At 71.6% G+C, this 56558-nt stretch carries 52 protein-coding genes, 1 other RNA gene and 1 pseudogene (1 of these 54 running past the window's edge); 29 read left to right on the top strand and 25 right to left on the bottom strand.

The features are described from left to right. Positions 1-165: the 3' portion of a hypothetical protein gene (locus tag IH26_RS0146945; protein ID WP_030442814.1), read on the top strand. It extends 276 nt beyond the left edge of the window; only the last 165 of its 441 coding nucleotides appear in the window; the start codon falls outside the window, past its left edge; the stop codon is at positions 163-165. 544 nt (positions 166-709) lie between these two features. On the opposite strand, the gene IH26_RS56755 is transcribed toward IH26_RS0146945, so the two are convergent. The 5 genes from IH26_RS56755 to rnpB form a co-directional block, all read right to left on the bottom strand. Next, complete coding sequence (locus IH26_RS56755) at positions 710-1249, bottom strand: DUF6082 family protein (RefSeq protein WP_281179849.1); 540 nt, start codon at positions 1247-1249, stop codon at positions 710-712. A gap of 613 nt (positions 1250-1862) precedes the next feature. Next, the gene (locus IH26_RS0146935) at positions 1863-2093 is read right to left on the bottom strand and encodes a tyrosine-type recombinase/integrase (protein ID WP_051809794.1); all 231 of its coding nucleotides are present in this window, start codon (positions 2091-2093) and stop codon (positions 1863-1865) included. 225 nt (positions 2094-2318) lie between these two features. Further along, the gene (locus IH26_RS0146930) at positions 2319-2600 is read right to left on the bottom strand and encodes a hypothetical protein (protein ID WP_030442811.1); all 282 of its coding nucleotides are present in this window, start codon (positions 2598-2600) and stop codon (positions 2319-2321) included. Further along, positions 2597-3679: a nucleotidyltransferase family protein gene (locus IH26_RS59000; RefSeq protein WP_157437767.1), complete on the bottom strand. Its 1083-nt coding sequence runs from the start codon at positions 3677-3679 to the stop codon at positions 2597-2599. Before IH26_RS59000 ends, IH26_RS0146930 begins: the two co-directional genes overlap by 4 nt. A 620-nt stretch (positions 3680-4299) precedes the next feature. After that, an RNA gene (rnpB, locus tag IH26_RS56770) (RNase P RNA component class A) lies at positions 4300-4696 on the bottom strand. A gap of 68 nt (positions 4697-4764) precedes the next feature. Here rnpB and IH26_RS0146925 point away from each other — a divergent pair. After that, positions 4765-5529: a sulfite exporter TauE/SafE family protein gene (locus tag IH26_RS0146925; protein WP_030442810.1), complete on the top strand. Its 765-nt coding sequence runs from the start codon at positions 4765-4767 to the stop codon at positions 5527-5529. Here the strand turns inward: IH26_RS0146925 and IH26_RS0146920 are convergent. Together IH26_RS0146920 and IH26_RS0146915 are read right to left on the bottom strand one after the other, a co-directional pair. After that, the gene (locus IH26_RS0146920; RefSeq protein WP_084599761.1) at positions 5522-6373 is read right to left on the bottom strand and encodes a threonine/serine dehydratase; all 852 of its coding nucleotides are present in this window, start codon (positions 6371-6373) and stop codon (positions 5522-5524) included. The genes IH26_RS0146925 and IH26_RS0146920 overlap by 8 nt on opposite strands. A 50-nt stretch (positions 6374-6423) precedes the next feature. Next, positions 6424-7482, bottom strand: coding sequence for a type I glyceraldehyde-3-phosphate dehydrogenase (locus IH26_RS0146915; RefSeq protein ID WP_030442808.1), 1059 nt, complete (start codon positions 7480-7482; stop codon positions 6424-6426). Positions 7483-7963: 481 nt separating this feature from the next. On the opposite strand from IH26_RS0146915, the gene IH26_RS0146910 reads away from it, so the two are divergent. Genes IH26_RS0146910 through IH26_RS0146900 form a run of 3 tightly spaced genes read left to right on the top strand, consistent with a single transcriptional unit; the run spans position 7964 to position 10404 of the window. Continuing rightward, complete coding sequence (locus tag IH26_RS0146910; RefSeq protein ID WP_245666003.1) at positions 7964-9106, top strand: ABC transporter permease; 1143 nt, start codon at positions 7964-7966, stop codon at positions 9104-9106. 32 nt (positions 9107-9138) lie between these two features. Beyond that, entirely contained in the window at positions 9139-9735 is a 597-nt protein-coding gene (locus IH26_RS0146905; RefSeq protein ID WP_030442806.1) for a GTP cyclohydrolase II, read from the top strand. Positions 9736-9786: 51 nt separating this feature from the next. Beyond that, positions 9787-10404: a M15 family metallopeptidase gene (locus IH26_RS0146900; protein ID WP_245666002.1), complete on the top strand. Its 618-nt coding sequence runs from the start codon at positions 9787-9789 to the stop codon at positions 10402-10404. Here the strand turns inward: IH26_RS0146900 and IH26_RS0146895 are convergent. Next, on the bottom strand, positions 10372-11169 hold the full coding sequence (locus IH26_RS0146895; RefSeq protein ID WP_030442804.1) for a class I SAM-dependent methyltransferase: 798 nt from the start codon (positions 11167-11169) through the stop codon (positions 10372-10374). The genes IH26_RS0146900 and IH26_RS0146895 overlap by 33 nt on opposite strands. A 112-nt stretch (positions 11170-11281) precedes the next feature. Between IH26_RS0146895 and IH26_RS0146890 the strand changes: the two genes are divergently transcribed. Both IH26_RS0146890 and IH26_RS0146885 read left to right on the top strand, forming a co-directional pair. Continuing rightward, positions 11282-12307: an aspartate-semialdehyde dehydrogenase gene (locus tag IH26_RS0146890; protein WP_030442803.1), complete on the top strand. Its 1026-nt coding sequence runs from the start codon at positions 11282-11284 to the stop codon at positions 12305-12307. A 74-nt stretch (positions 12308-12381) separates the two neighbouring features. After that, on the top strand, positions 12382-12654 hold the full coding sequence (locus tag IH26_RS0146885) for a hypothetical protein (protein ID WP_245666001.1): 273 nt from the start codon (positions 12382-12384) through the stop codon (positions 12652-12654). On the opposite strand, the gene IH26_RS60660 is transcribed toward IH26_RS0146885, so the two are convergent. Continuing rightward, positions 12647-13627 carry a hypothetical protein gene (locus IH26_RS60660; protein WP_157437765.1) on the bottom strand — a complete coding sequence of 327 codons (981 nt, stop codon included), beginning with the start codon at positions 13625-13627 and terminating at the stop codon, positions 12647-12649. The two genes, IH26_RS0146885 and IH26_RS60660, sit on opposite strands and share 8 nt — an antisense overlap. On the opposite strand from IH26_RS60660, the gene IH26_RS60655 reads away from it, so the two are divergent. Beyond that, the gene (locus tag IH26_RS60655) at positions 13602-15026 is read left to right on the top strand and encodes a hypothetical protein (RefSeq protein WP_157437764.1); all 1425 of its coding nucleotides are present in this window, start codon (positions 13602-13604) and stop codon (positions 15024-15026) included. The genes IH26_RS60660 and IH26_RS60655 overlap by 26 nt on opposite strands. 70 nt (positions 15027-15096) lie before the next feature. After that, positions 15097-16518: an RNB domain-containing ribonuclease gene (locus tag IH26_RS0146870; protein WP_030442800.1), complete on the top strand. Its 1422-nt coding sequence runs from the start codon at positions 15097-15099 to the stop codon at positions 16516-16518. Positions 16519-16649: 131 nt separating this feature from the next. Here the strand turns inward: IH26_RS0146870 and IH26_RS0146865 are convergent, their stop codons facing one another. After that, complete coding sequence (locus IH26_RS0146865) at positions 16650-17075, bottom strand: DUF350 domain-containing protein (protein WP_030442799.1); 426 nt, start codon at positions 17073-17075, stop codon at positions 16650-16652. A 28-nt stretch (positions 17076-17103) separates the two neighbouring features. Then, positions 17104-18456, bottom strand: a complete 1353-nt coding sequence (locus tag IH26_RS0146860; protein WP_034217653.1) for a glutamine synthetase family protein — start codon at positions 18454-18456, stop codon at positions 17104-17106. A gap of 121 nt (positions 18457-18577) precedes the next feature. Between IH26_RS0146860 and IH26_RS0146855 the strand changes: the two genes are divergently transcribed. The 4 genes from IH26_RS0146855 to IH26_RS0146840 all read left to right on the top strand — a co-directional run bounded on the left by IH26_RS0146855 (position 18578) and on the right by IH26_RS0146840 (position 23243). After that, a complete protein-coding gene (locus tag IH26_RS0146855) occupies positions 18578-20359 on the top strand; it encodes an NAD+ synthase (protein ID WP_030442797.1) in 1782 nt (593 codons plus the stop codon). 95 nt (positions 20360-20454) lie between these two features. After that, positions 20455-21285, top strand: a complete 831-nt coding sequence (panB, locus tag IH26_RS0146850; RefSeq protein WP_030442796.1) for a 3-methyl-2-oxobutanoate hydroxymethyltransferase — start codon at positions 20455-20457, stop codon at positions 21283-21285. Between the two features lie 174 nt (positions 21286-21459). Beyond that, positions 21460-22320, top strand: coding sequence for an MEDS domain-containing protein (locus tag IH26_RS0146845; RefSeq protein ID WP_169789923.1), 861 nt, complete (start codon positions 21460-21462; stop codon positions 22318-22320). Positions 22321-22322: 2 nt separating this feature from the next. Further along, complete coding sequence (locus IH26_RS0146840; protein WP_030442794.1) at positions 22323-23243, top strand: sensor histidine kinase; 921 nt, start codon at positions 22323-22325, stop codon at positions 23241-23243. Here IH26_RS0146840 and IH26_RS0146835 read toward each other — a convergent pair. Then, positions 23240-24385: a low temperature requirement protein A gene (locus IH26_RS0146835; RefSeq protein WP_034217624.1), complete on the bottom strand. Its 1146-nt coding sequence runs from the start codon at positions 24383-24385 to the stop codon at positions 23240-23242. The two genes, IH26_RS0146840 and IH26_RS0146835, sit on opposite strands and share 4 nt — an antisense overlap. A gap of 58 nt (positions 24386-24443) precedes the next feature. On the opposite strand from IH26_RS0146835, the gene IH26_RS0146830 reads away from it, so the two are divergent. Then, positions 24444-25139 carry a helix-turn-helix transcriptional regulator gene (locus IH26_RS0146830; RefSeq protein ID WP_030442792.1) on the top strand — a complete coding sequence of 232 codons (696 nt, stop codon included), beginning with the start codon at positions 24444-24446 and terminating at the stop codon, positions 25137-25139. Between the two features lie 110 nt (positions 25140-25249). Here IH26_RS0146830 and IH26_RS0146825 read toward each other — a convergent pair whose 3' ends face one another. Continuing rightward, a complete protein-coding gene (locus tag IH26_RS0146825) occupies positions 25250-25642 on the bottom strand; it encodes a VOC family protein (RefSeq protein ID WP_030442791.1) in 393 nt (130 codons plus the stop codon). Positions 25643-25746: 104 nt separating this feature from the next. Here IH26_RS0146825 and IH26_RS0146820 point away from each other — a divergent pair, with 104 nt between their 5' ends. Both IH26_RS0146820 and IH26_RS0146815 read left to right on the top strand, forming a co-directional pair. Further along, positions 25747-26532: a type 1 glutamine amidotransferase gene (locus IH26_RS0146820; protein ID WP_030442790.1), complete on the top strand. Its 786-nt coding sequence runs from the start codon at positions 25747-25749 to the stop codon at positions 26530-26532. Position 26533: 1 nt separating this feature from the next. After that, positions 26534-29593 carry a bifunctional [glutamine synthetase] adenylyltransferase/[glutamine synthetase]-adenylyl-L-tyrosine phosphorylase gene (locus IH26_RS0146815; RefSeq protein WP_030442789.1) on the top strand — a complete coding sequence of 1020 codons (3060 nt, stop codon included), beginning with the start codon at positions 26534-26536 and terminating at the stop codon, positions 29591-29593. Here IH26_RS0146815 and IH26_RS0146810 read toward each other — a convergent pair. Beyond that, complete coding sequence (locus IH26_RS0146810) at positions 29590-29988, bottom strand: VOC family protein (RefSeq protein WP_030442788.1); 399 nt, start codon at positions 29986-29988, stop codon at positions 29590-29592. The two genes, IH26_RS0146815 and IH26_RS0146810, sit on opposite strands and share 4 nt — an antisense overlap. 42 nt (positions 29989-30030) lie before the next feature. Between IH26_RS0146810 and IH26_RS0146805 the strand changes: the two genes are divergently transcribed. Continuing rightward, positions 30031-30969, top strand: coding sequence for a helix-turn-helix transcriptional regulator (locus tag IH26_RS0146805; RefSeq protein ID WP_030442787.1), 939 nt, complete (start codon positions 30031-30033; stop codon positions 30967-30969). Between the two features lie 22 nt (positions 30970-30991). Next, positions 30992-31738: a GNAT family N-acetyltransferase gene (locus IH26_RS0146800; RefSeq protein ID WP_245666013.1), complete on the top strand. Its 747-nt coding sequence runs from the start codon at positions 30992-30994 to the stop codon at positions 31736-31738. A 25-nt stretch (positions 31739-31763) separates the two neighbouring features. Here the strand turns inward: IH26_RS0146800 and IH26_RS0146795 are convergent, their stop codons facing one another. Next, positions 31764-33320 carry a hypothetical protein gene (locus IH26_RS0146795; protein ID WP_030442785.1) on the bottom strand — a complete coding sequence of 519 codons (1557 nt, stop codon included), beginning with the start codon at positions 33318-33320 and terminating at the stop codon, positions 31764-31766. 58 nt (positions 33321-33378) lie between these two features. Here IH26_RS0146795 and mptB point away from each other — a divergent pair, with 58 nt between their 5' ends. Genes mptB through IH26_RS0146775 form a run of 4 tightly spaced genes read left to right on the top strand, consistent with a single transcriptional unit; the run spans position 33379 to position 37683 of the window. Further along, positions 33379-34782 (top strand): polyprenol phosphomannose-dependent alpha 1,6 mannosyltransferase MptB, encoded by a 1404-nt coding sequence (mptB, locus tag IH26_RS0146790; RefSeq protein WP_030442784.1) that lies wholly within the window; start codon positions 33379-33381, stop codon positions 34780-34782. Then, the gene (locus IH26_RS0146785; protein ID WP_030442783.1) at positions 34706-35899 is read left to right on the top strand and encodes a glycosyltransferase 87 family protein; all 1194 of its coding nucleotides are present in this window, start codon (positions 34706-34708) and stop codon (positions 35897-35899) included. The genes mptB and IH26_RS0146785 overlap by 77 nt, the downstream gene beginning before the upstream one ends. A 30-nt stretch (positions 35900-35929) precedes the next feature. After that, positions 35930-36892, top strand: a complete 963-nt coding sequence (locus IH26_RS0146780; protein WP_030442782.1) for a daunorubicin resistance protein DrrA family ABC transporter ATP-binding protein — start codon at positions 35930-35932, stop codon at positions 36890-36892. Further along, on the top strand, positions 36889-37683 hold the full coding sequence (locus IH26_RS0146775) for an ABC transporter permease (RefSeq protein WP_051809791.1): 795 nt from the start codon (positions 36889-36891) through the stop codon (positions 37681-37683). Before IH26_RS0146780 ends, IH26_RS0146775 begins: the two co-directional genes overlap by 4 nt. Here the strand turns inward: IH26_RS0146775 and IH26_RS0146770 are convergent. Both IH26_RS0146770 and IH26_RS0146765 read right to left on the bottom strand, forming a co-directional pair. Further along, complete coding sequence (locus tag IH26_RS0146770; RefSeq protein ID WP_030442780.1) at positions 37609-40713, bottom strand: AfsR/SARP family transcriptional regulator; 3105 nt, start codon at positions 40711-40713, stop codon at positions 37609-37611. The genes IH26_RS0146775 and IH26_RS0146770 overlap by 75 nt on opposite strands. 116 nt (positions 40714-40829) lie before the next feature. Next, a complete protein-coding gene (locus tag IH26_RS0146765) occupies positions 40830-41264 on the bottom strand; it encodes a MarR family winged helix-turn-helix transcriptional regulator (protein WP_030442779.1) in 435 nt (144 codons plus the stop codon). Positions 41265-41323: 59 nt separating this feature from the next. On the opposite strand from IH26_RS0146765, the gene IH26_RS56745 reads away from it, so the two are divergent. Both IH26_RS56745 and IH26_RS0146755 read left to right on the top strand, forming a co-directional pair. Continuing rightward, a complete protein-coding gene (locus IH26_RS56745; protein WP_169789922.1) occupies positions 41324-42136 on the top strand; it encodes a CE1 family esterase in 813 nt (270 codons plus the stop codon). A 38-nt stretch (positions 42137-42174) separates the two neighbouring features. Continuing rightward, complete coding sequence (locus IH26_RS0146755; RefSeq protein WP_030442777.1) at positions 42175-42738, top strand: YbhB/YbcL family Raf kinase inhibitor-like protein; 564 nt, start codon at positions 42175-42177, stop codon at positions 42736-42738. A gap of 37 nt (positions 42739-42775) precedes the next feature. Here IH26_RS0146755 and IH26_RS0146750 read toward each other — a convergent pair whose 3' ends face one another. Next, positions 42776-43120: a cupin domain-containing protein gene (locus IH26_RS0146750; RefSeq protein ID WP_030442776.1), complete on the bottom strand. Its 345-nt coding sequence runs from the start codon at positions 43118-43120 to the stop codon at positions 42776-42778. A 220-nt stretch (positions 43121-43340) separates the two neighbouring features. Continuing rightward, positions 43341-44765 carry a type I glutamate--ammonia ligase gene (glnA, locus tag IH26_RS0146740; RefSeq protein ID WP_030442775.1) on the bottom strand — a complete coding sequence of 475 codons (1425 nt, stop codon included), beginning with the start codon at positions 44763-44765 and terminating at the stop codon, positions 43341-43343. 218 nt (positions 44766-44983) lie between these two features. On the opposite strand from glnA, the gene IH26_RS0146735 reads away from it, so the two are divergent. Further along, positions 44984-45391, top strand: coding sequence for an RDD family protein (locus IH26_RS0146735; RefSeq protein WP_051809787.1), 408 nt, complete (start codon positions 44984-44986; stop codon positions 45389-45391). A gap of 152 nt (positions 45392-45543) precedes the next feature. Here IH26_RS0146735 and IH26_RS0146730 read toward each other — a convergent pair whose 3' ends face one another. Beyond that, the gene (locus IH26_RS0146730) at positions 45544-46236 is read right to left on the bottom strand and encodes a DUF4191 domain-containing protein (RefSeq protein ID WP_030442773.1); all 693 of its coding nucleotides are present in this window, start codon (positions 46234-46236) and stop codon (positions 45544-45546) included. Between the two features lie 170 nt (positions 46237-46406). Between IH26_RS0146730 and IH26_RS60650 the strand changes: the two genes are divergently transcribed. Together IH26_RS60650 and IH26_RS0146720 are read left to right on the top strand one after the other, a co-directional pair. Beyond that, the gene (locus IH26_RS60650) at positions 46407-46589 is read left to right on the top strand and encodes a hypothetical protein (protein WP_030442772.1); all 183 of its coding nucleotides are present in this window, start codon (positions 46407-46409) and stop codon (positions 46587-46589) included. A 53-nt stretch (positions 46590-46642) separates the two neighbouring features. Next, positions 46643-49672 carry a helix-turn-helix transcriptional regulator gene (locus IH26_RS0146720; RefSeq protein ID WP_030442771.1) on the top strand — a complete coding sequence of 1010 codons (3030 nt, stop codon included), beginning with the start codon at positions 46643-46645 and terminating at the stop codon, positions 49670-49672. Between the two features lie 172 nt (positions 49673-49844). Here IH26_RS0146720 and IH26_RS0146715 read toward each other — a convergent pair whose 3' ends face one another. The 5 genes and pseudogenes from IH26_RS0146715 to lipA form a co-directional block, all read right to left on the bottom strand. Continuing rightward, entirely contained in the window at positions 49845-50801 is a 957-nt protein-coding gene (locus tag IH26_RS0146715) for a cyclase family protein (RefSeq protein ID WP_245665999.1), read from the bottom strand. A 25-nt stretch (positions 50802-50826) separates the two neighbouring features. Further along, a complete protein-coding gene (locus IH26_RS0146710; protein ID WP_157437762.1) occupies positions 50827-51786 on the bottom strand; it encodes a hypothetical protein in 960 nt (319 codons plus the stop codon). Positions 51787-51993: 207 nt separating this feature from the next. Beyond that, on the bottom strand, positions 51994-52104 hold the full coding sequence (locus IH26_RS64350; protein WP_342668363.1) for a hypothetical protein: 111 nt from the start codon (positions 52102-52104) through the stop codon (positions 51994-51996). Positions 52105-52423: 319 nt separating this feature from the next. Then, positions 52424-52558 (bottom strand): annotated as a pseudogene (locus IH26_RS64345) (response regulator); the annotation flags it as partial. A 104-nt stretch (positions 52559-52662) separates the two neighbouring features. Next, positions 52663-53559 (bottom strand): lipoyl synthase, encoded by an 897-nt coding sequence (gene lipA, locus IH26_RS0146700; RefSeq protein ID WP_030442768.1) that lies wholly within the window; start codon positions 53557-53559, stop codon positions 52663-52665. Positions 53560-53941: 382 nt separating this feature from the next. Between lipA and aspS the strand changes: the two genes are divergently transcribed. Continuing rightward, on the top strand, positions 53942-55207 hold the full coding sequence (gene aspS / locus IH26_RS0146695; RefSeq protein ID WP_030442767.1) for an aspartate--tRNA(Asn) ligase: 1266 nt from the start codon (positions 53942-53944) through the stop codon (positions 55205-55207). Next, positions 55208-56362 (top strand): outer membrane protein assembly factor BamB family protein, encoded by a 1155-nt coding sequence (locus IH26_RS0146690; RefSeq protein WP_030442766.1) that lies wholly within the window; start codon positions 55208-55210, stop codon positions 56360-56362. Positions 56363-56558 lie beyond the last annotated feature (196 nt).

The raw sequence follows: 56558 nt of genomic DNA, 5'->3' as shown, positions 1-56558 counted from the left end.
GACCGCATCGTGACCGGCCCGCCGGCCAGCCCGACCCGCAACGGGACCACCCCCTTGACCGCACCGGTGGCGGCGGGCAGCTTCCTGGTGGCCACCGCCACCGAGGTGAGCCCGACCGGCGAACTCGACTCGACCTCGGAGTTCTCCCCCTGCTTCCAGGTCTGAGCCGGCGCGGTCAGCACCATGCTGCGTGATCATGCGAAGCGGTGACTTCGACTCCGTAGACCGACCGGGACGATGTTCCTTTGGCGGGCGAGGGTACCGGTGCACCTGCGGTGTCACCGAGGTCGCCGGGAAACCAGATCCTCAGGTAGGCCGTCGTTCCGTCGACCGCCTTCGAGTAGCAACTCCCGCCGGCGCTGATCACCAGGGCGCCGGTGGGAGCCACCACAGGCCGGCAAGGCACCGAGGCTCATCACGGTGCTCAGGCCGGTGAGCAAGGCGCGGTTCACTGACCTGCGAGCCATGGTCCGAGCCTACGTTCGCCCGGCGCGAAGCGTAGGCCGATGAGAGCGACCACGGTGAGGGCGGCGCTGGCGGCGAAACGGCGCCGAAACGAGCCTCGTCGTCGAGCCGAGGCCGATCAATGGGCCCACCCGACGCCGCCGGACAGCAGCAACGGCCCCGATACCCGGTGGGACGTCGAGGCCCCGAAACGTCCAACGGCCGGGGCGCCAGGGCGCCCCGGGTATTGTTCGGCCAACGTACGCTAATTGATCGCTGGCGTCTCATCGGAATCAGCGACGGTCTCTGCCGCCTGGCCCCGCGCGCTCGCAGCTTCGTAAGCTTCGTCGGCGACCGCCTGAAAGGCCTTGCGTCGTCCCCGGGCATCCACATCCCAGCCGGGCCGACCTCGAGCCGCCCACCAAGCGGCGGCGGACTCGTCGTGGAAGAGTTCGTCGAACACCGTGCGCAGAGCCCTGCGAGACAGCTCGTGTGTGTCCCAAAGCATCGCCCAATGAGCGACCCAAAGATTGAGGACCATCCACCGCTTGCGCTCAGCGATCGAGATGTCGGGGGTGATTGGGAACATCAGATCCGGATCCTCCACGGCCATCTTGACGAGCTCGAAATGCCGCTCTCGCACAGCGGTGACGTGAGCCAAACGCGTCTGCCGCCATTGGAGCAGCAGGGAGCCCGCAATACCGCACAGCGCGAGTCCCGACAAGATCGCGGATACGCCTCCGTAAGCCTGTCCTACGTCAGAGAGCTCTCCCCACCCGGCAGACGCGCCTACAGCCGATCGCATGATCCATGGAGATGCCACGATCGCGGCAACGAGCCCCACCAGGACACACGTGGCCAGCGCCACGACGGGCCATCCGCGGCTCAGGCGGCTACGCGAGCTCTGCATAGCTCCATGATTACCTGCGGTCGCAACTCGGCTACCTAAAGCGAGATTGGGCTGCCGGTGGTCTCTGCCTCCGGCAGCCAGGGCTGGCCGCCCTGGACCCGGGCAACTCCGGGATACCGAACCCCTGCGGGTAGCCGACGCGCACCAGGAGGCAGCCCAGACCGTGCCTGCCGGGTCCGGGTCGGTCAGACGGTGGGGTGCTCCACCTGGACCAGGCAGGCGCGGCTAGTTCGCGGTTGTCGGCTGGCGTCGCCGTGGCCGCCTAGGGACTATTCCTGGGCCGTCTCTGGGCCGTCTGGGGCCGCGGCCGGGCCCGTCAAACGGCGACCAGCATTGACCAACGTCGACCGTTACTGACGTACGAAACGCCAGGTCAATGGCCCTGAACAGCGCCTTGATCAGGTGGGTGACGGACGAGTCGGCCTGTACGCCGGATTCTTTCAGTCGTCATGGCGTTGAGCTGGGGAAACTCCGACCAGAGGTCGGCTCAGGGCGCGGCCAGGGCGTGCTAGGGAGTCCACAGCGTGCCGAAGGCGTTGCCGATCGCGGTGCGGGCGCGGTCCTGGCTGCTGGGCATCAGGTGTGTGTAGGTCTTCAGGGTGAAGGCCGGATCGGTGTGGCCGAGGTACTCCGCGACGGCCTTGATGCTCTCGCCGGCGTTCAGCAGGACCGAGGCGAACAGGTGGCGTAGCGCGTGCATGCCAGTATCCCGTGCGGGTGTGACTCCCGCGGAGCTCAAGAGCGGCCCGCAAGCGGACCGCTCGCGCCGCCCAGCCGGGCCGGGCGAGAGCCCGCCGCCGGCGCCTACACCTTCGGCCCGGCGCCGGCGGTTCCAGCCCGGCGGCAGGCACGATACACACGAAGAAGCCCTCGACCGCCTCTGGCTACAGAGACGATCAAGGGCTTCCAGTATTCGAACGTTCCTAGCGCCTGCATGGGCAAGCCACCTCGAACGCTGGTCTGCTTAAACCGCGAGGCAGACCGACGAGCTGCCACCTTCGCGAGGTCGCAGCGCTCCCAGCGCAGTGCTAGCCATCTCACGCACGCCTTGGAAGTAGCGTCCGTGCGTGCGTTGCAACGCCTCCCTAGAGGCTGCACCCAGGACTACGACCTCGATCGCCGTGTCGTTCATGAACTCGTACTCGGCCTCAAAACGGGCCGTGAGAGCGTCGTTGGCCCGCTCAAACTCCGCAAAACGGACGATCGAGCCTTCACGGCGGTTGAACACCACGAGGTAGTGCCTCATCGGATGCCTCCTTGCTCAACGTACTGCCCCAAGCTTCGCAGCCTGGCCCGCAGCGTAGCTTGCTGTTGCTCTAGCCGCGACCGCTGCACCTCCACCATATCGCGAACGAACAGGTCACACTGACGATGTCGTTGCCGGACGAACTCTGCACCAGAGGGCGTTATATCCGGGACCAGCCGCCGCAGGAACCTGCCAACCTGACGGCGAGCGCGTCGGTGCACCGGCGTCTGACCCCGCTTCAGCACCAGCGCTCCGGAACGCCAGAGCACTACAACCGCCTTCTTGAACTCTCGTCGCATCCGGGGGTAGCAGCGGACCGCGTCAACCTCTAGATCTTCCACATCTCGCTGTAGGTATTTGGCGAGAATCTCCTCTAGACCTTCCCTGGGTGCGTTCGTGAGTCTGTGTATGTCTAGCTCGATGTCTTCGATAGCTGCGATTTGTGGAGCAAACACGGTTCGCAAATCGTCAATGATTTCTCGGCGAGTGACCGGCGAACCGTCGGAGTGCCGGACTCCCTCAGCTGGGAGATCGGCATCGTCCGCGTCTTCACCGTATCGGATACCGCGACCCCAGCGGTCGGCTAGCCGTTCGACGATCTGTGCCCAGTAGTTCTGAAGTTCGGTGCGGACCTGAATCTCGACAGGTACAGAGTCAGGGAAAACGATCACATGCACAGCGCGATATCCGTGACTTGGCCTTGCCCGGCGGTCGACGACCCTCGCCGGCTGAGTCGTCCGCTCCCAAGAATTGAAGTGAGCCGTGAGCTGCTCCACGACTTCGTCTTGCTTGGCCCAGCCGCCGGTGACAACGGTTCGAGCGCCCGCCATGTCCTGAACCCGAGCCAAGGCCATGCCCTGCTCGCGTTTGAGCTTCTCAATCAATACGCCTCGTGTTTTCACACGAGTCGTCGCCGACAGCCCGATCGACGCTAGCTGGCTCTCGACATCGTCCAGAATCACCTGGTAAGCCCGCAGAACCTCATTGAGTTGCAGCATGTCCTCGCTGGCAGGAGTGACGCTGCCAGCGATTCTCTCGCCTAGCTTGTTTAGCTGCTTCTTCGAAATCGGCAACGGCACCCCCGAAAGCTACACTCCGTGGTCAAGCAAGATTCCGTGCGGGGCTCTGTTCTCCGTCGTCACCATCCGCAGCCGCCTCGACAGCCGAACCCAAACGCCTTCGCCGGGCAGGCAGGCTCCCAGGATGACGCGGGCCTCACCGTGCAGGGTTCGGAGGCATCCCGGTCGCCTGCCCACGGGATGCCAGACCACCGCCAGGGCGCCAAGGTCGTTCGTCCGGTAGGGCGCTCCACCTTGGCGCCCTGGCGGTGGCCCAGCATGGCGAAGCCCAGGCGACCGGGATGTACTCCTTAGGCGGACGGATACCAGCGGCTCTCCGAGCCGCCCAGGCCGTCTCCAGGCCGTCCGACGTTCGCCAACCCCCCACCGCCAACCACCAACGTCACCAAGGTTTCCCCAGCTCAGCACGTCAGCAGCCGATCGTGACCGGGGCACGGAACCCAAGTGTCAGACGGCGTACCTCTGTTATGGGCTGAAATGGGGTCCGTCAGGGCGTCTCCAGGGCGTCAGGGCGTCCCCAGGGCGTCCGAGGTATACCAACGACGACCAATAATGACCATCCACCACCGTTCACTAACTGCTGTTCAGCAGGCCGTTCGGGGCGCTGACCTTGGGGGTGGCGGACGAGTCGGCCTGTACGCCGGATTCTGTCTCGGCTTTCGCCGAGGGCGGTCATCCATCTCGGCTCGCCGTTGCCGGCGGGCTCTTGCGGCCTACCCGCAGGCTCGGGCGAGCAGCCCTCGAACGCCTGCGCCGGCCGGGGTTCTCGCGAGCCCCGGCCTTACTTGGCCTTGCTCCGGGTGGGGTTTACCTAGCCACCCCGGTCACCCGGGATGCTGGTGAGCTCTTACCTCACCGTTTCACCCTTACCGGCCCGTGGGCCGGCGGTTTGTTTTCTGTGGCACTGTCCCGCGGGTCGCCCCGGGTTGCCGTTAACAACCACCCTGCTCTGCGGAGTCCGGACGTTCCTCGGCGACGCCCGCGAAGGGGCGCCGACGCGACCGCCCGGCCGACTCGTCCGTCCGTTCAATGCTACGGACGCGGCCCGGTGGGGCGATCGGCGACCCCGTAGATTCGTACCCACCATGGATCTTTCCCACGTACTGCTGCTCGTCGTGGCCGGTGTCGCGGCCGGCGGGGTGAACGCGATCGCCGGCGGCGGGTCGCTGATCACGTTCCCGAGCCTGATCGCCGCCGGGCTGCCGACCGTGGACGCCAACGTCACCAACTCGGTGTCGGTCTTTCCCGGGTACGTGTCGAGCGTCTTCGGGAGCCGGGCCGACCTGCGGGGGCAGGGGCGGCGGGTACGGGCGATCCTGCCCACCAGCCTGGTCGGGTCGGCGGGCGGGTGTGCGCTGCTGCTGCTCACGCCGGCCCGGGCGTTCGAGTTGGTCGTTCCGTTCCTGGTGCTGGGCGCGGCGGCGACGCTGGCGTTCCAGGAGCGGCTGCGCGGCCTGGTCGGGCATCCGCGGGCGATGTCCAAGAAGAGGGCGTTCCTCACGCTGCAGGTCGTCGTGTTCGTGGGGGCGATCTACGGCGGCTACTTCGGGGCGGCGCTCGGCGTCATGTACGTGGCCGCGCTCGCCCTGGTCCTGGACGAGCCGCTGAAGCGGATCAACGCGCTCAAGAACGTCCTGTCGGCGAGTGTCGGCCTGGTGACCGTGGTGGTGTTCGCCGTCTTCGCGCACGTGCACTGGGGCGCCGTTCTCGTGCTGGCACCCGCCACGCTCCTCGGCGGGTACGTGGGGGCGAAACTGGCCCGCCGGTTGCCGTCCCGCGTCCTGCGCTACCTGATCGTCACCTTCGGCACGGTGATCGGGCTGATCCTGCTGTACCGCGCGATCAGGTGAGATCGGACGGGTCGGTGTTGGCCCCGCAGAGCAGCACGACCACCCGCTCGCCGGCGGCCGGCAGGTAGGCACCCGAGGTCAGCGCCGCATACGCCGCCGCGGTGCCGTGTTCGACCGCCAGGCGGTAGTCGTCCCACAGGCGGCGCCGGGCGTCCACGATCGCCTTGTCGTCGACCAGCAGCGACCCGATGCCGGCCGCCCGGGCCAGCTCGAACGCGATCTCGCCGACCCGGCGGGCGCCGAGCGAGTCGGCCGCGACGCCGGAGACCGGTACGTCCACCGGCTCGCCGGCCCGCAACGCCGCGTGCAGGGCGCAGGCAGTGGTGGGCTCGACCGCGACGACGGAGACGTCCGGCGGGCGCAGGGCGGCGATCATCCCGGCGATCAGGCCACCGCCGCCGACCGCCACCAGCACCGTGTCGAAGCCGCCCGGGATCTGCTCCGCCAACTCCAGGCCGAGGGTGCCGTTGCCGGCGACCATGTCGGGATCGTCGTACGCGTGGCAGAAATACGCGCCGGAGGCCTGGGCCCACTCGACGGCCGCCGCGTAGGCCTCGGCGTACTCGTTGCCGGTCCGCACCACCGAGGCGCCGAGCTTGCGGAGTTTGTCGACCTTGACCGCGGGGGCCGTGGACGGCACGTAGACCTCGGCCGGCACGCCCAGCTCGCGGGCCGAATACGCCGCCGCCAGGCCCGCGTTGCCGCCCGACGCGGCGACGATGCCGGCCGCGGGCAGCACGCCCCGGGTGGCCGCCGCGACGATCTGGTTCATCATGCCGCGGGTCTTCCTGCTCAGAAGCGTTTCCCGTAACTCCGGCAGACTTTCAGCGCGCTGGCGAGCCATCCAGCCGTGGGTTACGGGAAGGACCTCTGGCGACGTGCTTAGAAGGCCCACTAGGCGATACTCCAGCTCACCCGCCGTGACGCCACGGGCGACGACTCACCCACCAGGCGGGCCAGGTCGAGCAGCCGGTTGGAGAAGCCCCACTCGTTGTCGAACCAGCCGCGCACCTTGACCCCGCCGTCCGCGGTGGTCTGCGTGCCGGACGGGTCGATCATGCAGGACGCCGGGTTGTTCTTCACGTCGATCGACACGGTCGGGTCCGGGTCGTACGCCAGAATGCCGCGCAGCGGACCGGCGGCGGCCTCGGCCAGCGCCCGGTTGACCTCCTCCACGCTGACCGGGCGGTCGGTCTGGCCGGCGAGCTCGGCGAGCGACCCGATCGGGGTGGGCACGCAGTAGTAGCTGTAGCGCATCTCGCCGATCTCCGGCAGCACCACCCGCACCAGGTCACCGGCCACGTAGTTGTGCGGGATGATGCTCTCGCCGGTGGCCCGCCCGAGCCGCGGGTCGTCGCGGGAGGTGCCCATCACCGTGTCCTGCGCCTTCTGCCAGCCCTGGACGGCCAGCACCACCGAGGTGTTCACCGAGCGCAGGCCGAACCGGTCCAGCAGGACCTTGGCCATCACGGTGAGCGCGTTGACGCCGCACGAGCCGGGGGAGACCACGTCGTGCTCGGCCGGGTCGTAGGTGTGGTGGTTGGCGCCGTAGACCAGGAACGCGTCGGGGTCGTCGGCCGAGGCGCTGATCACGACCTTGCGGGCGCCGCCGTGGGTGATGTGGGTGCGGGCCGTGGTGCCGGCCCGGAAGCGGCCGGTCGCCTCGATGACGACGTCGACGCCGGCGTCGGCCCAGGGGATGCGTTCCGGGCGTGGATGGTGGAACACGCGGATCGCATGGTCATTAACGACCAGGTGGTCGGCTCGCGTGGTGACGGTGCCGGGAAATGCGCCTCTAATGCTGTCGCGGCGCAGCCCATAGGCCATTTTCTCGGTCGACGCAAGGTCGTTGACCACCGCAATGGATATTCCGGAATCCCCGGCCGCCGCCACTATCCGAGTGATGCTGCGGCCGATCCGGCCCAATCCGTTGATGCCGACCGAAACACTCATCGAAGGCTCCTAGGCCGCTTGTGATCCCTGGTGTCGCGTGCCGCCGCGCGGGGCCCGGACACCCCGGATTCCACCCGTCGTCACGCCCTCGACACTATGAGTCGTGCAACTTGCACGTCAACGAGAGCACGTCACCGGCTCTTCTAGATCCACATAGGACCTGGCGGCCGGCATCGCCCCAGCGTGAACCGTTTGCCATCGGGCATTGGTCGCCTTTGACGCGTCATCGCGCGGATATGTGAATGAGGTCTTGGCGAGGGGCCGCGTCATCCGGATGGGTTATGCGTTTTCCGGCCAGGCGTGCCATTTTTCGCGAGAATCTCCACCCGGACGCTGCGGATCGATATTCCGGAAGTGATCAGCCTCGGGCGGGGATTCGCCTGGCCGCCACGACCCGGGAGCGGGGCCGGGCGGCCAGGCCGCGGCGCCGTTTATCGGGGAATCGGCCGCAAGATGCGGTTTGGCCGGTAATGATCGGAGTGTGACGTCTCCCGAGCGCCAGCAGACCGAGTCGCGGATGCGGTTCCGCCGGTTCGCGCTGGCCGTCTGCCTGATCGGGGTGCTCGTGCAACTCGGGCTGACCGCGTACTACCTGGGCATGGGACACCGGGCGCGGCCGCACCACCTGCCGGTCGGGCTGGTCTCGCCGGCCACCAAGCGCGCGGCCGCGGTCGGCCTGCTCTCCCGCAACGACTACTTCCGGGTCACCGACTACGCCTCCGCCGACGACCTGATCATCGCGATCAAACGGCGGGACGTGTACGGCGGCGTGGACATCACCGCGAGCAAGCCGCACCTGTACGTGGCGAGCGCCGGTGGCACCGCGGCCGCGTCGCTGCTGCGCACCACGTACACCTCGGTCGTGCAGCAGCAGACCGCGGACGCCCTCGCCGAGATCGCCCGGCAGGGCGACACGATGAAGGTCAGCCAGGCCCAGGACCTCAACACGCCGCCGGCGATCACCGACGTGGTGCCGCTGCCCACCGACGACGTCAACGGCGTCTCGCTCGGCTTCCTCACCCAGGCCCTCGCGCTGGGCGGCACGATCGCCTCGATGGGCCTCGGCCGGTTGATTCCCCGCGCGCCGCGATCCTGGCGGCGCGGCGTCGCGCACGTCTCCATCCTGATCCTGTACGCGGTGGGCTCGGCCGCCGTCATCCTGTGGTCGATGACCTGGTTCGGCGTGGGCACGACCGCCGACCGGGGCGAGATGCTCGGCATCTTCTCGCTGATCTCGCTGGCCATCACGGCGTCCACGGCCGGGGCGGTGGCGCTGTTCGGCCCGGCCGGCGCGTTGATCGGCGCCATGTACTTCACGCTCGGCACGGTCATCTCCGGGGCCAGCATCCTGCCCGAGTTCCTGCCCTCGTTCGGCCGGCACCTCGGCGAGAACCTGCCGACCGGGGCCGGCGTGCAGGCCGTCCGGGACAATCTCTACTTCCCGGCCGCGCCGATCCGCGAGCATCTGCTGGTCCTGGGCCTCTACGCCGGGATCGGGGCGGTGATCGTGCTGATCACCAACATCCTGCCGAACCGGACGAACAGCACGTCCGAGGTCGAGCTGGAACTGACCGAGCGGCTCGAGGGTGCCGAGCGCCGCGAAGCGGTGCCCGTCGAGCCCTAATCCCGGGGCCGGGTCGTCCGAATCTCAGCGGCATGTCCGTACGCACCAGCGTCACCGTCCCGCTGCGCTTCCCCGACGGCTATGCCACGACCGCGCGGGTGAGCACCTTCACCGGGCTGGCCGACGGCAGGGAGCACCTCGCCCTGACGCTGGGCACGCCGGGGCCGGACCCGCTCGTACGGCTGCACTCGGAATGCCTGACCGGGGACGTGTTCGGGTCGGAGAGGTGCGACTGCGGGCCGCAGTTGCGCGAGGCGGCCGAGCGGATCACCGTCGCCGGCGGCTACCTGTTGTACCTGCGGCAGGAGGGGCGCGGGATCGGGCTCTATGCCAAACTCGACGCCTACGCGCTGCAAGATCAGGGCCTCGACACGTACGCGGCGAATCGTGCTCTTGGGCATGGGGATGACGAGCGGGACTACGCGCCGGCGGCCCAGATGCTGTCCGCCTTGGACGTCCGGCGCATCGATCTTCTTACCAACAATCCGGATAAAGCAGCACAGATGCGCTCCTTGGGCATCGAGGTGCGGAACGTCGTTCCCACCGGGATCTTTCAGACCGCGGCAAATGTCCGTTACCTGCGGACCAAGGCTTCGGTAACCGGGCACACATTGCCGATCGCCGGCTGACGCTCAGATTCCGGCTCCCGCGCCGAACGGAAATGTGTGGGAATCGAGGGAGTGAACGCGCGGATCGCCGACATCCAGAGCCGGATGATCGCGCTGCAGACCCAGCAGGCCGGCCGCACCACCCAGCAGAGCCAGTCGTCCACGACGACCGGCGGCGCGTCCGGCGACGACTTCGCGAGCTACCTGTCCGACGCCGTCTCGCAGACGCCGGCCACCGGCCGCGGCTACGCGGTCAACAGCAAAGGCATTCCGACCGAGCTCGAGGCGTACGGGAACGGGAAGATCCCGGCGAGTGCGTTGCAGCCGGTCGGCAGCACCGGATTCAAGCTCTGGGCGCCGGCTGCCGAGTCGATGACCCGGATGATCGCCGACGCGCAGAAGGCCGGCGTGCACATCGGGATCACCGAGACGTACCGCCCGCTGGCCGAGCAGGTCGACCTGGCCCGGCGCAAGGGGCTGTACTCCCAGGGCGGGCTGGCGGCCAAGCCCGGCACCAGCGAACACGGCTGGGGCATGGCCGCCGACCTCGACCTGGACGCCAAGGCGCTGTCCTGGGTGCGGGCGAACGCCGACAAATACGGCTTCTACAACACCGCGTCCCGGGAGAGCTGGCACTGGGGCTTCAAGCCCGAGTCGTCAGGCGCTCGCCAGCAGCTCGCCGTGCAGTAGGGACAGCCAGCCGTCCGGGTGGTCGGCCCAGCGCCGCCACCCGTCCGAGATGCGCTGGAGGTCGGCGGGCGTGGCCGCGCCGGTGCGCAGCGCGGTGGTCGCCATCTCGGATTTCAGCACCCGATCCGCCCACATGCCGCCCCACCACGCGCGATCCGCCGGGGTGGCGAAGCACCAGGTGCTCGACGTCGCGGTCAGCTCGGTGAAGCCGGCCGCCCGGCCCCAGGCCAGCAGGCGACGACCGGCGTCCGGCTCGCCGCCGTTGCCGCGGGCGATCCGTTCGTACAGCTCCAGCCACTCGGTCAGCTCGGGAAACTCGGGAAACCAGGTGAACGCCGCGTAGTCGCCGTCGCGGACCGCCACCACGCCGCCCGGCCTGGTCACCCGGCGCATCTCGCGCAGGGCGGCCACCGGGTCGGTCACGTGCTGCAGCACCTGGTGGGCGTGCACCACGTCGAAGGTGTCGTCGGGGAAATCCAGCGCGTGCACGTCGCCGACCGCGAAGTCGACGTTGGTCAGGCCGCGCCGGGCGATCTCGGCGCGGGCCAGGTCGAGCGCCTCCGCGGTGACCTCCAGGGCGGTGACCCGGGCCGGTGTGACTAGGGTCGCGAAGTCGGCCGTGATGGTGCCCGGGCCGCAGCCGATGTCGAGCACCGAGACTCCGGAAGTCAGCCGCGGCAGGACGTATGCCGCCGAATTCTCTGCGGTCCGCCACCGGTGTGAGCGCAAGACCGACTCGTGATGTCCGTGCGTGTAGGTCGCCATGCCCTCGAAGCTAGCCCCGCCGTCCCTATATTTGAGAAGAAAATCCCATCATTCGGTACGCGGTGAGTTAAGTGATTTCTTCCTGGCCTCGTCAGGCCGTACTTTTGTCGGCATGAGAATCGGCATCGTGGGCGCGACGGGACAGGTCGGCGGCGTCATGCGCCGCATTCTGGCCGAGCGCGAGTTCCCGGTAGATCAGCTTCGGCTCTTTGCGTCCGCACGGTCCGCCGGTCGCACGCTCCCCTGGAAGGACGGCGAGGTGACGGTCGAGGATGCGACGACCGCCGACTTCGGCGGCCTCGACATCGTGCTGTTCTCGGCCGGCAAGGGCAGCTCCAAGGAGCTGGCGCCGCGGGTCGCCGCGTCGGGTGCCGTGGTCATCGACAACTCGTCCGCCTGGCGGATGGATCCGGATGTGCCGCTGGTGGTCAGCGAGGTCAACCCCGACGCCGCCCGTAACCGGCCGAAGGGCATCATCGCCAACCCCAACTGCACCACGATGGCCGCGATGCCGGTGCTGCGCCCGCTGCACGACGAGGCCGGCCTCGTCGCGCTGGTCGCCACCACGTACCAGGCCGTCTCCGGCGCCGGGCTGGCCGGCGTGAGCGAGCTCGACGAGCAGGTGAAGAAGGTGGCCGACCGGGCCACCGAGCTGACCCACGACGGCTCGGCCGTGGAGTTCCCGGCGCCCCGCTCGTTCGCCAAGAACATCGCCTTCAACGTGCTGCCGCTGGCCGGCTCGATCGTCGACGACGGCCGGGACGAGACCGACGAGGAGCAGAAGCTGCGCAACGAGAGCCGGAAGATCCTCGACATCCCGTCGCTGCTGGTCTCCGGCACCTGCGTCCGCGTCCCGGTCTTCACCGGCCACTCGCTGCAGATCAACGCCCGGTTCGCCCGGCCGCTGTCGCCGGCCCGCGCCCGCGAGCTGCTCGCGGTGGCGCCCGGTGTGGAGCTCTCCGACGTGCCGACCCCGCTCGAGGCGGCCGGCCGTGACCCGTCGTATGTGGGCCGCATCCGGGCCGACGAGACGGTGGCGAACGGGCTCGCGCTCTTCGTCTCCAACGACAATCTGCGCAAGGGTGCCGCGCTGAACGCGGTGCAGGTGGCCGAGCTGGTGGCGGCCGAGCCGCGCTAGTTTCCCGCTTGTCGAAGGTGCCCCGGCCGGGTTCGCGGCCGGGGCATTTTTCTTGAGATGCCTTCGCCTCCAATGTGGAAATCTGGGACTTTTTGCCCGAATCGGTGGCGGATGGCCGGTTTGAGGTGCACAGTGATGGCATGAACGACAGTGGGCCTGGCGGGGGCGGCTATTTCTGGTGCCTCCGTGACAGCCGTGTCGAGACCGGCGACGACCTATGTCCCGCCCAGTACCGGCTCGGCCCCTACGCCACGGCTGACGAAGCGACGCGGGCACTCGAGATCGTCGAGAAGCGCAATGCCGAGTGGGATGCCGAGGATGCCCGCTGGACCGGGGAGGTCAGCTAACACCGGCGCCGACCCCCTGTGTCCAAGCCGGAATTCGCAGTCTCCAGGCGGAGACGAGCCCGCAGTCATTCGCAAGGAGGAACACCCTGATGGCCGCTGCCAAAAAGGCTCCGACCAGAGCAACAACGGGCGCCGGGAAGTCGAAGCCGGCGGTGAGGAAGGTGGCGGCCGCGGCCGCCCGGAAGACCGGGGCTGCCACGGTACGCACGACCACGACGACGCGTCCGGCGGTGCCCAAGCCGAGCACGCCCGATCGGGGTGGCGCCACGTCTTCGGCGGCGCGGAAGGCCGGAGCCGCTGCGAAGGCCGGATCCGCGTCGAAGGCAGGGGCCGCGTCGACGGCAGGGGCCGCTGCGTCGAAGGCGGGATCCGTGTCGAAGGCGGGGGCCGTGTCGAAGACGGGGGCCGCTGCGTCGAAGGCGGGATCCGTGTCGAAGGCCGCGGCTGCGAAGGCCGGGGCCGCTAAGTCGGCGTCGGCTTCGAAGGCGGCGGCTGCTTCGAGGGTCGCGGCGAAGACTGCCGCCAAGACGGTGACCGTTGCCAAGCAGCGGACCGCGCCGGTCAAGAAGGCTGCCGTGACCAAAGCGACGGCCGTGAAAACGATCGGCGTGAAAGCCGCGAAGACCGTGGCGAAGCCGGTGGCCAAGTCCGCGGCCAAGTCGGTGCGGCCGGCCAAGGTCACCGCCCCGAAGCCCGTTTCGAAGAAGCCGGTCGCGAGGAAGCCGGTCGCGGGCAAGGCGGCCACCGTGGGCACGGCGGCGACCACGAAGACGCTGGCGAAGGCCGCGAAGCGGGGCGTCGCGAAGGCGGCCGGCAACCGGCGGCCGGTCACGCCGCGGCGGACCTCGGCGGCGGTCAGCCCGATGCCGGGGGTGATGTCGGCGACGATTCCCCCGGAATCGACACCGGCGGCGGACATGGACGAATCGATGCCGATGGCGCCGGCGATGGCGGAGCCGACCGAGTCCGGCATCCGGGCGGTGGACGTGGCGACGCGGCGCAGCCGGGCCGCGGACATGCCGGCGGTGCTCGGGTCGATCAGCGGGATGCCGACGATCACGCCGGATCCCGAGACGAGGAAGCCGGCGAAGGCCACCCGGCCGGCGGGCAAGCCGGCGTCGCGGGCGAAGGCCACGGCGAGCAGGGCGGCGGGGGCGGCCAAGGCGACCCGGCCGGCCACGGCGGCGAAGAAGACGGCGGTGGCGAAGAAGACGGCGGTGGCGAAGAAGACGGCGGCCAAGGCAGCCACGGCCACCCGGACGGCGGCGGCCAAGACCGCGGCCGCGGCCAAGACCGCCACGGCGGCTAAGACGGCGGCGGCCAAGACCGCGGCGGCCAAGACCGCGGCGGCCAAGACCGCGGCGGCCAAGACAGCGGTGGCGAAGTCGGCGGCCAAGATCGCGGCTGCGGCCAAGAAGGCGGCGGTGGCGAAGACCGCGCCGGCTGGCAAGAGCGCGACCAAGAAGGCGCCCGCCACCAAGATGGCGGCTCGCACGACGGCGACGAAAGCTACGGCGGCCAAGAAGACGGCGGCTCGTCCGACGGCGGCCAAGGCGACGGCGGCCAAGGCGACGGCGGCCAAGGCGGCCACCGCTGCCCGGGCGGCCAAGGCGAGCACGGCTGCCGCGGCGATGGCGCGGGCGGCCACGAAGACGGCGGCGGCCAAGGCGGCGCCTATGAAGGCGGTGGCCAAGAAGGCGGCGGCCAAGAAGACGGCGACGAAGGCGACCGCGGCGAAGGGGACGGCCGCTAAGGCGACCGCCGTGAAGAAGGCGGCGGCGACGAAGACGGCAGTCAAAAAGGCGCTGGCTCGGACCGCGGCCACGAAGACCGCGGCTACCAAGGCGATGCCGGCCAAGAAGGTGGCTACCCGGACGCCGGCCAAGAAGGCTCCGGCCACCAAGATGACCGCGGCCAAGGCGACGGCTAGCAAGGCGACCGCGACCAAGGCGACGGCGACCAAGGCGATGGGGGCTAAGGCCACCGGGACCAGGGCGACCGGGGCCAAGGCGACCGGCACCAAAGCGACTGCTACCAAGGCGGCCGGGACCAGGACCGCGGCCAAGGCGGCCGGGGCGGGGGCGATGGCGGCCAAGGCGGCCAACAAGCGGGTGCCGGTCAAGGCGGCCAAGCGGTCGGCCACCAACGAGTCGGCGACCACGCGGGGGCGGGCCGCCAAGACCACCGCCGGCGCGAAGGCGACCAACGTGGCCCGGGCTACGCCGACCGCCAAGACGTCGCGGACCAACGTGGCCAAGGTGGCCAAGGCGGCGACCGGCGCGGCGGTCCGGACGGCGGCGGCGGGCAATGCGCCTGGTGCCTCGGGCGGGCGTACGGCCGCCGGACGGAAGGTTGCCGCCAAGCGTTCGTGATCCGATGGTTTTCCTCCGGTGGCCGCGCCTCGTGCGTGGCCACCGGCGTTTCGGCTGGTAGTAATGAGCGGTGCCGATCAAGAGGGTGTGGGCGCCGCAGATCGACTTCTCGGTGCTGCGCAGGGAGTTGCGGCTGCCGGGCGAGTTTCCGCCGGCGGCGCTCGACGAGGCCAAGGATGCCGCGGCCCGGCCGGCGCGGCCCGCCGCCGACCTGACCGGGGTGCCGTTCGTGACGATCGACCCGGCCACGTCGCGCGACCTCGACCAGGCCATGCACCTGAGCCGGCGGGACGGCGGCGGCTACCGGGTGCGGTACGCGATCGCCGACGTCGCCTCGTTCGTCCGGCCGGGCGGGCCGCTGGAGGCCGAGACCTGGGTGCGGGGGCAGACCGTCTACCTGCCCGACGGGCGGATCCCGCTGCATCCCGAGGTGCTCGGCGAGGGGGCGGCCAGCCTGCTGCCGGACGGCGACCGGCCGGCGGTGGTCTGGACCATCGACGTCGACCCGTCCGGCGAGACGGTCGGCATCGCGGTCGAGCGGGCGCTGGTGCGCAGCCGTGCCAAGCTCGACTACGTGACCGTGCAGGGACAGGTCGACGCGGGCACGGCCGCCGAGCCGATCGCGCTGCTGCCCGAGCTGGGCGGGCTGCTCGCCGAGCGGGCCGCCGCCCGGGGCGCGGTCAACCTGCCGCTGCCCGAGCAGGAGGTCGAGCGGGACGGCGACGGCTGGCGGCTGGTGCTGCGGGCGCCGCTGGCGGTCGAGGAGCACAACGCGCAGATCTCGCTGCTCACCGGGGTGGCCGCGGCGACCCTGATGCTGCGCGGCGGGATTGGGCTGCTGCGGACCATGCCGGCGGCCCGACCCGAGGCGGTGGCGAAGCTGCGGGCGGCGGCCGGGTCGCTGGGCGTCGACTGGCCGGCCGGGGCGTCGGTCGGTGCGGTGGTGGCCGGGGTCGAACCGGGCACACCGCGCGGGGCGGCGTTTCTCGACCAGGCGGCCGAGTTGCTGCGCGGGGCGGCGTACACGCCATTCGACGGGACGCTACCGGCGGAGACCGGGCACGGCGGGGTCGGCGCGGCGTATGCGCACGTCACGGCCCCGCTGCGGCGGCTCGCCGACCGGTACGCGACCGAGGTGTGCCTGGCGTTGGCGGCCGGCGAGGAGGTGCCCGCCTGGGCGCGGGAGGCGTTGCCGAGGCTGCCGAAGGCGATGGGCGACAGCGACCGGCTGGCCGGGGCGGCGGGCCGCGGCGCGATCGACCTGGCCGAGGCGGTGCTGCTCACCGGGCGAGTCGGGGAGAGCTTCGACGTGGGTGTGGTGGACCGGGACGAGCCGCGCGGGAACCGTCCGCCGGGCGGGACGGTGGCCCTCGACGACCCGGCGGTGCGGGCCCGCTGCCTGGGTGACCTGCCGCTGGGCGAGCGGATCCGGGCCCGGCTCACGGTGGCCGACCCGGCGGCCCGGCGGGTCGAGTTCGAGCGCGAGCAATAGAACTGGCGCCGACCGGGGGACACCGCGAGATCTCGCGGCAGCCCAGCCCGGAAGCGGCGGCAGGGAGGCCGGGACGGCAGCAGCCGGGCCGGCACACCGCGGGACCGGTCCTCCTCGTACGGTATGAGGTTTTAGGAAATGCAGGCGCAGATGATGAGCGCGGCGCCGAAGTGGGTGGCGGCCGAGACCAGCGCGCCGCCGTGGCGGTCGGGCGTGCAGATGACGTCGCCGAGCTTGCCGGGGGTCATCCAGTCGAGGACCAGGAAGGCCAGGCCCATGATCGCGATGCCGACCAGGCCGAAGAGGACCGTGGAGGCGAGGCCCTGGCCGAACGAGTCGTAGCTGGTGAAGATCGCGGTGAACACGATCAGGGCGATGCCCAGCTGGTTGGCCGCGAGCAGCAGCGACGCGTTGGGGTTACGGTCGACCCAGATCAGGTCGCGCAGCTTTCCCGGGGTCAGCCAGTCGATCAGGACGTAGCCGAGCGCCATCAGGCCGATGCCGACGAGCCCGAACACGATGCTGCGGCCGGCGCCCTCGAGCAGATCTTGCAGCACGGTCTCTCCTTTCCAAGGTCAGGAGAGATTACAGGGCGCCGAGGTAGCGCTCACGCTCGTACGGCGTCACCTCGCGGCGGTACTGCTCCCACTCGGCGCTCTTGTTCCGCAGGAAGAAGTCGAAGACGTGCTCGCCGAGCACTTCGGCGACGAGCTCGGACTTGCTCATCACCTCGATCGCCTCGGAGAGGTTTTCCGGCAGCGCCTCGTAACCCATCGCCTTGCGCTCGGCGGGGGAGAGTGACCAGACGTCGTCCTCGGCGCCGGGGGGCAGGTCGTACCCCTCCTCGATGCCCTTGAGGCCGGCGCCGAGCATGACGGCGAAGGCGAGATACGGATTGGTCGCCGAGTCGATCGAGCGGACCTCGACGCGGGCCGAGTTGGGTTTGCCGAACGCCGGGACGCGGACCAGGGCGCTGCGGTTGAGGTGGCCCCAGCTGACGAACGCGGGGGACTCGGTGATCGCGTTGGGCAACTGGAGCGGGAACAGCCGCTTGTACGAATTGACCCACTGGTTGGTGACCGCCGTGTACTCCCGGGCGTGCACCAGCAGGCCGGCGATGAACGCGCGGGCCGTCTTGGACAGCTTCATCGGGTCGTCGGCGTCGTAGAACGCGTTGCGCTCGCCCTCGAACAGCGACAGGTGCGTGTGCATGCCGCTGCCGGGCTGGTCGGTGTACGGCTTCGGCATGAAGGTCGCGTGGACGCCCTGGGAGAGCGCCACCTCCTTGACGACGTGCCGGAAGGTCATGATGTTGTCGGCCGTGGTCAGCGCGTCGGCGTAGCGGAGGTCGATCTCCTGCTGGCCGGGGGCGACCTCGTGGTGGCTGAACTCGACCGAGATGCCGATGCGCTCCAGGGCGAGCACGGCCTGGCGGCGGAAGTCGCGGGCCACCGAGTGGGTGGTGTGGTCGAAGTAGCCGCCGGTGTCGACCGGGATCGGGACCGAACCGTCCAGCGGGCCGTCCTGGATCAGGAAGAACTCGACCTCGGGGTGGGTGTAGAAGGTGAAGCCCTTCTCCGCCGCCCGGGCCAGGGCGCGGCGCAGCACGTGGCGCGGGTCGGCCCAGGCGGCGCTGCCGTCGGGGAGCAGGATGTCGCAGAACATCCGGGCACTCTCGCCGCTGGCCCCGCCCTCGAACGGGAAGACCTGAAAGGTGGTCGGGTCGGGCATGGCGACCATGTCGGACTCGTAGACCCGGGCGAAGCCCTCGATCGCCGAGCCGTCGATGCCGATGCCCTCCTCGAAGGCGGACTCGAGCTCGGCGGGCGCCACCGAGACACTCTTCAGGGTGCCCAGCACGTCGGTGAACCAGAGCCGGACAAAACGGATGTCGCGCTCCTCGAGCGTGCGAAGCACGAACTCCTGCTGTCGGTCCACGGTCACTCCTGGTCGTCCGGCCCTGACGAGCCAGTGTCACCTGGCTTCGTTACGCCGAGATTACGCTGGCCGGGTGCCGCCCCGGCGCCCCGGGTGCGGTCCGTGGGGGAAGAATGGCGGCATGCCCACGCTGCGGATCGCCCTGGCTCAGGTGAACTCTACGGTCGGCGACATCGCCGGGAACGCGGCCGAGGTTCGCCGCTGGTCCCGGTTGGCCGCCGATGCCGGAGCGCAGGTCGTCGCGTTCCCGGAAATGATGCTGACGGGGTATCCGATCGAGGATCTGGTGTTCCGGGACTCGTTCGTTTCTTCGTCTTTGTCTGCTTTGTCGGCGCTGGCGGGTGATCTTGCTGCCGACGGTCTGGGTGATTTGGCGGTCGTAGTGGGATATGTCGACGCGGACGGGCCCGCGGCGACCAGTTCGGATGCCGCGCCCGGCCGCGGGCGGCGGGACGCTTCCGCGCTGCTGCATGGCGGGAAGATCCGGGCAAAATACTTTAAACATCACCTGCCCAACTACGGGGTCTTCGACGAGGACCGCTACTTCGAGCCGGGGCGGTCGCTGACCGTGGTGCGGTTCGGGGGCGTGGACATCGCGCTGACGGTGTGTGAGGACATCTGGCAGGCCGGCGGGCCGTTCACCGCAGCGCGGCGGGCCGGGGCGGGCCTGGTGCTCAACATCAACGCGTCGCCGTACGAGCTGAACAAGGACGACGTGCGGCTGCCGCTGGTGATGCGGCGGGCGGCCGAGGCGGGGGCGACGGTCGCGTATGTGAACGCGGTCGGGGCGCAGGACGAGCTGGTCTTCGACGGGGATTCGATGATCGTGACGGCCGGGGGCGAGCTGCTGGCCCGGGCCGGGCAGTTCACGTCGGAGCTGCTGATTCACGATCTGTCGTTGCCGGCCGCTTCCGCCGTGCCGAACAGGGCGGAGAAAACGGACGCGGAGCCGCTGCCGATCGTGGAGCAGTGGATCGATGACGATATGTCGGTCGAAACGGTCGTTCTGGAGTCGGAGCCGCGCCCGGCTCATCGGGACAAAAGGGACGGCGGGATCGCGGAGCGGATCGTCGACGAGGCCGAGGTGTGGTCGGCGCTGGTCCTCGGCCTCAAGGACTATGTCAACAAAAATGGGTTCAGATCGGTAATTTTCGGGCTTTCTGGGGGCATCGACTCGGCGGTGGTGGCGGCGATCGCCGTGGACGCCCTCGGCCCCGATCGGGTGTTCGCCGTCTCGATGCCGAGCAGCTACTCCTCCTCGGGCTCCCGGGACGACGCTGCCGAGCTGGCCAAACGGACCGGCATCGACTACCGGGTCGAGGCGATCCAGCCGATGGTCGACGCGTTCCTGGCGAACATGTCGCTCTCCGGCCTGGCGGTGGAGAACCTGCAGGCCCGCGTCCGCGGCGTGATCCTGATGGCGTTGTCGAACCAGGAGGGCCACCTCGTCCTCACCACCGGTAACAAGAGTGAACTCGCGGTCGGCTACTCCACGCTCTACGGCGACTCGGTCGGCGGCTTCAACCCGCTCAAGGACGTGCCGAAGACGATGGTCTACCGCCTGGCCCGCTGGCGGAACACTCAAGGAGAGCCGCCGATCCCGGAAAACTCGATCAGCAAGCCGCCGAGCGCCGAGCTGCGACCCGACCAGAAGGACTCCGACTCGCTGCCCGAGTACGACCTGCTCGACCCGATCATCAAGGGCTACGTGGACCACGATCTCGGGCGCGCCGAGCTGATCGCCGAGGGGAACGACCCGGCCCTGGTGGACCGGGTGCTGCGGATGGTCGACCTGGCCGAGTACAAGCGGCGGCAGTCGGCGCCCGGTCCCAAGATCTCCGGCAAGGCGTTCGGCCGCGACCGCCGCCTTCCCATTACGAACAGGTTTCGGGAAGGTTTGTGAGAACGTCCACTGACCCCTGACCGAGTGGCCATCCCGGGTGGGACCATTGCCGGACCCGGGGACCGCACACCGCGGCCTCGAGGGAAGGAGAGATCATGTCGGACATTCCCACCCTGTACGGCGGCCCGCCGACCCGACGGGTACGCACCCGCGACCTGATCGCCGCCAAGTCCCGCGGCGACCGTTGGCCGATGCTGACCTCCTATGACCAGTACACCGCGTCGATCTTCGACCAGAACGGCGTGCCGGTCCTGCTGGTGGGCGACTCGGCGGCCAACAACGTGTTCGGCTACGAGACCACCCTGCCGGTCACCGTCGACGAGTTGCTGCCGCTGGTCCGCGCGGTCGTGCGGGCCACCAAGACCGCGCTGATCGTCGCCGACATGCCGTTCGGCAGCTACGAGGAGGGCCCGACCCAGGCCCTGCGGACCGCCGTCCGGTTCATGAAGGAGGGCGGCGCGCACGCGGTCAAGCTCGAGGGCGGCCGCCGCGTCGCCGCCCAGATCGAGGCGCTGACCGGCGCCGGCATCCCGGTGATGGCGCATGTCGGCTTCACCCCGCAGAGCGAGCACACGATCGGCGGCTACCGCGTCCAGGGCCGCGAGAACGAGGGCGCCCAGGTGCTGGCCGACGCCCACGCGGTCGCCGAGGCGGGCGCGTTCGCCGTGGTCCTCGAGATGGTCCCCGGCGAGGTGGCGAAGACGGTGACCAAGGAGCTGTCGATCCCGACCGTGGGCATCGGCGCCGGTCCGGACACGGACGCCCAGGTGCTGGTCTGGCAGGACATGGCCGGTTTGCGCACGGGCCACATGCCGCGCTTCGTGAAGCAGTATGCGGACCTGGCCGGCGCCCTCGCCCACGCGACCCAGCAGTTCGCGGCCGAGGTGCGCGGCGGCGAGTTCCCGGCCGCGGAGCACACCTTCTAGAAAACCCTTTCGGCGGTACGAGCAACGCCCGGTCCCGCGGTTCGCGAGGCCGGGCGTTGTCGTACCCGATTGGGGGGTTTTGCCGTTCGCCGTTCTCCGGGTCACCGGTCGGGCCATAGTATTTCGCGGAGCCGCGAACCGGCTGGAATCGGACCGAGCATGATGCTTGGGGAAGTGACTATCGTGCTGGCAGTCCGCGCCGTTTCCGATCTGACCGTCCATGACCACCTGTGTTTCGTCTACGACCGGCCCGCCGAGGCCCGGCAGAGCCTGCTCGACTACGTCGTCGCCGGGCTGGCCCGGTGCGAGCGGGTGCACGTGTACCGCGAGCCCGGGGCGCCGGGCGCCACGATCGAGAAGGGGCTGCGAGCCGCCGGCCTGCCGGTGAGTGATCTGATGGCCAGTGGGATGCTGCTGGTCGGCTCGGCCGGGGAGACGTGCCTGGCCGGCGACGACGGCGACGCGGCCCGGCTCGTGGACGTCGTCGCCACGGCCACCCGAGCGGCCCTGGACGAGGGGCTCACCGGCCTGCGGGTGTACGTCGAGACCGGGTTCCTGCTCGACCAGCCGGACGCGCTGGCGGCGTGGCCGGGCTGCGAGCTGCGCTTCGACCTGCTGGCCAAGCAGCTTCCGATCACCGCCGTCTGCGCGTACGACGTCCGCGAGTGGACGCCCGGCAACCTGGCCCTCGCCGAGATGGTGCACACCCGGCGGTCACGTCACCACGGCGCCCTGCGGATGCACGCCGGCCGGGACGGCACGCTGCGGCTGTCCGGCGAGGTCGACTGGTCCGCCGCGGACCAGGTCTATCGGCTGCTGGTCAAGACGGCGTGGAGCCGGCCCACCCCGGTGCTCGACGTGAGCGGGGTGAGCTTCGTCGACGTCAGCGGCGCGCGCAGCATCGGCACGGCCTGCGAGGCCATCGCCGGCCGGCACGGCCCCACCCGGCTGCGGGCCGCGCCGCCGCTGCTCCGGGAGATCTGGGATTCGGCCACCTGGTCGGCGTCCTTCCCGAGCGTGCGGCTCGAGGACTGACGATGGCCCTCCTCCACGAAGCCCTGATCTATGACGACGACGAGAAGTTCGTCGCCGTGCTGGCCCCGTTCCTGGCCGAGGGGGTGCGCCGGCGGGAGGCCGCCGTCGCGGTCGTGCCGGAGCACCACGCCGGCCCGCTGCGGGAGGGCCTCGGCGCGGACGCGGACGAGGTCAGATTCATCGAAAGCGCCGACTGGTACCGGCGCCCCGCGTCGACCATCGCCGGGTGGTCGGGCCTGGTCGCCGACGCGATCGAGCGCGGGTACTCGTCGGTGCGCATCGTCGGCGAGGTGGAGTTCGGTGCCGGCGAGCGGCACGACAGCTGGACCAGGTACGAGTCGGCGCTGAACGACGTGTTCGCCACCCTGCCGGGGTGGGCGATCTGCCCGTACGACACCCGGCGGCTGCCCGGCCGGGTCGTCGCCGACGCCCTGCGGACCCATCCCGTGGTCCGGGCCGGGCGGCGCGCTCCGAGCGAGCTTTACGAGGAGCCGGACGACCTGCTGCGGGCGATGGCCGAGCCGCTGCCGCCGGTCAGCCCGGTGCCGCTGGTGGCGTTGCGGCTGACCGATCCGCTGTCGGTCCGCCGGGCCCGCCGGACGATCGAGGCGATCGCACACAACCTGGGCTGGGACCGCGCGGCGGTGAGCGGGCTGCTGCTGGTGGTCTCCGAGATAGCGTTGAACAGCCTGATCCATGGCCGGGGTGACCGGCGCATACACATCTGGGCCGAGCAGTCGTCGATCACCTGCGAGGTGATCGACGACGGAGATGGGCTCGCCGACCCGCTCGCCGGATACCGCCCGCCGGAGAATCCGCGCTCGGCGGGCGTCGGCCTGTGGCTGGCCAATCAGCTCAGCGACTGGCTCTCCATCGAGCACCGGGACGGCGCGAATCGGGTGCGGTTCCGCTTCAGCCGCTAGGTTCCCGTACGGCCGAAGTCGCCGATGGCCGTGGAGCCGGAGCGGCGCACCTCCGGGATGTCCTCGATGATCGCGGCGCCGACCAGCACGACCACGACGGCGACCAGCTGGAGGATGGCGCGCAGGTGGCCGAGCGGGATCGTGGCCAGGACGACCGCGGCGCAGGCCAGCCGGTGGTAGACGCCGCGCAGGCGGAGCTGGGCCAGGAACGCGGCGTGCCCGAGCAGATAGACGGCGATGCCGCCGCTGAGCGCCAGCGCCTCGGCCCAGTCCAGCCGTTCGAAGGCTTGGCCGACGGTCCGCTTGATGCCGACCGAGGCGATCACGATGCCGAGCAGGATCGGGTAGTGGGCGTAGCCCCAGGCCTGCAGGGCGAGGCGGGCGCGGCGGCGCGGGTTGTCGGTATGAGCCAGCACGTGCTCGGCCCGGGCGTCGTCGCCGGCGAAGTAGAACCACCACAGGTAGTACGAGACGCACAGCCCCAGCACTGCCACCACGATCTCGGGGAAGCCCAGGTGGACGTGGGTGAACACGGTGCCGACCGCGACGATCGACTCGCCGATCGCGATGATCACCACGAGGCCGTGCCGCTCGGTGAAGTGACCGGCCGAGATCGTGTGCATCTCGATCTTGTGGACGTAGCTGCTGGTGATCTGCACGGCCGGCGCGGCCAGCCAGAGCAGGTGCCGCCACGGCTCGGGCACCAGGCCGCCGGCCAGCACGAGCAGGGCGGCCAGGATGTTGAGCGGGCCGAGCACCCGCAGCGCCTGCCGGGCGCCCGGGCCGGCGGTGCGGAACAGCAGCGTGTGCACCACGTTCACGACCAGGTAGCTGACCCCGAACAGCCAGCCGTACTCGCCGAACGCCTTGGGGATCGCCAGCGCCATCAGCAGGAAGCCGGCCATCCCGATCAGCAGAAGCGTGCGCCGGGTGGTCGAGTTGGGCGCGACCGCGTTGGTGAGCCAGGCGTAGCCCGAATACATCCACCAGACCACGGCCAGGATCAGCAGGACGTTGCCGAGCGTGCTCCAGGCCAGGTGCTCGTGGAGCGACTCAGCGAGCTGGGTGATCACGAAGACGAAGACGAGGTCGAAGAACAGTTCCAGGGTCGACACCCGGATCGCGGGCGTGGGCTCGGCCATGGCCGCAGCCTAGGTGCTCGGCCGATTTCTGTCGTACCCCTTCCGTAGGGTGTGCGCCGTGAACCGCACCGACCGCTTGTACGCCCTCGTCGAGGAGCTTCGCGCCGTCGCGCCGCGACCGCGCAGCGCCCGCTGGCTCGCCGACCGCTTCGAGGTCAGCGTGCGCACGGTGGAGCGCGACATCTCCGCCCTGCAGCAGTCCGGCACGCCGGTGTATGCCGAGCCCGGCCGCACCGGCGGCTACTGCCTGGACCGCGCGCACACCCTGCCGCCGGTCAACTTCACCGCCGCCGAGGCGGTCGCGATGGCCCTCGCGCTGCACCGGCTCGACGGCACCCCGTTCCACGGCCCGGCCTCGACGGCGCTGCGCAAGCTGGTCGTGGCGATGCCGCCGGCCGACGCGGCCGCGGCCCGCGAGCTGGCCGGCCGGGTCCACCTGGTCGGCGGCGGCCCGGCCGCCACGGTCCCCCGGGTGATCGCCGACGCGCTGCAGGTGCGGCGCGTGCTGCGGATCAGGTATGAGGACCGCGGCGGCAGCTACAGCGTGCGCGAGATCGAGCCGCTGGCCTTCATCGGCACGCCGTCACACTGGTATCTGGCGGCCTATTGCCGGCTGCGCGAGTCGATGCGCGCCTTCCGCACCGACCGGATCGCCTCGGTCACGGTGACCGCCGAGGTGCCGCCGGTCCGCGTGGTCGACCCGGAGGCCTTCGACATCCCCAACCACGCGGTCCACAGCCTCACGCTCGGCTGACAGCGGGGCGAGGGCTGGGCGGCTGGCCGGGGCCGGGCGGCTGGCCGGGGGCCGGCCTACCTGGGCCGGGGCCGGGCCGGCCCGGGTGGGCCGGCCGAGGCCCGGCTGCGTCACTCGCCGCCGGGCGGCGGGGTGAAGACGCCGAACTGGTTGCCGGAGGGGTCGAGCAGGTGGGCGAAGGACAGGCCGTCCGGCGTCGTCTGGGGCGCCACCAGTACCTTGCCGCCGGCCGCTTCGGCCGCCTTGCAGGTCGCGGCCAGGTCGGCCACCACCAGGTAGAAGACCGCGTAGTTGGGGACCTTGCCGCCGGTCGGGAAGAGGCCGCCGGACGGGCGGTCGGTGCCGGGCGTGGTGATCCCGCGGTAGGCCGAGCCGTCGGCGCCGGTCGCGCCGCCGTCGTCGTTGCCGAAGCGCCAGCCGAAGACGTCGCCGTAGAAGCGCTCGGCCACCGCCGGCTGGTCGGTGGCGATCTCGAACCAGCCGATTCCGTTGATCGCGGGCATGTCTTGCTCCTTAGTCGCTGGGGAAAGGTTGGGTCCACCCTCGCGGTGCGCGGCGACAACCTCCTGTCGGTGTTTCCGGATCGGGTTCGGACTAGCCTCGGGGCGTGGGAACCGCACTTGTCATCGAGAACGACCCGACCGACGACGCGCGCCGGCTGGGGGAGTGGCTGACCGAGGCCGGGCTGGAGCTGACCGTCCTGCGCCCGCACGCCGGCGACGCCCTGCCCGAGACGCTCGACGACTACCTCGCGCTGGTCGTGCTGGGCGGCGATCAGAACGCGTATTCGGCCTCCGACGGCACCCCGGGCGCGCCCTGGTTCCCGGCGCTGGAGGGGCTGCTGCGCAAGGCGGTCCGCAACCGGGTGCCCACCCTCGCCGTCTGTCTCGGCGCCCAGCTGCTGGCCCAGGCGCACGGCGGCCTCGTCGAGCGCAGCACCTCCGGCCCCGAGATCGGCCCGGGCCTGGTCGGCAAGCGGGACGCGGCCGACACCGACCCGCTGTTCAAGTGGGTGCCGCTGCTGCCCGACGTGATCCAGTGGCACCGCGACGAGATCACCGAGCTGCCGCTCAAGGCGGTGCTGCTGGCCGCGTCGAGCCACTACCCGCATCAGGCGTTCCGGCTGGGCGACCGGGCCTGGGGCGTGCAGTTCCACATCGAGTGCGACGTCGAGATGATCGAGCGGTGGGCGGCCGACGACGCGGTCACCCTCGACGAGCTGGGGTACGACGCCGAGGCCGTGGTCTACGCGGTCGCCGAGGTGCTGCCCGACGTCGAGGAGGTGTGGCAGCCGTTCGCGGCCCGTTTCGCCTCGCTCGCCCTGGGCACGCTGCCGGACGCCGACATACCGAACCCCGGGACGGGCCGGACGCTGCCGCTGCTGGGCCAGTGACGTGACCCGGCCCAGCCGTCTGGCCCGGTACGGCTTCGCCGACAAGAGCGCCGACCTGCTCGGGCCGACCGGGTTGCGGCTGTGGGACGCCGAGTCGCAGGGGCCGACCGGCACCGACGCCGCCGAGCTGATCCACTCGCTGTCCAAGACCGCCGACCCGACCCTGGCACTGCGTCAGCTGCACCGGCTGGTCGAGGCGGTCGGTCGGGCCGCCGACCGGGGCAACGGCCGCCGGGTGGCCGGGCCGAGCGGCGAGATCCACCCGAACGCGGCGACCGACACGCTGTTCGAGGCCCTGTTCCGCGATCACGGGCTGCGCCGGCGACTGGTCGCGGTGCTGGGCGCGTCGTCGGCGCTCGGCGATCACCTGGTGGCCAACCCGGACGAGTGGCAGACGCTGGCCACCAGCAAGGCCGGGCTGCCGCCGAACGCCGAGGGGCACCTCGAGGTCGAGGGCGACCCGACCGTGCCGGCGCTGCGCCGGGCGTACCGGATCGGGCTCCTGCGCATCGCGGCGGCCGATCTGACCGGCGGCCGGGGTCTCGAACCGACGATGGGGGCGCTGTCCCGGCTCGCCGACGAGACCCTGGGCGCGGCGTACGAAATAGCGGTTTCCGGCCTCCCGGCCGGCGCGAGCGAGCCGCGGCTGGCCGTGATCGCGATGGGCAAGTGCGGCGGGAACGAGCTCAACTACGTGTCCGACGTGGACGTGATCTTCGTGGCCGCCGGGGACGAGGACCTGAGCACGGCCACCATGGTCGCGGCCCGGCTGATCGAAATCTGCGGTCAGGTCGCCTGGCAGGTCGACGCGGCGCTGCGGCCGGAGGGCAGCCGCGGCCCGCTGGTCCGCACGCTCGCCAGCCACCAGGCCTACTACCGCCGGTGGGCGCGCACCTGGGAGTTCCAGGCGCTGCTCAAGGCCCGCCCGGCGGCCGGTGACCTGGCGCTGGCCCGGGAGTGGATCGACGACCTCGCGCCGCTGGTCTGGCACGCGGCCGAGCGGCCCGAGGCGGTCGCCGACGTCCGGGACATGCGCCGCCGGATCATCGAGAACGTACCGGCCAACGAGCTGTCCCGGGAGATCAAGCGGGGGCCGGGCGGGCTGCGGGACATCGAGTTCGCCGTACAGCTGCTGCAGTTGGTTCATGGCCGGGTGGACGAGACCTTGCGCTCGGGCGGCACGCTCCCGGCGCTGCGCGCGCTGGTGGCCGGCGGCTACGTGGGCCGGGAGGACGGCGAGACGCTGCTGCGCGGGTACCGGTTCCTGCGCGCCGTGGAACACCGGCTTCAACTGCAAAATCTTCGGCGTACGCACACCGTGCCGGACGATCCGCACGGCCTCAAGTGGCTCGCGGCGTCGTTGGGGTACACCGCGCTGCCCGGGCGGGACGCGGTCGAGGCCTTCCGCTCCGACTGGGTGGGTCACGCCGCGCAGGTCCGCCGCCTGCACGTCAAGCTGCTCTACCGGCCGCTGCTGGAGTCGGTGGCCCGGGTGCCGGCCGAGGCCCTGCGGATGACCCCGGAATCGGCCCGCAAGCGGCTGGAGATCCTCGGCTTCGCCGACCCGGCCGGCGCGCTGCGGCACCTCACCGCGCTGACCGGCGGCGTCACCCGGACCGCGGCGATCCAGCGGACCCTGCTGCCGATGCTGCTGCAGGAGTTCGCCGACGCGCCCGAGCCGGACCGTGGGCTGCTCAACTACCGCGACGTCTCCGACAAGCTCGGCAGCACGCCCTGGTACCTGCGGCTGCTGCGGGACGGCGGCCCGGTCGCCCGCCGGCTGGCCCGGGTGCTCAGCCTCTCCCGGTACGCGACCGACCTGCTCACCCGCGACCCGGAGGCGCTGCGCCTGCTGGCCGACGACGCCGAACTGGTGCCGCGCGGCCGGACGGCGCTGGTCGACGGCTTCGCGGCCGCGGCCGAGCGGCACTCCGGCGACGCCTCGAAGGCCACCGCCGCGGTCCGCGCGCTGCGCCGCCGCGAGCTGTTCCGGCTGGCCTGCGCCGACATCCTCAGCAACGCCGGTGACCCGACCCCGGAGGGGTCCGGGTTCTCCGCGCCGTCCGTAGGACCAGGCGCCGGTAGCAGCACAGCGCCCGCGCGGCCGATCGACGTCAAGACGCTCGGCAGCGCGCTCTCCGACGTCACCGACGCGACGCTGAACGCGGTGCTCAAGGCGGCCCGCGCAGCGAAGCCGGGCCCGGCCGGCCTGCGCTTCGCGATCATCGGGATGGGCCGGCTCGGCGGCTACGAGATGAGTTACCCGTCCGACGCCGACGTGCTTTTCGTGTACGACCCGCCGGCCGGCACGCCGGAGAGCGAGGCCAGCGCGGCCGCCCACGCGATCGCCGAGGAGCTGCGCCGGCTGCTCACCGCGCCCGCCCCCGACCCGCCCCTGGGCATCGACGCCGACCTGCGCCCGGAGGGCCGGCAGGGTCCGCTGGTCCGCAGCCTCGGCGCCTACCAGCAGTACTACGCCCGCTGGTCGAAGCTGTGGGAGGCGCAGGCGCTGCTGCGGGCCCGCTTCGTCTGCGGCGAGGAGTCGCTGGGCCGGGAGTTCGAGCGGCTCGCCGACACCATGCGCTACCCGTCCGGCGGCCTCACCCGCGAGCAGGTCATCGAGATCCGCCGGATCAAGGCCCGGGTGGAGACCGAGCGGCTGCCCCGCGGCGCCGACCCGAACACGCACACCAAGCTGGGCCGGGGCGGCCTCTCCGACGTCGAGTGGGCGGTGCAGCTCCTGCAACTGCGGCATGCGTACGCGCTGCCCGACCTCCGCAAGACGCAGACCCTGGAGGCGCTGGCCGCCGCGGTCGCGGCCGGCCTGGTCGACAAGGTGGACGCGGCCGCGATGGAGGCCGGCTGGACCCTCGCGGCCCGGGTCCGCAACGCGCTCACCCTGGTCCGCGGCCGCCCGACCGACCAACTGCCCCGGCACGGGGTCGAGCTGGCCGGCACGGTGCAACTGCTCGGCGGCGGCGACCCGGGCGAGTTCGTCGACCGCTACCTGCGGCTGACCCGCCGCTCCCGCGCGGCGATGGAACGCGTCCTCGACTCCTAGCGCGCCTGCCGGGCGAGTGCCTCGGCGCTGACCGGCGTGAAAAGGTTGACCAGCGTCCCGTCCGGGTCGCGGAACAGCAGCGAGCGGTTGCCCCACGGCATGGTCGTCGGCTCCTGCACGACGTCGTCGATCGCGTCGCGGAGGCGGGCGTACTCGGCGTCGACGTCGTCGACCCGGAACTCGACGATGGCGCTCCGGTTGGCGGCGGGCTCGGCCGAGCCCTCGCCGAACAGCTTGACCGTGGCGACGCCGCCGATGGCGAGCGTCGCGCCCGGCGTGACGATCTCGGCGAAATCGGGCGTGAACCGGCGCGCTGACCGGCCGGTGACCAGCTCGTAGAAGTCGGTGAGGCGGGCGACGTCGGCGGTGATGATGCGGATGGAGGCAAGAGTCATGCCATTGACGCTACGAGCGATACCGGGCAGAATCCGTCCGGTATGACCCGGCCCACCGCGCGCGTTCTCGCCCTGCTGGAGATCCTTCAGGGCGGCGGTACGCATACCGCGCCCGCCCTGGCCGAGCGGCTCGGCGTCGACGAGCGGACGGTGCGCCGCTACGCCGATCACCTGATCGACCTCGAGGTGCCGGTCGAGTCGGTGCGCGGCCGCTACGGCGGGTACCGGCTGGCGCCCGGCTTCCGGATGCCGCCGCTGATGCTCACCGACGAGGAGGCGCTCGCCGTCCTGCTGGGTCTGGTGCGTACCTCGCATCCGGCTGGGGAGGCGGCCGCCGCGAAGGTGCGCCGGGTGCTGCCGAGGGCGCTGGCCGGTCGGCTCGAGGCGCTGTTCGAGACCGCCGACTTCACCTCTCCGCCACCGTCGAGGCGGGGGCCGGAGCCGGAGACGGCGGTGCTGCTGCGCCTGGCCGAGGCGACCCGGCAGCGCCGGCCGGCGGTGATCGGCTATACCGACCGCGGCGGGCGGCGCAGCGATCGCACGGTGCATCCGTACGGACTGGTCGCGCACCACGGGCGGTGGTACGTGAGCGGCGCCGACTCGGCCTCCGGCGAGGTGCGCACCTTCCGGCTCGACCGGATCACGCGGGTGCGCATCGCCGAGGGCACCTTCGCGCGGCCCGAGGATTTCCAGCCGGCCGATGCGGTCCTGAACAGCCTGGCCGGCACGCCATGGCGGCATCAGGTCGTGGTGCGGGTCCGGGGCGCGGCGGACGTGGTGCGCTCCCGCCTGCCGCGCGGCCTGGCGACCGTCGAGCCGGCCGAGGCGGAGTGGGTTTCGGTGCGGCTGCGCGCCGAACGGCTCGACTGGCTGCCCGGCATGTTGGCCGGGCTTGGCCTGCCCTTCGTGGTGACCGAGCCCGCCGAGCTCAAAGACCTGGTCCGTGCCTGGGCGGCGCGCGTCGCCGCCTGGAACAGCTAACCGTCGATACAGTGGGCGCGTGATGCTGCGCTCGCTCGGGTTTCGTACCGACCTGATGCTCCGGCGGATGGCGGGCTCGAGCGTCGAGGAACGCCCGGGGTATCTGGTGGTCCGTACGCCGTCCAACCCGGGCTTCTGGTGGGGCAACTTCGTTCTGCTGGCCGACCCGCCGACGCGGGCCGACGGGCTGGCGGTGTTCGCCGCGGAGTTTCCCGAGGCCGGCCACGTCGCCATCGGTGTGGACGGCACCGACGGCGTCCTCGGCGACGACCTCGGTCTGACCGCGGAGGTGAACTCGGTACTGACCGCGCAACACCTGCGGGAGCCGTCCGCTGGTATCGCCGTCCGCGCGCTGCGCGGCGACGACGACTGGCGGCAGGCGCTCGACCTGCGCCTGGCCTGCTACTACGAGACGCCGACGCCCGGCGAGCTACGGTTCGTCGAGCTCCAGGTGGCCGAGCAGCGACGCCTCTGCGAGGCCGGCCACGGCACCTGGTACGGGGCGTTCGTCGAGGGCCGGGTGCGGTCCGGCGCGGGGCTGTTCCGCGACGGCGACCTCGCCCGCTTCCAGAGCGTGGAGACCCATCCCGGCTTCCGCCGCCGGGGCCTGGCGTCGGCCGTCCTCGGCCACGCCGCGCGGCACGAGCCCGGCGCGCGCACCCTCGTCATCGTCGCCGACCCCGACGACCAGGCCATCCGGCTCTACCGGGCACTCGGCTTCGCCGAGACCGAGCATCAGGTCCAGCTGTACCGCGGCCCCGGATCGTGAGCCGGCAACGACAGCGCACAGCTCGCTAACTGGTCAGCGTGTATCGGCCCGGCCCGGGGACGCGGACCAGAGTCCAGGGGCCGCTGCCGGCCACGACCGCGCCGCCGGTCGCCTTGAGCCAGCGGTAGTAGCGGACTCGGACGACGACGCCGCCGGCCGAGTCGGCTGTGAAGGTGACCGAGGTCGCGTCTTGCGACACCAGGTTGGGGACGATCGGATCGGCGTCGGCGACCCGGTAGAGCGTCCAATGCTCGCCCCGCCATATTTCCGACAAATACGGCATACCGGCCTTGACCAGGTCGGCCTCGGGGCGGCCCGACCAGGTGAACTCGGCATCGGGCACGGCGACGAACTGGACCGCCAGGTTCGCGAGCCACGTGCGGTAACTGTCGGCGGTCAGCGCCACCCCGGTTCCCGACGTACCGGGAATGTCGGTAAAAAACAAGGGATTTCGAGCGATGTCGGCTTGGCGCAACCAGCCCCGGGCCAGCGGCACCTCCGCCATGTACGCCGACTCCCAGTAGTCGCGCGTCGGCGGAATCTCCACCCGGCCGGTCAACGTCTCCTGCCCGAGGCGATCGAGCAGCGGCGTGAAATACGCCCGGGAGGCGGTCGGGTTGCCGATGTCCCGCACGTCCCCGGTCACCACCGGCGGCTGCCACCAGCAGGCCACCACCAGCAGGATCAGCACCGCCCAGAGCGGCAACTCCAGCGGCCCGTCCTGCTCGTGCATGCCGAGCGGCCCGGCCCGGCGCGGCACCGCGGCATAGGCGGCCAGCAGCGGCAGCGTGAACATCACCGCCAGCCGGGTGGCGTTCAGCCCGACCGGCGTGTGCACGAGCGCCGCCCCGAGCACGCCGAGCGCGGAGAGCAGCGCCCCGATCCGTACCGCCCGATGCGGCACCAGCACGGCCACCGCCAGGCTCGCCACCACCGCGCGCAGCGTGTCGGTGTGGCTGATGTTCATCCAGCCGCCGTCGCCGAACAGCAGCGCGGTAAGCGCCAGCGGCACCGCGGCCGGCACCGCCACCAGCAGCCCGTCGATCTTGCGCCCGCTGAGCAGCAGCGCAGCGCCGGCCAGGCCCAGGAACAGGCCGGCGACCGGGCTGGTGGCGCTCGCGGCCAGGGCCGGCACGATCGCGAGCCAGCGCCACCGCGGCCAGGTGAGCAAGGCCAAAGAGCCAAGGCCAAGGGCGATTCCGAGACCGTACGTGACCCGCCCGCTCACCAGATTTCCCGCCACGCAGGCGATCCCGGCGAGCGCGCCGAGCCAGGGTCGCGGCGCGGACGTCCGCCGCAACAGCACAGCCAGCAGCGTGGCGGCCAGCACAAGACCGATAACCCCGGTCTGCCGTACGCCGACCAGCGCCATCACCGGCTGGGACAGCAGACTGTAGCCGAACTGGTCGACCCCGGCATACCACCGCAGGTCGATCGGCGTATACCCGTGGTCGGCGAAGAACTCGGCCCGGGCCACCTGGGCGGACAGGTCCGAGCCCAGCGCGGGCAGCAGCAGGTAGCCGACGCCGAGCACGGCCGCCGTGAGAGCCGTGCCCCACTCGAGCCGGTACCGCGCCACCACGCGCCTGACCCTACCGGGCGGCCCGGCGGTGGCCGGCCGTCGCGGTAGGGTGCTCGCCATGTCCCGCCCCGCCCTGGTCCGATACGCGGGCCTGGCAGGCAGTCTGCTCCTCGCGGTCGCCGCCTGGCTCGGTGGCGCGTCGAGACCGTGGCACCCGACGATCACCCCGCTCACCATCTTCCGCGGCGAGAACGGGGTGGTGCTGCCGCTCGCCTGGCTGTTCGGGACGGCGCTGCTGATCGGCGCGTGGTGGGCCGGGCGCAAGCACGTGCCCTCGACCCGGTGGGCCTACGTGACGGCGGTCCTGTGGATGGTGCCGCTGCTGCCGTTTCTGCCCCTGGGCAGCTACGACATGTACTCGTACGCGTGTCAGGGCTGGCAGCAGGGTGCCGGGCTCGACCCGTACGCAGGCGGGGTGGATCTTTTGGGATGCCCCTGGGCCGACGCCGTCGCACCCACCTGGCGTGCCTCCCCGGCCCCCTACGGCCCGGTTTTCCTGCTGCTGGCCGCCTTGGCGGCCAAGCTCGGCCACTCGCTGGCCGGCACGATCGCGGTGCTGCGGGCGATCGCGGTGCTCGGGGTGGCGCTGATCGCGGTGTGCCTGCCGCCGCTGGCCCGGCGTGCCGGAGTGCCGGTGGAGCGGGCGGTGTGGCTGGCGCTGGCCTGCCCGCTCGTGCCGATCCACCTGATCTCCGGGGCGCACAACGACGCGGTGATGGTCGGCTTCCTGGTGGCCGGCCTGGCGCTCGCGGTCGTGCGCCGGCCGATCGCGGCGGGAGTGCTGTTCGGACTGGCGATCGGGGTCAAGGCGACGGCCGTGGTGGTGGTGCCGTTCGCGCTGCTCATGGTGTGGCCGGGGCGGCGCTGGCGGGCGGTGCTCCCGATGATCGCCGGGGTGGTCGTCGCGCTGCTGGCCGTGTCGCTGGTGGCCGGGCGCGGGCTCGGGTGGATCACCAATCTCTCCGGCAGCGGCGCCTCGGTGCAGTGGACCTCGCCGGCCACCGCCGTGGGCCTGGTCGTCAAGCTCTTCGGCGTGAACGCCGTGCCGGTCACCCGGGTGATCGGGATCGTGCTGCTCGCCGGGGTGCTGGCCGGGCTCTGGTGGCGGGCCCGGTTCGCCGACCCGCTGCGCTACGCGGCCTATGCGCTCGCGGCGACCGTGGTGCTCGCCCCGGTTTTCCATCCCTGGTACGCGATCTGGGCGCTGGTGCCGCTCGCCGCCACGGTCCGCCGGGAGACGCGGTGGCTGGTAATTCCGTGCGCGGTGGCGGCGGCGCTGTGCCTGCCCGACGGGTACAACCTGGCTCTTCCCACGCGAGCCCCCGGCGCGATCGCAATGACCGTTATGCTGGCCTACCTCGGCATAACATATTTGAAAGCCGCGCATGAAGCCAAAAGTCCTCATCCTGTCGCTGCTGGCGCTCCTGACGCTGGCGATCGACTACCTCGCCGAGCTCCGTAACGGGTACTTCGACTCCAAGGTCTACTACGGCGCGATCCACTACTGGTTCCGCGGCGACGGCGGGATGGTCTACGACTGGCTGCGGCCGGGCACGCCGTACGGCTTCACCTACCCGCCCTTCGCCGGCCTGGTCATGTCGCCGATGGCGATGCTGCCGTTCGGCGCCGTCGTGGTGATCGCCGTGATCGCCACGGTGCTGACCACCGCGCTGCTGGTCTGGTGGTTCGCCGGGCCGCTGCTCAAGCGGATGCCCGGGCCGCTCTGGTTCGCCTTCGGCGTGGCCTGCTGCGCCGCACTCGTCTTCGAGCCGGTCCGCGAGACGATCACCTTCGGCCAGGTGAACACGCTGCTGCTCACCCTGGTCGCCGGCGACATGCTGTTCGGCGTGGCGCGCGGCCGGCGCTGGGCCGGCGCCGGGATCGGCCTGGCCACCGCGATCAAGCTGACCCCGGGCGTCTTCATCCTCTACCTGCTGATCACCAAGCGGTGGCGGGCGGCCGGCGTCGCGACCGGCACCGCGGCCGCGGCGACGCTGCTGGGCGGCGCGGTCTTCCCGAACGAGTCACGGGAGTTCTGGACGTCGGCGCTGTGGGACACCAACCGGGTCGGCGTGCTCTCGTTCCTCTCCAACCAGTCCGAGCGCGGCTTCCTGGCCCGGCTGCCGATCGCCCAGGTGGAGTCGAAGGTGTGGCTCGCCTGCGTGCTGGTCACCCTGGCGTTCTGGATCTATCGCGTACGCACGGAGCCCGCGGACGTGATGGGCGGGCTCGCGCTGACCGGGGTGGTCGGCTGCCTGGTCAGCCCGGTCACCTGGATCCACCACTGCGTGTGGCTGATGCCGGCGCTGGTCCGCTGCGTCGACACCGGGCTGTCCCGCCCGGACCGCCGCCTGGTGTACCTGGCCGGCTCGGCGTACCTGCTGATGACCTCGCACCTGGCCTGGCTCTGGGAGAAGGGCCCGCGCCCGCCGCTGTACATCCTCGGCGGGAACATCTACGTCTACTTCAGCCTGGCCCTGCTGGCCTGGACGCCGCTCGTCGCCCCGCGCCCGCTGACGCGGCCTGACACGGCGCCGGCCGAGATGTCAGCGGCTTGTCAGCGGTCCGGGGCAGGGTGAGATCCGTCAACGAATGACGGGAGTTTGCTCATGACGAACGCGATCGTCGCCGAGGGGCTGGTCAAGCGCTTCGGCGACACGACCGCCCTCGGCGGCGTCGATCTTGCCGTACGCGAGGGGACCGTGCTCGGCCTGCTGGGGCCGAACGGGGCCGGCAAGACCACCGCGGTGCGGGTGCTGGCCACGCTGATCCGGCCGGACGCCGGGCACGCCACGGTGGGCGGGTACGACGTGGTGAAGCAGGCGCACCAGGTGCGCAGCCTGATCGGCATGACCGGCCAGTACGCCTCGGTCGACGAGACCCTCACCGGGGTGGAGAACCTGGTGCTGATCGGGCGGCTGCTCGGCATACCGCGCAAACAGGCCCGGGCCCGGGCGCGCGAGCTGCTCACCCAGTTCCGCCTGGACGACGCCGCCGACCGGGCGGCCGGCAAGTACTCCGGCGGCATGCGGCGGCGCCTCGACCTGGCGGCCGGCCTGGTCGGCCGGCCGCGGCTGCTCTACCTGGACGAGCCGACCACCGGCCTCGACCCGCGCAGCCGCAACGACATGTGGGACATCATCCGCGAGCTGGTCGGCGAGGGCGTCACCGTGCTGCTGACCACGCAGTACCTGGACGAGGCGGACCAGCTCGCCGACGAGATCGTGGTGATCGACCACGGCCGGGTGATCGCGACCGGCACCTCGGACCAGCTCAAGGCGCGGACCGGCGCGCAGACCGTCACCGTACGGCCGGCCGCGGAGGGCGACCGGGACGCGATCGCCGCGATCGTCGGCGGGATCGCCTCGGGGGCGGTCGGCGTGCGCGGGCCGATCATCAGCGCCCCGGTCACCGACCCGGCGGCGCTGACCACCCTGGTGCGCCGGCTCGACGAGAAGGGACTGGTGGTCGCCGAGTTGGCGCTGCGCAGCCCCAGCCTCGACGAGGTGTTCCTGACCCTGACCGGCCACACCGCCGAAGAATCCGCCGACATGGAAGGGAGCGTCGCGTGACCACCGTCGACGTCGTCCAGCCGCGGGTCAGCCCGGTCGTCGCCGTGCGTAACACGCTGACGCTCGCCTGGCGCACCCTCGTATCGATCAAGCACAACCCGTTCGAGCTGCTCGACTTCAGCGTCCAGCCGATCATGTTCCTGGTGCTTTTCACGTACGTCTTCGGCGGCGCGATCTCCGGGTCGACCTCGCACTACCTCGCGTTCGGGTTGCCCGGCATCATCGTGCAGAACATGCTGTTCGCCACCCTGAACACCGGGGTCGGGCTGAACACCGACATCAGCAAGGGCGTCTTCGACCGGCTGCGGTCGCTGCCGATCTCGCGGTGGTCGCCGCTGTCCGGCCGGATCGTGGCCGACCTGGTCAAGCAGGCCTGGGCGATCACGCTGCTGCTGGTGGTGGGCACGATCCTGGGCTTCCGGATCGCCACCGGCCCGGGCGAGGTGCTCATCACGTACGGCCTGCTGCTGGTTTTCGGTTTTGCCGCCTCCTGGCTGTCGGTGCTGGTGGCGATGCTGGTCAACGAGCCGGAGAAGGTGCAGATCTTCGGCTTCGTGCTGCTGTTCCCGCTGACCTTCGCGAGCAACGCGTTCGCGCCGACCGCGACCATGCCGGGCTGGCTGCAGGCCTGGGTCAAGGTCAACCCGGTGTCGATCCTCGCCGATGCGGTCCGTGCCCTGCTCGGCGGCGGGGCGACCGGCACGCCGGTCACCCAGTCACTGGTCTGGGCGGCCATCCTGCTGGTGGTCTTCGCCCCGCTCTCGGTCTGGGCCTTCCGCCGCCGCGTCTAAGCCGGCCGCCTCGGCCGCGGTGGCCACGGTCACCGCGGCCGCCCGGCGGTAGGCCGCCTCGAAGCCCGCGTCGCCCAGTGCGGCGCGGGCTTCCCGCTCGACGTCCGCGGCGTCGTGCACGGTCTGGTCGGCCGAGCCGCGGACCGCGTCCGCCGCGCCCAGCAGGTACGCCGCGTGCTCCGGGTCGCCCTCGCGCAGCACCAGGTCGGCCACCCCGACCAGGGACATCGCCACCACCGGGGCGTCCCGCGAGCCGACCGAGATCCGCATCGCCTCCTCGTGGTAGCCGCGGGCCAGCGCCAGATGGCCGGCCGCCGCCTCGATCAGGCCCTGCGTGGTGCGGGTCATCGCGCCGAACTGCGGGGCGAACGCGGGGTTGGACATCATCCCGGCCGACCGGGAGATCATGTCGCGCGCCTCGTCCAGGTCGCCGACCAACCGGGCCACCGTGGCGTAGCCGTAGTGCACCGAGGCCAGCACCTCGGGCAGGCCGATCTCGGCCGCCTCCTGCTGGGCCTGCTTGAGCACCCGCAGCGCCTCGTCCCGCTCGCCGGCCAGCCACAGCTGATGCGCCATCTTCGCCTCGAGCTGCGGCAGGTCCTCCCGGATGCCGACCTCGCGGATCAGCGCCGCCGCCTCCCGCTGCCAGCGCACCGCCTGCGCGAAGTCGCCGTCGGCCGCGGCCATGTCGCCGAGCGCGCTCAGCGAGAAGCCCATGCCCCAGCGCTCGCCGACCGAGCGGAACCCGGCCAGCGCCGCCCGCAGGTCGGCGACGGCGGCCTCGCCGCTGTGCCCGAAGTTCAGCCGCAGGTGCGCCACGATCATCTTGGCCGCCGCGCGCAGCCACGCGTCGTCGTCCTCGAACAGCGGCAGGATGGCCCGGAAGCCGCTGGTGAGGTCGGGGTTCTCGAAGATGGCCGCGAGCGGCTTCAGCAGGCGCAGCGCCGGATGCTTGGCGTCCGGCCCGGCACCGTGCGCCTCGGCCGCGAGGAAATGCTCTTGCACCGCGGCCATCGGCAGCGCGCCCTCGAGCCCGTTGATCGCGGCGAACGTGTGGGCGAGCGCCAGGTCTTCCGCGTCCGCCTCGCCCGGCATCGCCGCGACCTCGGCGGCCAGAACGGCGCCCTCCATCCGGTGCCCGCGCAGCCACCAGTACCAGCCGACCTGAGCCACCAGCGCGGCCGCGGTGGCCCGGTCGCCGGCCTCGATCGCGGCCCGCAGCGAGGCGTGGATGTTGTCGTGCTCGACGGTCAGCCGGCGCAGCCAGACCAGCTGCTCGGCGGTGCGCAGCCGGGGTTCCGCCTCGCCGGCCAGCGCCAGCAGGTAGCCGGCGAGGGCCAGCCGCTGCGAATCGGACTCGCCGGCCTCGGCCAGCCGCTCCAACCCGTACTCGCGGATCGTCTCCAGCATCCGGTAGCGGCCGTCCGGGCCGAGCACCAGCAGCGACTTGTCCACCAGGGTGCCGATCAGGTCGAGGTCGGCCTCGCAGACCCGCTCCACGGCCGGCACGTCGGCGCCGCCGTGGAAGACCGCGAACCGCCGCCACAGCCGCCGCTCGTCGTCGCCGAGCAGGTCCCAGCTCCAGTCGACCACCGCGCGCAGTGTCTGGTGGCGGGGGAGCGCGGCCCGGCTGCCGCCGGTGAGCAGCCGGAACCGGTCGGCCAGGCGGTCGGCCAGCACCCCGACCGGCAGGGTACGCAGCCGGGCGGCGGCCAGCTCGATCGCCAGCGGCATGCCGTCCAGCGCCCGGCAGATCCGGACCACGGCCTCGACGTTCGCCTCGGTCAGGACGAACGCCGCGGCGCGATCGAGCAGCAGCCGTACGGCCGGAAAAGCGGAAGCGGTCGTGGCATCCGCACCCACCGGTGGGAGAGCCAGCGGCTCGACCGCGTAAAGCCGCTCGCCCGGAATGCCCAGCGGCTCCCGGCTGGTGGTCAGCAGCCGCAGCCGCGGCGCGGCCCGTAGCAGCGTGTCGGCCACCTCGGCGGCCGCGGCGATCAGATGCTCGCAGTTGTCCAGGATGAGCAGCAGCTCGCGGCTGGCCAGCGCCTCGCTGAGCCGGACCAGCGGCGGCACCGAATCGGCCATCGTCGCCATCCGGCCGATCAGGGCCTGGCCGCGCAGCCGGAGCGCGCTCAGCACCGCCTGCGGCACCTCGGCCGGGTCGCTGACCGGGGCGAGTTCGACCCGCCAGACCTCACCCGGCTGCCCAGTGCCGACCTCGACGGAGAGCCGGGTCTTGCCGCTGCCGCCCGGGCCGATCAGGGTGACCAGCCGATGGGCGTCGATCAGCCCGCGTACCTGACGGACGTCGGACTCGCGGCCGACGAAGCTGCTCACCTCGGCGGGCAGGTTGCCCTTCCGGGTGGGCGCCTGCAGCAGGCCAAGGTGGAGGGCCGCGAGCTCGGCCGACGGGTCGACGCCCAGCTCGTCGGCGAGCCGGCGCCGGATCTGCTCGTAGACCTCCAGCGCCCGGCCCGGGTTGCCCTGCACCTGCAGGGCCCGCATGAGCAGGCCGGTCACCTGCTCGTCGAGCGGGTGCGCGGCGGCCAGGCCCTCCAGCTCGGGAACGACGTCGAGGTCGCCGATCTGCGCGGCGAGGCTCTTGCGCTGCGTGCTGAGCCGCAGTTCCTCGAGCCGGCGGGCGTCGGGCTGGGCCACCTCGGGAAACTCGAGCGGGCCGCGCCAGAGTTTGAGGGCCTCGGTCGGCTCGCTCTCGGCCAACTTGACAAATCTGGCGATATCGGTTTTATCCGGCTCGATGGCGAGCCGGTAGCCGTTCGCCGACGACTCGACGACGAGGCCGGGCGCCGCGCGGCGCAGCCGGGAGACCAGGGCCTGCAGCGCGTTCCCGGCCGCCTGCGGCGGCTCGTCACCCCAGACACCGTCGATCAGCCGCTCGGCGGAGACGTTGCGGTTAGCGTCCAGAGCGAGCAGGAGCAGGAGGGTACGCAGGCGGGCGCCCGCGACCGGCACGGCACGGCCGCCCCCGTCGCGCAACTCGACCGGCCCGAGCACCGCGATGTCCACGGCTACGATTCTGCCCGGCCCGGCAAGCAGGTTCTCGGTCCAGGGTCACGATGTCTCCATCGCCGTCTCCGTGCCGCGGATCGCGCCGGCGCTCGGCCGGATCGACCGCTTGGTGATCAGTCGAGCAGGCGGTGCAGCAGCCTCAGCGCCTCCGACAGTTGGGCCCGCTCGGCGCCGGTCAGCCGGCCGGCGATCGCCTCGGCGAGGTGGTCATGGCCGGCCGCCTGGCGCTCGGCCAGCAGGCGCTTGCCGTCGGCCGTGATGACCAGCAGCCGGCGCCGCCCGTCGTGCGGATCCGGAGTGCGCCGGACGAGCGCCCGGTCGACCAGTGCGGCAACCGCGACGGCGACCGACTGATGTGTGATCTTGTCGAGGCGGGCCAGGTCGGCGACCGAGTGGGGTCCTTCCCGGTCGAGCCGCTTGAGGATCGAGACCTGGGACAGCGTCACGGCGCGTGCCGGTGACACCGCCCGCTGCCGCCGCACCAGCGCCGAGACCACGAACTGCAGCTCGTCGGCGATGGCCGCGGCGGTTGGCGGATTCCGTTGCATGTCGCTAAAGTACAACAAGATTGCGCAGTCTGGCTGCGCATATTGCCGGAGGTGGGCGCGTGGCGGGAGACCTCAGCATCGGTGGGCGTACGTTTGCTCTCCGGTTGCCCTCGGCGGCGCCGGCGGACCACCCCGTTCCCCTCGTGCTCGCGTTGCACGGCAACCACCCCGACGCCACCGGCCGGATGATGCGCGAGTCGACGACGTTCGACGAGCAGGCCGACGCGTACGGGTTCGCCGTCGCCTATCCCGACGGTCAGGGCGGGTGCTGGGCGGACGGGCGGGGCGTCACGACGGCCGACGAGGCCGGCATCGACGACGTCGGCTTCCTCCGCGCGGTCATCGACTGGTGCGCCGAGCGGCACGGCACGGCGCCGGACAGCGCCGTGGTCGCGGGCGTCTCGAACGGGGCGTTCATGGCGCACCGGTTCGCGCTGGAGGCCGGCTCCCGGGTGGCGGTGTTGGCTGCGGTCGCCGGCGGAATGCCCGCGGCCCTCCGCGACCGGCCGCCGACACACGCCGTGTCGGCGCTGCTCATCCACGGTACGGCGGACACCCTCGCACCGATCGCGGGTGGGTATTCGCGGCACCGCGGCCCCAACGGCGAGTTGCGCGGCCGCACGCTGTCCCTGGCCGAGACCGCCGATCGCTGGCGTGCCATCGACCGGTGTCCGTCCGGCGCCGGCCAGACGCGGACGACGGAGTTCGCCGACCGCACCACAGTGGATGGCGGCGTCGGTGGCACCCGGGTCGTGGCCTGGTCGCTGCACGGCGTCGGACACACCTGGCCGGGCGCCCCGTTCGACACGGCCGAGGAGATCTGCCGGTTCGCCCGGCCCCTGCTCGTCTCCGCCCGCGCCCGGCGGCTCTGACCCGACCGCGCTTCGCGCAGTCCCCAAAGGAGGCTCTCATGGCGGTACTCGGGAAGTTGCTGAAGAACCGGCGGGCCGGCGAGGCCCGCCTGGCCTGGAACGCGCCGAACCTGGCAGGCCCCGAGACGCTGGCGTTGCACAGTCCCGACTTCGCCGACGGGGCGACGATCCCGATCGCGTACGCCGCGAAACGGGTCGGCGGGCAGGACATCTCGCCCGCGCTGAACTGGTCGGCCGGTCCCGCCCGAACGGCCGAGTTGCTGCTGGTCGTCGAGGATCCGGACGCGCCCACGGCAGCGCCGTTCGTACACTGTGTGGCTCTGCTCGATCCCGCGGTCACGGGCGTCGGGGCCGGAGCGCTCGACCCGAAGAACCCCGCCGAGGGAGTACGGCTGCTCCGCTCGGGCATCGGCCGCGGCTACCAGGGCCCGGCACCCATCAAGGGCCACGGCCCACACCGATACGTGTTCCAGCTGTTCGCGCTCGCCAAGCCCATCCCGGGCGGCGACACGCTCGACTCGGCCCGGCCACGCGACGTGCTCGCCGCGGCCGGCGAAGTGCTCGCCCGCGGCCGCCTCGACGGCCGGTACGAACGCCCCTGACCCGCGCCCGCACGACACGGCGGGGCCTTCGGCGTTCTCAGTCCAGGGTCACGATGTCGACGGAGATCTCCACCGCGGTCTCCGCGCCGCGGTTCTCCAGCCAGTGCAGCGTGTGCCGATCCTCGGGCCAGCCCACGCCGGGCCCGTAGTCGGTGGCGACGCCGTCCCGGTGGTCGGTGATCGTGCCCCGCAGGATGTAAACCGTGCCCGGCCGGCCGACGTGGTCGTGCGGCGGTCCCCAGACCGCGCCGGGCTCCATGGTGAACTTGCGCATCCGAAGCCCGCGCCCCGTCATCCCCACGATCTCCCCGGTCAGGTCGACCGTCGCCAGATCCTCGACCGTGACACCCCGGTTCTCGGGAACCACCTGCTCGTCGCTCATCGCCGTCTCCCTTTTGATGTTCGTACGATGTCGCGACCGTACTGATCATTCGAGGAGGCCGCCGGGATGCTGCGACGTGCCGCGCCACGCGTCATCGTCCTCCTGTTGCCGCTGGCCGCGGACGGCGCCGCCGAGCCCGTCGTGACCAATCCTCAGCAGTAGCGAGCGGCCCCGGCAACCTGATGGTTGCCGGGGCCGCTCTGCTCAGCCGGTCGTGCGCTCAGACGTTGTAGTACATCTCGAACTCGTGCGGGGTCGGGCGGAGCCGCACCGGGTCGATCTCGTTGGCTCGCTTCCAGTCGATCCACGTGGAGATCAGGTCGTCGGTGAAGACGCCGCCCGCGGTCAGGAAGTCGTGGTCGTTCTCGAGGGACTCCAGCACCGCGTCCAGCGAGCCCGGCACCTGCTTCACGTTCCCCCACTCCTCCGGCGGGAGGTCGTAGAGGTCCTTGTCGATCGGGGCCGGAGGCTCGATCTTGTTCTTGATGCCGTCCAGGCCGGCCATCATCATCGCGGAGAAGGCCAGGTACGGGTTGCTCGACGGGTCCGGGACGCGGAACTCGACGCGCTTCGCCTTCGGGTTGCTGCCGGTCACCGGGATGCGGGTGCAGGCGGAGCGGTTGCGCTGCGAGTAGACCAGGTTGACCGGGGCCTCGTAGCCGGGCACCAGGCGGCGGTACGAGTTGACCGTCGGGTTGGTGAACGCCAGCAGCGACGGGGCGTGGTGCAGCAGGCCGCCGATGTACCAGCGGGCCGTGTCGGACAGGCCCGCGTAGCCGGTCTCGTCGTAGAACAGCGGCTCGCCGCCCAGCCACAGGCTCTGGTGGGTGTGCATGCCGGAACCGTTGTCGCCGAACAGCGGCTTCGGCATGAAGGTCGCGGTCTTGCCGTTCTCCCACGCCGTGTTCTTGATGATGTACTTGAACAGCTGGAGCTGGTCGCCGGCGTGCAGCAGGGTGGAGAACTTGTAGTTGATCTCGGCCTGGCCCGCGGTGCCGACCTCGTGGTGCGAGCGCTCGACGGTGAAGCCGGCGTCGAGCAGCCGGCGGACCATCGAGTCGCGCAGGTCGGAGTAGTGGTCGAGCGGGGAGACCGGGAAGTAGCCGCCCTTGTACGCGGTCTTGTAGCCGCGGTTGCCGCCCTCCTCCTCCTTGCCGGAGTTCCAGGCGCCCTCGATCGAGTCGATGTAGTAGAAGGCCTGGTTCGCCGCGGTGGAGTGGCGGATCGAGTCGAAGATGTAGAACTCCGCCTCGGCGCCGAAGTACGCGGTGTCGGCGATGCCGCTGGAGGCCAGGTAGGTCTCCGCCTTCTTGGCCACGTTCCGCGGGTCACGCGAGTAGGCCTCGCGGGTGAACGGGTCATGGATGAAGAAGTTCAGCGCCAGCGTCTTCTGCTGCCGGAACGGGTCGATGTAGGCGGTGCTGACGTCCGGCAGCAGCATCATGTCGGACTCGTGGATGGCCTGGAACCCTCGGATGGAAGAACCGTCGAAGGCGAGACCGTCGGTGATCACGCTGTCGTCGAACGATTCGACCGGGGTGTTGAAGTGCTGCATAACACCGGGCAGGTCACAGAACCGTACGTCGACGAACTTGACGTCCTCGTCTTTGAGGTATCGCAGGAGTTCCTCGGGATTGGCGAACAACACGTCCTCCTGGCACATGATTTCGATACCGGGGCGGCGTGGGTGCGCCGCATGGCTAGGCTGGTCGCGACGCTATGGGTACGGAGTTGCCCGGGCGTATCCCTATTGTTTCCGTCGTGTTACGGCATGAGCCGGGCGGCCGCGACCAAGGCGAGGCTATCGCGGCCACCGTCGCCCGCGCGCCCGGTCGGGGAAACCTCCCCGGCTACCCTGGCACCATGGCCACCACCAGCGACCCGGAGCCGCCCGCGATCGACTTCGGCGGGACCGAACTGGCCTCGTTCGGGCGGCGGCTGCTGGGGCTGCTGATCGACTGGCTCGCGGCCACGCTGGTGGCCAGCTTCCTGGTGGACAGCCTGGCCCGCAACCCGTGGCCGCAGCTGGCCGTGTTCGTGCTGGCGCACGCGTTCTTCGTCGGCCTTTTCGGACAGACGGTGGGCATGGCGCTGGTCCGCATCCGGTGCGTGTCGATCGCGGACGGCGGCGCGGTCGGCATCCCGCGGGCGCTGCTACGGGCGCTGTTGCTGGCCCTGCTCATCCCCGCGATGATCTCCGATGGGGACGGTCGCGGCGTGCACGACCGGGTCGCCGGCTCCGTGATGCTGCAGAACAGGCCGAAAACCTGAGGTCAAGACCACGATTTCGTACGGGAGGGCACCGGCCCGACCGCAGTGCCGGGGCGCTACAGCCGCGCGCCGGTGGCACTGGTCACGACCGCTGTGGCAGGTGCTCCACCGTGCGGTCGGGGCGCCGCCCAGCCGTACGAAATCGGTGGTTTTCAGCGTTGACGCTGTTGGCGGAACGCGCCCTTGGCCGGCCGCATGTTCTTCGGAATCGCGCCCTTGGGCATCTGCGGGCGGGCCATCAGGGCGCCGAGGCGCTTGTCGAGGGCGTTGACATCCTTGCCGGTCAGATTTTTCGGCAGGCGCATCAGCGTGGTGCGCAGCTTCCGGATGTTGAGCTGGCCCTCCTCGCCGCCGATGATCCAGTCGTAGATCGGGGCGTTGCCGATCACCTTGGACAGGCGCTTCTTCTCCTGGCCGAGCAGGCCGCGGACACGCTGCGGATTGCCCTCGCCGAGCAGGATCACGCCGGGCCGGCCGATCACCACGTGCACCATGTCGAAGCTGGTGGTCGAGCTCGCGGCCGGGCGGACCCGCCAGTCGCCGCGCATGTTTTCGATCAGGGAGGCGGCGGCGCCGGGCTGGCCCTCGGCCGCATTCATCATCGCGGCGTTGGACCGCAGGTTGAGCACGATCACGGCGGCCAGCAGGGTCACCATGACGCCGACCGGGATCCAGATGTAGCCACCGGTCAGGAGAACGACGAGCACGGTGAGCGCGACCGGGATCGCCACCGCCGCGACCAGCAGCGGAACGAACCACTTGTCCTGCTTTGCCGTGAAGGAGAACACCTGACCGATCTGCTTCAGGCGCTCGCCGAACGACACCTTCTCCTGCGGGTTTGCCATAACCCGGAAGTGTAGTAGTGCTGCGGTGCCTTACGCGGGCCGGGCACCGGCCGGAGGCCCTAGTAAGGAGGGCCCCGGGGCGGAAATGAGGAGGCTGCCTCATGTGGCCGGGGTGCCTTCCGGCGAAGAGTCGATGACAACAGCGAAGGACGTCGTCGAAAGGCACCGAGATGTTCCCGAACCCCGACCCGGCCACCTCTCTCGAACTGCACCGCCAGAAGGTGGACCAGATGATCCGCGAGGCCGCCGACCGCGAGCTGGCCCGCAGCGCCGCCGGCGGCCGGCACCGCCGCTTCGGCCGGTGGCGCCGCACCCGGGAGCGGGGCGGCGGCCACGTCGCGGCCACCGCCTGAGCGCCGCCATGACCGCGGAAAAAGTCGAGCGAAACCTGTCGTACCCCCGTGGCATGCTCGACCCCATGACGGCGCATGCGCAGAGCGAGGTTCTGGTCGGCCGCGAGGCCGACCTGGCCGCCCTGCGCGACGCGCTGAAAAGGGCGCGCTCCGCCGAGCCGGCCACCGTCCTGGTGGGCGGCGAGGCGGGGGTGGGCAAGACCCGGCTGGTGGAAGAGTTCCGTCGCGGTCTCTCCGGCGAGCCGGTGCGGGTGCTCACCGGCCAGTGTCTGGAGCTCGGCGAGGAGGGTCTGCCCTTCGCGCCGTTCGCCTCGGCCCTGCGTGAGCTCGTGCGCGCCGAGGGCACCGCGATCCTCGACGGGCGCGAGCGGGAGTTCGCCCGCCTGCTGCCCGAGCTCGGCCCGCCGCCCGAGCCCGGCGACGCGCGGCGGGGCCTGCTGTTCGAGTCGGTCGGCGCTCTGCTCGAGCGAGTCGGGGGCGAGCAGCCCGTCGTCCTGATCATCGAAGACATGCACTGGGCCGACCGGTCCACCCGTGACCTGATCGGCTTCCTGGTGCGCTCGGCGCGGGTGCCGCAGCTGCTGCTCATCGGGACGTATCGCACCGACGAGCTGCACCGCGGGCACCCGCTGCGCCCGTTCCTGGCCGAGCTCGACCGGGTCCGCGGCGTGCAGCGCCACGAGCTCGACCGGCTCGACCGGGAGGGCACGGCCCAGCTGCTCACCCAGCTCCTCGGCGTCGAGCCGCCAGCCGCCACCGTCGACGCGGTCAACGAGCGCGCCCAGGGCAACCCGTTCTTCATCGAGCAGTTCGCGGCCGCGGCCGACCCGGCCTGCAGCGACATCCCGACCAGCCTGCGCGACCTGCTGCTGTCCCGGGTCGACCTGCTGCCCGAGCCGGCCCAGCGGGTGCTGCGGGTGGCCGCGGTCGGCGGCACCAGGTTCGGCCACGAGCTGCTGTTCCGGGTCGCCGGGATGGAGGAGGGCGCGCTCGAGTCGGCGCTGCGGGCCATCGTGGCGGCCCAGCTGATCGTCTTCGACCCGGATGGCGGCTACGAGTTCCGGCACGCCCTGGTCCGCGAGGTGGTGCACGACGATCTGCTGCCCGGCGAGCACGCCCGGCTGCACGCCCGCTACGCCGAGGCGGTCGAGGGCGACCCGTCGCTGGTCTCCGCCGGCCGGGCGCCGGCCGAGATCGCCCACCACTGGTATGCGGCGCGCGACCACGCCCGGGCGCTGGTCTCGGCGAAACGTGCCGCCGACACCGCCGGGCGCGCCTTCGCGTACGGCGAGCAGGGCCGCCTGCTCGATCGCGTCCTCGAGCTGTGGGAGGACGTGCCCGAGGCCGGCGCGCTGCTCGAGATCGGCCATCTCGACCTGCTGGAGGAGGCGGCGCTGGTCGCCATCGACTCCGGCGACCACATGCGCGCGCTCACCCTGACCCGGGTCGCCCTCGGCGACATGGATGCCGAGGCCGAGCCGCTGCGCGCCGCCCGGCTGCTGCTGCGCCGGGCCAAGCTGCTGCGCAACTCCGGCAAGAGCGACGGCTCGGCCGAGTGTGAGGAGGCGCATCGACTTCTCGGCATCGCTCCGCAGGGCCCCGACCGGGTGCGGCTGCTGGCCGACCTGGCGCACGTCTACTCCGGCATCGAGGGCGGGCGGGCCACCGAGTTCGCCCGCGAGGCCAAGGAGGCCGCCGCCGACGAGGGCGATTTGGCCGCGCTGGTCGCCGCCGAGGTGGCCTTCGGCGAGGTCTGCGCGGGGCGGATGCCGCCGGCCGAAGCCCTGCCGACGATGTATGCGGCGGCCGAGCGCGCCCGGGCGGCCGGCGACCTGTCCAGCCTGTCGCACTCGCTGGTCAACATCTCCGATTCGCTGTACGAGCTCGGGCGGTACGAAGAGTCCGCGGCCACCGCCGCCGAGGGGGTGCCGGATGCCGACCGGGTCGGGGTCAGCCGCACCACCGGGGTCTTCCTGCTGGCCAACCACGCCGAGGCGCTGCTCGCGCTGGGCCGGTGGGACGAGGCGGATGCCCGGCTCGCCGAGGCGGCCCGGCACGACCCACCCGGCCGCCTGGCGCTGCCGTGGCTGCGGCTGCGCGCCTGGCTGCGGTTGGCGCGCGGGGTGGAGGGGGCGGCGGCGCTGGCCAACCAGGCCGCGATGTGGCTCGGCAAGCCGTATCTGCAGGCGGAGAACAGGCTCTATCTGCTCGACCTGAAGATGCTGCTGGCGCTCGAGGCGGGCGATCCGCTCGCGGCCGCCGAGGTGGCGCGCAAGGCGGTCGAGGAGCCGTGCGTCTTCGAGCGCCCGCGGTATTCGTGGCCGCTGCTGGCCACGGCGGCGCGGGCGGCCACCGCCGCGCCGGGCGCGGAAGACCTCGCCGCCGCGATCGACGACGTGGCCGGGCGCCTGGCCCAGGTGCACCCCGCGGAAAAGGCGTATGCCGCCCAGGTGGCGGCGGTGCTGCACGGCGGCGAGCAGCGCTGGCGGGCCGCGGTCGACGCCTGGCGTTCCGACGGCCGGCGGTACGAACTGGCGGCGGCGCTACTCGGGCTGGCCGAGTCGCAGGCGGCGTCCCGCGCCATGGTGGCCGAGTCGCAGGCGGCGTCGCGTGCCATGGTGGCCGAGTCGCAGGTGGCGTCGCGTGCCGGAGGGGCCGAGTCGCAGGTGGCGTCGCGTGCCGGAGGGGCTGGGACGCAGGTGGCGTCGCGTGCCGGCGGGGCTGGGACGCAGGTGGCGTCGCGCGCGGTGGTGGCGGAGACGCTGAGTGAGGTCAATGCGATCGCGGGCGAGTTGGGGGCCGGGCCGCTGCTGGAGGCGTCGGAGACGCTGGCGCGGCGGCTGGGCTTGCGGAGTCCGGGCGCGGCGGCGGTCGCGGCCGGCACGGAGGTGCTGACCGCCCGGGAGCGCGAGGTGCTGCGGCTGGTGGCGGAGGGGTACAGCAACAGCCGGATAGCAGCGAGCCTGTACATCTCGTCCAAGACGGCCAGCGTGCACGTCTCCCGGATCATCGCGAAGCTCGAGGTGGCCAACCGGGTGGAGGCAGCGGCGGTCGCCCACCGACTGGGACTGCTGGCGGAGTAAGCCGGCTGGGGCTGGGCCGGCTGGGCTGGGCCGGCTGGGGCTGGGCCGGCTGGGCTGGGCTGGGCCGGCTGGGCTGGGCCGGCTGGGCTGGGCCGGGCCGGCTGGGCTGGGCCGGCTGGGCTGGGCCGGCTGGGCTGGGCCGGCTGGGCTGGGTTGGCCGGTTGGGGATGGGTCAGAAGGTGGCGATCGGGTTGACCGGGCTGCCGGAGGTGCCGGCGAAGCGGACCGGTGCGACGGCGAGGTGGAAGTCCCACTGGGCGAGCTCGGTGGCCGTCGCCGCGCATGCCTCCAGGTCGCAGTTGTCGAGGAGCCACAGGCCCATCGCCACGAGGCTCACGGCGTGCACCGGCATCAGCACGTCCTGGTAGCCCGACGGCAGAACGTCCTGCGGGGTGTCGGCGCCGATCAGTGCGACCTCCCGGTCCCGCAGCCACGGCAGGCAGGACGCGTGCCAGCCGGCCTGGGCGAAACCGGCGGCCGGGCCCGCCTGGTGCCGGAGGCGGCCATAACCGGTCCGCAGGAGCACCGCGTCGCCGGGGCGCACCCGTACATCCTGGCGGTGTTCGGCCTCTTCGAGGTCGTCGGGGAACGCGCCCTGCCCCGGTTCCAGCCACGGCACGTCGCGGACCCTCGCGATGTCCAGCAGGACGCCACGCGTGACGATCCCGTTCGCCGCCGCCGTGACCGCCGCCCACGACGAGCCCTTCGCGGCGTCGACCGCCGAGTGCGACCGCCCGTTGTACATCGTGCCGTCCCAGAACAGGTGGCACGGCGAGTCGACGTGGGTGATGGTGTTGCCGTGGAACGTGAGGCCGAGCCGCTCGTGGGAGAAGCCCCAGCGCCGGTCGTTACGGAAGGTCGGCACCGGCATGTTCTCGGCGCCCGGCATGTCGGCGGCACACGGGCAGGTCGTCGTCGCCCGCTCCATCTCGTCCGGAACGGCGACCTCCCAGGCGCACGACACGCTCCGACCGTGACGCACGGCCAGCGCCGCCGCCAGCCGGACGCCGTCGGTGATGTGGTTCAGGGTCCCGAGCTGGTCGTCGTCGCCCCACCGTCCCCAGTTCGACAGCGTGTCGAAGTATCCGAGCACGTCCTCCTGGGTAGGCATCGGTCGCGCTGCCGTCATCCCAGGGAGGGTACAGACGGGTCGGCTACGCGACGCGGCGGTTCAGGCGGATCAGGTAGGCGATGGCGGCAATTCCGCCCCCGACCATCAGGAGGCCCAGGCCGATCAGGAGGACGCTGCCCGGGCCCAAGCCGGTCCTGGCCGCCACCGAGGCGGTCGTTTTGTCCGCGAAAGTCGGGTAGGCGACAGGCGCGTCGTAGGTGGGCTCGGTGGTCGTCGTGGGAGTCGCAGACACGGATGCCGACGCGGTAGGTGCCGTCGTGATCGGCCGGGCTGCCGGGACGGCCGGGGCGGGGGCCGGCGTGGGCGTGGTGGTGCATCCGGCGGCCGGCGAGCGCCAGGACGCCACGTGGGTGGTGAAGCTGCTGTCCCGGATGGTCAGCGTCGCGCCCTTGGCGACCTTGACCGTGGTGGCGTGGCCGGCGGAGAGGCGGATGCGGCGGCCGCCGGTGAGGAAGACGGCCGAGGCGTTGGCGGCGGGACCGTTGGCCAGGGTGGCGGTGAAGGTGCCGTCGCAGGCGTACGCGTAGGCGACCGTGGGGGCGGTGGTGCACGCGGTGGCGCCGCCGGCGTACCAGGTCGGTGGTCCCGAGGAGCGGCTGTCCAACCGGTCGCTGCCGTAGGGGGCGCTGGTGCCGGTCAGCTCGGTCTGGACGCCGGTGCCGAAGAAGGCGACCACGAGCGCGTCGCAACCGGGGACGGCGACCCTGAGGGAAACGCTGCGGTTGGCGGCGGTCAGCTGGCCCGTCGCCGAGTCGTAGACGAACTGGCCGGAGGCGGCGACGGCGGTGTAGGACACCAGCGTGACCGCCTGCGACTGGCCGCCGCAGAGCGGGCGGGTGGCGGTGACCGTCACCGTGCCGGCCGCGCCGTCGAAGGAGTAGCCATAGGCGGCGGAGACGCAGGTCGTCGCCGCGGCGGCCGGGGTGGCGGCCACGCCGAGGAAGGTCGCCAGGGTGGCGAGGATCAGCAGCAAACGTCGCACGGCGGGGCCCCCACGTGGTTCGGGTGGGGGCGGTCTCACCACTGACTCGCCGGACCGTGAAACGGTGACCGAAGCTGGCTCGGCCCGGGTCTGCGTCTCCCCGCCGGGACCTGGTCGGTCCCGACGGGTCGAGGTTAGGCGCGGTTGGTTCGCATTGACAAAAGGTATATGACCGAAATGTCGTCGGGAGGGCTGCTCGTCCGGCCGTCAGTGGCGTGGATCACGGGGGACGGACACGAGACCGATGACGACGAGCTGGGCGCGATCGCGAGCGTGCAACTTGGTCATGGCGCGCTGGATGTGGGTGCGTACGGTCAACGGGCTGAGCGACAGGTCCCGCCGGCGACCAGCTTCTTCTGCAGGTCCTCGTGCTGGGCGTTGTACTCGCCGGAGGGGCGATGTCGTCGTTGGAGCACCCCTGGGCGGCGAGGGCCATCACCTCACGTTCCCGGGCGGTGAGGTCGGCCAGCGCGCCCGGACCGGTCACGTGGTCGGCCGCCGGGCTGGTCAGGAAGCGGGCGATCAGCGCGCGGGTGGCCTGCGGGGACAGCAGGGCGTCACCGGCGGCGACGGTCCGGATGCCGGCCAGCAGGCCGTCGGCGCTGACGTCCTTGCCGAGGAAGCCGCTCGCGCCGGCCCGCAGCGCCCGGGCGACGTACTCGTCGGTCTCGAAGGTCGTCAGGATCAGGACCCGGGTGGCGGAGAGCCCGGGATCGGCGCAGATCGCCGTGGTGGCGGCCAGGCCGTCGGTGCCGGGCATCCGGATGTCCATGACCACGACGCCGGGCCGGTGGATCCGGGCGTGCCCGGCGGCGATCCGCTTGTCGTCGTGCGGTTGCTGTCAATCCCGGTACTGAAATCTCAGTACCTCAGCAGTCAGCCGCGGGCGTCGAGGGCCTGGCGGTAGAGGCGGCCGGCGCGGTACGACGAGCGGACCAGCGGGCCGCTCATCACGCCGGCGAAGCCGATCCGCTCGGCCTCCTCGCGCAGCTCGACGAACTCCTCCGGCTTGACCCAGCGCTCGACCGGGTGGTGCCGCGGGGTCGGCCGCAGGTACTGCGTGATCGTCACCAGCTCGCAGCCGGCCGAGTGCAGGTCGCGCAGGGCCTGGGAGATCTCGGCCCGCTCCTCGCCCATGCCCAGGATCAGGTTGCTCTTGGTGACCAGGCCGGCGGCGCGGGCCTGGGTGATCACGTCGAGGGACCGCTCGTAGCGGAACCCCGGCCGGATGCGCTTGAAGATGCGCGGGACCGTCTCGACGTTGTGCGCCAGCACCTCGGGCGCGCTGCCGAAGACCTCGGCGAGCTGGGCCGGGTCGGCGTTGAAGTCGGGGATCAGCAGCTCGACGCCGCAGCCGGGCTGGAGCCGGTGGATCTGGCGGACCGTCTCCGCATACAGCCAGGCGCCGCCGTCGGGCAGGTCGTCGCGGGCGACGCCGGTGACCGTCGCGTAGCGCAGGCCCATGGTGGCGACCGACTCGCCGACCCGGCGCGGCTCGTCGGCGTCGAACTCGGCCGGCTTACCCGTGTCGATCTGGCAGAAGTCGCACCGGCGGGTGCACTGGTCGCCGCCGATCAGGAAGGTCGCCTCGCGATCCTCCCAGCACTCGTAGATATTCGGACAGCCCGCCTCCTGGCAGACCGTGTGCAGGCCTTCCTTCTGCACCAGGCCACGCATCTGGGTGTACTCGGGGCCCATCTTGGCCTTGACCTTGATCCACGGCGGCTTCCGCTCGATGGGAGTTTCGGCGTTGCGCGCTTCGATGCGCAGCATGCGGCGGCCCTCGGGAGCAATAGTCACAGGCCCAAAATACGCCTGAATAGGCTCCTGCCTAGACAGGGGCGACGAGGCTCACGTGGCCGGTGATGTGACCGCCGTCACCTCGTACGGTGGTAATTCGCTTTCCCTGCTGGTCGCCTGTCGTTAACGTCGTTCTGACGGCATTGACGGAACCGAGTAGCGCCCCGCAAAGCCGGCCGAGAGAGCCGCCGTGGCTGTGATGGCGGCCCGGAGAGCCGGGCGTGAAGACACTCCCGAGCCGGGCAGGACAAGAGGCGTTCTCGCCGAGAGCGCGAAGGTGTGGTGGTACCGCGAGGATCCCGCTCGCCCACACCTCCCTGGGGCCGCGTTGCAGACACCAGAGGAGGTTCCCGCCGTGCAACGCATCCTTTCCGCCCAGGTGGCGGCACATGTGTACGAGACCGTGACCATCGCCGGCTGGGTCCACCGCCGCCGGCTGCTGAAGTCGGTCGCCTTCCTGATCGTCCGGGACGCCGAGGGCCTCAGCCAGGTCGTCGTCGAGGCGCCCGAGACCCGCGCCCAGCTCGAGGCGCTCACCGAGGAGAGCGTGGTCCGGGTCACCGCCATGGTCACGCCGAACGAGCAGGCGCCGGGCGGCATCGAGCTCACCGGGCCGCGGATCGAGGTGCTGTCCCGGGTGGACGTACCGCTGCCCTTCGAACTGCATCGCCCCGCGCTGAGCGCGAGCCTGCCCACCCAGCTGGACCACGCCGCGCTGGCGCTGCGGCATCCGCGGCGCAAGCTGGCGTTGCGGGTCGCGGCCGCGGCTGCCGCCGGATTCCGTACGGCGTTGACCGGGCAGCGCTTCGTCGAGATCCACACCCCCAAGATCGTGGGATCGTCCACCGAGTCCGGCGCGGGCGTCTTCGCGATCGACTACTTCGGCCGGCCCGGCTACCTGGCGCAGTCACCGCAGTTCTACAAGCAGCTGATGGTCGGCGTCTTCGAGCGGGTCTTCGAGGTCGGCCCGGTGTTCCGTGCCGAGCCCAGCGACACCGCCCGCCACCTGGCCCAATACACGTCGCTGGACGCCGAGATGGGCTTCGTCGGCGACCACCGCGACGTGATGGCCGCCCTGACCCGGACGCTGGCCGTGATGATGGCGACGATCGCGGAGCGGGCCGGCGTGGAGGTGCCGAAGGTGCCCGCCGAGATCCCGGCCGTCTCCTTCGCCCAGGCGCTGCGGATCGCCGGCGCGCCGCCCGGCGAGGGCGACATGACCCCGGCCTACGAGCGGGCGCTGGGCGAGTGGGCGCTGCGCGAGCACGACTCGGCCTTCGTTTACGTGACCGGCTACCCGATGCGGAAACGACCGTTCTACACCCATCCGGACCCGGCCGACCCGGCGTACTCGAACGGATTTGACCTGCTCTTCCGCGGTCTCGAGATCGTGACCGGCGGGCAGCGGCTGCACCGCTACGAGGACTACGTGGCGGCGCTGGCCGCCGCGGGGGAGCCGCTCGGACCGTACGCCGGCTACCTGGACGGTTTCCGCTACGGGATGCCGCCGCACGGCGGCTGGGCGATCGGGCTGGAGCGGCTGGTGGCGCGGTTGCTGGGGCTGGCTAACGTGCGCGAGGTGACCGCCTTCCCCCGCGACCTGCACCGGATCGCTCCTTAGGTGCTGATCGATCTCGACACGACACCGCCGCCGGCCCGCCCCCGGGACCGGCGCGCGGTGCCGGCGCCGGCGGTGCTGCTGCTCCTGTTCCTGGTGCTGCTGGTGCCGCTGCAGGGGGCGGCCGCGCCGGAGCGGCTCCGCGTGCTCACCGCGGTGCTCGACACCGGCGCCACGTCGTCCACGCTGCTCACCCCGGACGCCCTCTACGTGGCGCGGCCGGAGGGCCGGATCGAGGCGAACCCACTGACGCCCGGCGGTCCGCGCTGGGCGGTCCGGGTCGAGCCGGGCGAGTACAACGTCACCCTGGCCGGTTCGGTGCTGGTCGTCCGCCCGGGCACGTTCTTCCTCGACGCGCGCACCGGCCGGGAGCTGTGGCGAACACCCGGCCCCAGCGTGTCGCACGTGCTCGGCGACCGGGTGGCCTATGTGAACCCGGACGGGTTGCTGCGGATGGCCGATCTCGCCACCGGCCGGGTCCGCTGGCAGCGGCGGACGTCGGAGCAGGGCCTCGACAGCGACCCCGGCCACCGCTACCTGCTGGGCGTCGACAGCGACGGGCGGGCCACGCTCTATTCGGCCGCCGACGGCACGGTCCTGGCCACCGGGCGGAACCTGGGCATCGATCCGTACGAGCTGGGGCTCGGGTATGCGGTGGGGCAGACCGTCGACGAGTTCGTCGGCGACGTGCTCTACACGCACGGGCAGACATCGGTGGCCGCGTACCGCCTGACCGACCTCGCGCGGATGTGGCAGGCCCGGATCGCCGAGCCCAGCGTGCTCGGGGCCTGCGGCGACCTGGTCTGCGCCACCGGCGAGCAGGGGGCGACCGCGATCGACCCGGCGACCGGCGCGGTGCGGTGGAGCGGCCCGCGGTGGCGGTCGATCGCCCCGGACGGGCTGGCCGTCGCCGCCGACATGCGGGTGGCCCGGATCGACCCGGCGACCGGCCGGGTCCGGCAGGATCTGGGCCGCGGCAACCTCTTCGGCGACCTGCTGCTGCGCTACGACCGCGACCTGACCTTCGTGACCCGCCTGGCCGACAGCCGGGTCCTCGGCGTGGTGCCGGTGACCGCGCTCGCCGTCTGCGACACGGCCGGGAACTACCTGGCCTGCCGCACCGGCGACCGGGCGGTGACCGTGTGGCGGGTCAGGTAAGGGCCGGTCAGGTGAGGGCCGGTCAGGTGAGGGCCGGTCAGGTGAGGGCCGGTCAGGTGAGGGCCGGTCAGGTGAGGGCCGGTCAGGTGAGGGCCGGCTAGAGGGCTTGGTCGCGGATTTTTGATTTGGGGAGTCGTGTTCAGGTGATCAAGTTTGCGTGGCGGGCGTAGTCGTCGAATGTGGTTTGGAGTTGGTC

Source organism: Actinoplanes subtropicus (assembly GCF_000721705.1).
GTDB classification, from domain to species: domain Bacteria; phylum Actinomycetota; class Actinomycetes; order Mycobacteriales; family Micromonosporaceae; genus Actinoplanes; species Actinoplanes subtropicus.
Note: the sequence above shows the minus strand (reverse complement) of the source record. Positions and strands in the feature narration are given on the sequence as shown.

What these genes read in the sequence shown, in the direction of transcription:
- IH26_RS0146765 (WP_030442779.1), bottom strand. Translation starts at nt 41,264, where the DNA reads ATGCAACGGAATCCGCCAACCGCCGCGGCCATCGCCGACGAGCTGCAG.
- IH26_RS0146840 (WP_030442794.1), top strand. Translation starts at nt 22,323, where the DNA reads ATGGCCCTCCTCCACGAAGCCCTGATCTATGACGACGACGAGAAGTTC.
- IH26_RS0146920 (WP_084599761.1), bottom strand. Translation starts at nt 6,373, where the DNA reads ATGGCTCGCCAGCGCGCTGAAAGTCTGCCGGAGTTACGGGAAACGCTT.
- IH26_RS0146930 (WP_030442811.1), bottom strand. Translation starts at nt 2,600, where the DNA reads ATGAGGCACTACCTCGTGGTGTTCAACCGCCGTGAAGGCTCGATCGTC.
- IH26_RS0146715 (WP_245665999.1), bottom strand. Translation starts at nt 50,801, where the DNA reads ATGACGGCAGCGCGACCGATGCCTACCCAGGAGGACGTGCTCGGATAC.
- IH26_RS0146810 (WP_030442788.1), bottom strand. Translation starts at nt 29,988, where the DNA reads ATGACTCTTGCCTCCATCCGCATCATCACCGCCGACGTCGCCCGCCTC.
- IH26_RS0146785 (WP_030442783.1), top strand. Translation starts at nt 34,706, where the DNA reads ATGAAGCCAAAAGTCCTCATCCTGTCGCTGCTGGCGCTCCTGACGCTG.
- IH26_RS0146855 (WP_030442797.1), top strand. Translation starts at nt 18,578, where the DNA reads ATGCCCACGCTGCGGATCGCCCTGGCTCAGGTGAACTCTACGGTCGGC.
- IH26_RS0146750 (WP_030442776.1), bottom strand. Translation starts at nt 43,120, where the DNA reads ATGAGCGACGAGCAGGTGGTTCCCGAGAACCGGGGTGTCACGGTCGAG.
- IH26_RS60655 (WP_157437764.1), top strand. Translation starts at nt 13,602, where the DNA reads ATGGCGGAGCCGACCGAGTCCGGCATCCGGGCGGTGGACGTGGCGACG.
- mptB (WP_030442784.1), top strand. Translation starts at nt 33,379, where the DNA reads ATGTCCCGCCCCGCCCTGGTCCGATACGCGGGCCTGGCAGGCAGTCTG.
- IH26_RS60650 (WP_030442772.1), top strand. Translation starts at nt 46,407, where the DNA reads ATGTTCCCGAACCCCGACCCGGCCACCTCTCTCGAACTGCACCGCCAG.
- IH26_RS0146895 (WP_030442804.1), bottom strand. Translation starts at nt 11,169, where the DNA reads ATGGCGACCTACACGCACGGACATCACGAGTCGGTCTTGCGCTCACAC.
- IH26_RS0146720 (WP_030442771.1), top strand. Translation starts at nt 46,643, where the DNA reads ATGCTCGACCCCATGACGGCGCATGCGCAGAGCGAGGTTCTGGTCGGC.
- IH26_RS0146835 (WP_034217624.1), bottom strand. Translation starts at nt 24,385, where the DNA reads ATGGCCGAGCCCACGCCCGCGATCCGGGTGTCGACCCTGGAACTGTTC.
- IH26_RS0146805 (WP_030442787.1), top strand. Translation starts at nt 30,031, where the DNA reads ATGACCCGGCCCACCGCGCGCGTTCTCGCCCTGCTGGAGATCCTTCAG.
- IH26_RS0146755 (WP_030442777.1), top strand. Translation starts at nt 42,175, where the DNA reads ATGGCGGTACTCGGGAAGTTGCTGAAGAACCGGCGGGCCGGCGAGGCC.
- IH26_RS0146780 (WP_030442782.1), top strand. Translation starts at nt 35,930, where the DNA reads ATGACGAACGCGATCGTCGCCGAGGGGCTGGTCAAGCGCTTCGGCGAC.
- panB (WP_030442796.1), top strand. Translation starts at nt 20,455, where the DNA reads ATGTCGGACATTCCCACCCTGTACGGCGGCCCGCCGACCCGACGGGTA.
- IH26_RS0146925 (WP_030442810.1), top strand. Translation starts at nt 4,765, where the DNA reads ATGGATCTTTCCCACGTACTGCTGCTCGTCGTGGCCGGTGTCGCGGCC.
- IH26_RS0146890 (WP_030442803.1), top strand. Translation starts at nt 11,282, where the DNA reads ATGAGAATCGGCATCGTGGGCGCGACGGGACAGGTCGGCGGCGTCATG.
- IH26_RS0146905 (WP_030442806.1), top strand. Translation starts at nt 9,139, where the DNA reads ATGTCCGTACGCACCAGCGTCACCGTCCCGCTGCGCTTCCCCGACGGC.
- IH26_RS0146915 (WP_030442808.1), bottom strand. Translation starts at nt 7,482, where the DNA reads ATGAGTGTTTCGGTCGGCATCAACGGATTGGGCCGGATCGGCCGCAGC.
- IH26_RS56755 (WP_281179849.1), bottom strand. Translation starts at nt 1,249, where the DNA reads ATGCGATCGGCTGTAGGCGCGTCTGCCGGGTGGGGAGAGCTCTCTGAC.
- IH26_RS0146800 (WP_245666013.1), top strand. Translation starts at nt 30,992, where the DNA reads ATGCTGCGCTCGCTCGGGTTTCGTACCGACCTGATGCTCCGGCGGATG.
- IH26_RS0146825 (WP_030442791.1), bottom strand. Translation starts at nt 25,642, where the DNA reads ATGCCCGCGATCAACGGAATCGGCTGGTTCGAGATCGCCACCGACCAG.
- IH26_RS0146735 (WP_051809787.1), top strand. Translation starts at nt 44,984, where the DNA reads ATGGCCACCACCAGCGACCCGGAGCCGCCCGCGATCGACTTCGGCGGG.
- IH26_RS60660 (WP_157437765.1), bottom strand. Translation starts at nt 13,627, where the DNA reads ATGCCGGACTCGGTCGGCTCCGCCATCGCCGGCGCCATCGGCATCGAT.
- lipA (WP_030442768.1), bottom strand. Translation starts at nt 53,559, where the DNA reads ATGCTGCGCATCGAAGCGCGCAACGCCGAAACTCCCATCGAGCGGAAG.
- IH26_RS0146730 (WP_030442773.1), bottom strand. Translation starts at nt 46,236, where the DNA reads ATGGCAAACCCGCAGGAGAAGGTGTCGTTCGGCGAGCGCCTGAAGCAG.